Annotated in this window: 53 protein-coding genes, 2 riboswitches and 1 other annotated feature (1 of these 56 cut by a window edge); of the genes, 36 read left to right on the top strand and 17 right to left on the bottom strand. The window is 38.1% G+C overall.

Features of this window, described 5'->3' with window-relative positions:
• Window positions 1–378: 378 nt before the first annotated feature.
• Window positions 379–507: riboswitch (SAM riboswitch) on the top strand.
• Between the two features lie 133 nt (window positions 508–640).
• Window positions 641–1,840, top strand: coding sequence for a methionine adenosyltransferase (gene metK / locus AC4G3N_RS16560; protein ID WP_066109177.1), 1,200 nt, complete (start codon window positions 641–643; stop codon window positions 1,838–1,840).
• A gap of 196 nt (window positions 1,841–2,036) precedes the next feature.
• Window positions 2,037–3,932 (top strand): asparagine synthase (glutamine-hydrolyzing), encoded by a 1,896-nt coding sequence (gene asnB, locus AC4G3N_RS16555; protein ID WP_491090694.1) that lies wholly within the window; start codon window positions 2,037–2,039, stop codon window positions 3,930–3,932.
• On the opposite strand, the gene AC4G3N_RS16550 is transcribed toward asnB, so the two are convergent.
• Both AC4G3N_RS16550 and AC4G3N_RS16545 read right to left on the bottom strand, forming a co-directional pair.
• Window positions 3,929–4,780 carry a C39 family peptidase gene (locus tag AC4G3N_RS16550; RefSeq protein WP_077248188.1) on the bottom strand — a complete coding sequence of 284 codons (852 nt, stop codon included), beginning with the start codon at window positions 4,778–4,780 and terminating at the stop codon, window positions 3,929–3,931. The genes asnB and AC4G3N_RS16550 overlap by 4 nt on opposite strands.
• A gap of 103 nt (window positions 4,781–4,883) precedes the next feature.
• Window positions 4,884–5,414, bottom strand: coding sequence for a gamma carbonic anhydrase (locus AC4G3N_RS16545; RefSeq protein WP_066109168.1), 531 nt, complete (start codon window positions 5,412–5,414; stop codon window positions 4,884–4,886).
• Between the two features lie 110 nt (window positions 5,415–5,524).
• On the opposite strand from AC4G3N_RS16545, the gene AC4G3N_RS16540 reads away from it, so the two are divergent.
• The 5 genes from AC4G3N_RS16540 to AC4G3N_RS16520 all read left to right on the top strand — a co-directional run bounded on the left by AC4G3N_RS16540 (window position 5,525) and on the right by AC4G3N_RS16520 (window position 10,672).
• The gene (locus AC4G3N_RS16540; protein ID WP_066109165.1) at window positions 5,525–6,328 is read left to right on the top strand and encodes an alpha/beta hydrolase; all 804 of its coding nucleotides are present in this window, start codon (window positions 5,525–5,527) and stop codon (window positions 6,326–6,328) included.
• 22 nt (window positions 6,329–6,350) lie between these two features.
• The gene (locus AC4G3N_RS16535; RefSeq protein ID WP_066109162.1) at window positions 6,351–7,433 is read left to right on the top strand and encodes a tetraprenyl-beta-curcumene synthase family protein; all 1,083 of its coding nucleotides are present in this window, start codon (window positions 6,351–6,353) and stop codon (window positions 7,431–7,433) included.
• A gap of 27 nt (window positions 7,434–7,460) precedes the next feature.
• Window positions 7,461–8,462 carry an LLM class flavin-dependent oxidoreductase gene (locus AC4G3N_RS16530; RefSeq protein WP_491090690.1) on the top strand — a complete coding sequence of 334 codons (1,002 nt, stop codon included), beginning with the start codon at window positions 7,461–7,463 and terminating at the stop codon, window positions 8,460–8,462.
• 48 nt (window positions 8,463–8,510) lie between these two features.
• Window positions 8,511–8,656, top strand: a riboswitch (cobalamin riboswitch).
• 178 nt (window positions 8,657–8,834) lie between these two features.
• Window positions 8,835–9,887 carry a FecCD family ABC transporter permease gene (locus AC4G3N_RS16525; protein WP_066109155.1) on the top strand — a complete coding sequence of 351 codons (1,053 nt, stop codon included), beginning with the start codon at window positions 8,835–8,837 and terminating at the stop codon, window positions 9,885–9,887.
• Window positions 9,881–10,672, top strand: a complete 792-nt coding sequence (locus AC4G3N_RS16520; protein WP_490558467.1) for an ABC transporter ATP-binding protein — start codon at window positions 9,881–9,883, stop codon at window positions 10,670–10,672. Before AC4G3N_RS16525 ends, AC4G3N_RS16520 begins: the two co-directional genes overlap by 7 nt.
• Before the next feature lie 39 nt (window positions 10,673–10,711).
• Here the strand turns inward: AC4G3N_RS16520 and mnmM are convergent, their stop codons facing one another.
• Together mnmM and mnmL are read right to left on the bottom strand one after the other, a co-directional pair.
• On the bottom strand, window positions 10,712–11,278 hold the full coding sequence (gene mnmM, locus AC4G3N_RS16515; protein ID WP_491090687.1) for a tRNA 5-(aminomethyl)-2-thiouridylate-methyltransferase MnmM: 567 nt from the start codon (window positions 11,276–11,278) through the stop codon (window positions 10,712–10,714).
• Complete coding sequence (mnmL, locus tag AC4G3N_RS16510; protein ID WP_066109146.1) at window positions 11,268–12,242, bottom strand: tRNA modification radical SAM protein MnmL/YtqA; 975 nt, start codon at window positions 12,240–12,242, stop codon at window positions 11,268–11,270. Before mnmL ends, mnmM begins: the two co-directional genes overlap by 11 nt.
• A gap of 182 nt (window positions 12,243–12,424) precedes the next feature.
• Here mnmL and AC4G3N_RS16505 point away from each other — a divergent pair, with 182 nt between their 5' ends.
• From AC4G3N_RS16505 to AC4G3N_RS16485, 5 genes are all read left to right on the top strand, one after another.
• A complete protein-coding gene (locus AC4G3N_RS16505) occupies window positions 12,425–12,688 on the top strand; it encodes a YtzC family protein (RefSeq protein WP_491090685.1) in 264 nt (87 codons plus the stop codon).
• A 13-nt stretch (window positions 12,689–12,701) separates the two neighbouring features.
• A complete protein-coding gene (locus AC4G3N_RS16500) occupies window positions 12,702–12,875 on the top strand; it encodes a glycogen biosynthesis protein GlgD (protein ID WP_066109140.1) in 174 nt (57 codons plus the stop codon).
• Between the two features lie 384 nt (window positions 12,876–13,259).
• Window positions 13,260–13,483, top strand: a binding site (T-box leader).
• A 77-nt stretch (window positions 13,484–13,560) separates the two neighbouring features.
• Window positions 13,561–15,972, top strand: a complete 2,412-nt coding sequence (gene leuS / locus AC4G3N_RS16495; protein WP_066109137.1) for a leucine--tRNA ligase — start codon at window positions 13,561–13,563, stop codon at window positions 15,970–15,972.
• A gap of 65 nt (window positions 15,973–16,037) precedes the next feature.
• Window positions 16,038–16,346 carry a rhodanese-like domain-containing protein gene (locus AC4G3N_RS16490; RefSeq protein WP_491090682.1) on the top strand — a complete coding sequence of 103 codons (309 nt, stop codon included), beginning with the start codon at window positions 16,038–16,040 and terminating at the stop codon, window positions 16,344–16,346.
• A gap of 58 nt (window positions 16,347–16,404) precedes the next feature.
• On the top strand, window positions 16,405–16,590 hold the full coding sequence (locus AC4G3N_RS16485) for a sporulation protein Cse60 (protein WP_066109131.1): 186 nt from the start codon (window positions 16,405–16,407) through the stop codon (window positions 16,588–16,590).
• Between the two features lie 217 nt (window positions 16,591–16,807).
• On the opposite strand, the gene AC4G3N_RS16480 is transcribed toward AC4G3N_RS16485, so the two are convergent.
• Both AC4G3N_RS16480 and AC4G3N_RS16475 read right to left on the bottom strand, forming a co-directional pair.
• The gene (locus AC4G3N_RS16480; RefSeq protein WP_491090680.1) at window positions 16,808–17,275 is read right to left on the bottom strand and encodes a VanZ family protein; all 468 of its coding nucleotides are present in this window, start codon (window positions 17,273–17,275) and stop codon (window positions 16,808–16,810) included.
• Between the two features lie 15 nt (window positions 17,276–17,290).
• Entirely contained in the window at window positions 17,291–18,562 is a 1,272-nt protein-coding gene (locus AC4G3N_RS16475) for a BaiN/RdsA family NAD(P)/FAD-dependent oxidoreductase (RefSeq protein WP_491090679.1), read from the bottom strand.
• Window positions 18,563–18,764: 202 nt separating this feature from the next.
• Between AC4G3N_RS16475 and AC4G3N_RS16470 the strand changes: the two genes are divergently transcribed.
• Window positions 18,765–20,387, top strand: a complete 1,623-nt coding sequence (locus AC4G3N_RS16470) for a putative polysaccharide biosynthesis protein (RefSeq protein WP_066109124.1) — start codon at window positions 18,765–18,767, stop codon at window positions 20,385–20,387.
• A gap of 66 nt (window positions 20,388–20,453) precedes the next feature.
• Here the strand turns inward: AC4G3N_RS16470 and AC4G3N_RS16465 are convergent, their stop codons facing one another.
• Window positions 20,454–20,669 (bottom strand): hypothetical protein, encoded by a 216-nt coding sequence (locus tag AC4G3N_RS16465; RefSeq protein WP_066109121.1) that lies wholly within the window; start codon window positions 20,667–20,669, stop codon window positions 20,454–20,456.
• A 71-nt stretch (window positions 20,670–20,740) separates the two neighbouring features.
• Between AC4G3N_RS16465 and AC4G3N_RS16460 the strand changes: the two genes are divergently transcribed.
• Complete coding sequence (locus AC4G3N_RS16460) at window positions 20,741–21,472, top strand: pseudouridine synthase (protein ID WP_066109117.1); 732 nt, start codon at window positions 20,741–20,743, stop codon at window positions 21,470–21,472.
• A gap of 39 nt (window positions 21,473–21,511) precedes the next feature.
• Here the strand turns inward: AC4G3N_RS16460 and AC4G3N_RS16455 are convergent, their stop codons facing one another.
• The gene (locus AC4G3N_RS16455; protein ID WP_049669825.1) at window positions 21,512–21,733 is read right to left on the bottom strand and encodes a DeoR family transcriptional regulator; all 222 of its coding nucleotides are present in this window, start codon (window positions 21,731–21,733) and stop codon (window positions 21,512–21,514) included.
• A 376-nt stretch (window positions 21,734–22,109) separates the two neighbouring features.
• On the opposite strand from AC4G3N_RS16455, the gene pepV reads away from it, so the two are divergent.
• From pepV to AC4G3N_RS16420, 7 genes are all read left to right on the top strand, one after another.
• Window positions 22,110–23,519: a dipeptidase PepV gene (gene pepV, locus AC4G3N_RS16450; RefSeq protein WP_491090678.1), complete on the top strand. Its 1,410-nt coding sequence runs from the start codon at window positions 22,110–22,112 to the stop codon at window positions 23,517–23,519.
• Between the two features lie 25 nt (window positions 23,520–23,544).
• The gene (dat, locus tag AC4G3N_RS16445; RefSeq protein WP_491090677.1) at window positions 23,545–24,399 is read left to right on the top strand and encodes a D-amino-acid transaminase; all 855 of its coding nucleotides are present in this window, start codon (window positions 23,545–23,547) and stop codon (window positions 24,397–24,399) included.
• Between the two features lie 125 nt (window positions 24,400–24,524).
• A complete protein-coding gene (gene thpR, locus AC4G3N_RS16440) occupies window positions 24,525–25,085 on the top strand; it encodes an RNA 2',3'-cyclic phosphodiesterase (RefSeq protein ID WP_491090675.1) in 561 nt (186 codons plus the stop codon).
• 125 nt (window positions 25,086–25,210) lie between these two features.
• Window positions 25,211–26,206, top strand: coding sequence for an NERD domain-containing protein (locus AC4G3N_RS16435; RefSeq protein WP_066109106.1), 996 nt, complete (start codon window positions 25,211–25,213; stop codon window positions 26,204–26,206).
• Window positions 26,184–27,146, top strand: coding sequence for a diacylglycerol/lipid kinase family protein (locus AC4G3N_RS16430; RefSeq protein WP_139892781.1), 963 nt, complete (start codon window positions 26,184–26,186; stop codon window positions 27,144–27,146). The genes AC4G3N_RS16435 and AC4G3N_RS16430 overlap by 23 nt, the downstream gene beginning before the upstream one ends.
• Before the next feature lie 5 nt (window positions 27,147–27,151).
• Entirely contained in the window at window positions 27,152–29,287 is a 2,136-nt protein-coding gene (gene pulA / locus AC4G3N_RS16425; protein WP_491090672.1) for a type I pullulanase, read from the top strand.
• Window positions 29,288–29,429: 142 nt separating this feature from the next.
• Entirely contained in the window at window positions 29,430–30,206 is a 777-nt protein-coding gene (locus AC4G3N_RS16420) for a phosphotransferase family protein (RefSeq protein ID WP_066109102.1), read from the top strand.
• On the opposite strand, the gene AC4G3N_RS16415 is transcribed toward AC4G3N_RS16420, so the two are convergent.
• Window positions 30,194–30,472: a YtzH-like family protein gene (locus tag AC4G3N_RS16415; RefSeq protein WP_257469191.1), complete on the bottom strand. Its 279-nt coding sequence runs from the start codon at window positions 30,470–30,472 to the stop codon at window positions 30,194–30,196. The genes AC4G3N_RS16420 and AC4G3N_RS16415 overlap by 13 nt on opposite strands.
• Window positions 30,473–30,645: 173 nt before the next feature.
• Here AC4G3N_RS16415 and trmB point away from each other — a divergent pair, with 173 nt between their 5' ends.
• Together trmB and AC4G3N_RS16405 are read left to right on the top strand one after the other, a co-directional pair.
• A complete protein-coding gene (gene trmB, locus AC4G3N_RS16410; RefSeq protein ID WP_066109099.1) occupies window positions 30,646–31,281 on the top strand; it encodes a tRNA (guanosine(46)-N7)-methyltransferase TrmB in 636 nt (211 codons plus the stop codon).
• A gap of 52 nt (window positions 31,282–31,333) precedes the next feature.
• On the top strand, window positions 31,334–32,185 hold the full coding sequence (locus tag AC4G3N_RS16405) for a YtnP family quorum-quenching lactonase (RefSeq protein ID WP_066109096.1): 852 nt from the start codon (window positions 31,334–31,336) through the stop codon (window positions 32,183–32,185).
• Between the two features lie 414 nt (window positions 32,186–32,599).
• Here the strand turns inward: AC4G3N_RS16405 and AC4G3N_RS16400 are convergent, their stop codons facing one another.
• Complete coding sequence (locus AC4G3N_RS16400) at window positions 32,600–32,920, bottom strand: hypothetical protein (protein ID WP_139892783.1); 321 nt, start codon at window positions 32,918–32,920, stop codon at window positions 32,600–32,602.
• A 198-nt stretch (window positions 32,921–33,118) separates the two neighbouring features.
• Between AC4G3N_RS16400 and AC4G3N_RS16395 the strand changes: the two genes are divergently transcribed.
• Together AC4G3N_RS16395 and AC4G3N_RS16390 are read left to right on the top strand one after the other, a co-directional pair.
• Window positions 33,119–34,195: a M42 family metallopeptidase gene (locus AC4G3N_RS16395; protein WP_066109090.1), complete on the top strand. Its 1,077-nt coding sequence runs from the start codon at window positions 33,119–33,121 to the stop codon at window positions 34,193–34,195.
• Window positions 34,196–34,258: 63 nt separating this feature from the next.
• Window positions 34,259–34,783: a DUF84 family protein gene (locus AC4G3N_RS16390; RefSeq protein ID WP_066109087.1), complete on the top strand. Its 525-nt coding sequence runs from the start codon at window positions 34,259–34,261 to the stop codon at window positions 34,781–34,783.
• 502 nt (window positions 34,784–35,285) lie between these two features.
• On the opposite strand, the gene AC4G3N_RS16385 is transcribed toward AC4G3N_RS16390, so the two are convergent.
• Together AC4G3N_RS16385 and AC4G3N_RS16380 are read right to left on the bottom strand one after the other, a co-directional pair.
• Window positions 35,286–37,010, bottom strand: a complete 1,725-nt coding sequence (locus AC4G3N_RS16385) for a class I SAM-dependent methyltransferase (RefSeq protein ID WP_491090668.1) — start codon at window positions 37,008–37,010, stop codon at window positions 35,286–35,288.
• Window positions 37,011–37,439, bottom strand: a complete 429-nt coding sequence (locus AC4G3N_RS16380; RefSeq protein ID WP_491090666.1) for a hypothetical protein — start codon at window positions 37,437–37,439, stop codon at window positions 37,011–37,013. It abuts the gene before it with no gap.
• A gap of 777 nt (window positions 37,440–38,216) precedes the next feature.
• On the opposite strand from AC4G3N_RS16380, the gene AC4G3N_RS16375 reads away from it, so the two are divergent.
• The 5 genes from AC4G3N_RS16375 to murC all read left to right on the top strand — a co-directional run bounded on the left by AC4G3N_RS16375 (window position 38,217) and on the right by murC (window position 45,626).
• Window positions 38,217–39,419: an MFS transporter gene (locus tag AC4G3N_RS16375; RefSeq protein WP_491090664.1), complete on the top strand. Its 1,203-nt coding sequence runs from the start codon at window positions 38,217–38,219 to the stop codon at window positions 39,417–39,419.
• 64 nt (window positions 39,420–39,483) lie between these two features.
• Window positions 39,484–39,795, top strand: a complete 312-nt coding sequence (locus tag AC4G3N_RS16370; protein ID WP_066109075.1) for a thioredoxin family protein — start codon at window positions 39,484–39,486, stop codon at window positions 39,793–39,795.
• 217 nt (window positions 39,796–40,012) lie between these two features.
• Window positions 40,013–40,822: a DUF1444 domain-containing protein gene (locus AC4G3N_RS16365; protein ID WP_066109073.1), complete on the top strand. Its 810-nt coding sequence runs from the start codon at window positions 40,013–40,015 to the stop codon at window positions 40,820–40,822.
• 116 nt (window positions 40,823–40,938) lie between these two features.
• A complete protein-coding gene (locus AC4G3N_RS16360; protein WP_491090661.1) occupies window positions 40,939–44,007 on the top strand; it encodes a DNA translocase FtsK in 3,069 nt (1,022 codons plus the stop codon).
• Between the two features lie 317 nt (window positions 44,008–44,324).
• A complete protein-coding gene (murC, locus tag AC4G3N_RS16355; protein WP_066109068.1) occupies window positions 44,325–45,626 on the top strand; it encodes a UDP-N-acetylmuramate--L-alanine ligase in 1,302 nt (433 codons plus the stop codon).
• 56 nt (window positions 45,627–45,682) lie between these two features.
• Here murC and AC4G3N_RS16350 read toward each other — a convergent pair whose 3' ends face one another.
• On the bottom strand, window positions 45,683–46,798 hold the full coding sequence (locus tag AC4G3N_RS16350; protein ID WP_491090659.1) for an aminopeptidase: 1,116 nt from the start codon (window positions 46,796–46,798) through the stop codon (window positions 45,683–45,685).
• Between the two features lie 164 nt (window positions 46,799–46,962).
• Here AC4G3N_RS16350 and AC4G3N_RS16345 point away from each other — a divergent pair, with 164 nt between their 5' ends.
• From AC4G3N_RS16345 to ytxJ, 3 genes are read left to right on the top strand one after another with little or no spacing between them, the layout of a single operon-like run.
• A complete protein-coding gene (locus AC4G3N_RS16345; protein ID WP_066109062.1) occupies window positions 46,963–47,466 on the top strand; it encodes a DUF948 domain-containing protein in 504 nt (167 codons plus the stop codon).
• Between the two features lie 28 nt (window positions 47,467–47,494).
• Window positions 47,495–48,199 carry a YtxH domain-containing protein gene (locus AC4G3N_RS16340; protein WP_066109059.1) on the top strand — a complete coding sequence of 235 codons (705 nt, stop codon included), beginning with the start codon at window positions 47,495–47,497 and terminating at the stop codon, window positions 48,197–48,199.
• A 36-nt stretch (window positions 48,200–48,235) separates the two neighbouring features.
• Window positions 48,236–48,562, top strand: a complete 327-nt coding sequence (gene ytxJ / locus AC4G3N_RS16335) for a bacillithiol system redox-active protein YtxJ (RefSeq protein ID WP_066109056.1) — start codon at window positions 48,236–48,238, stop codon at window positions 48,560–48,562.
• A 27-nt stretch (window positions 48,563–48,589) separates the two neighbouring features.
• On the opposite strand, the gene AC4G3N_RS16330 is transcribed toward ytxJ, so the two are convergent.
• Entirely contained in the window at window positions 48,590–50,761 is a 2,172-nt protein-coding gene (locus AC4G3N_RS16330; RefSeq protein WP_148631023.1) for a cell division protein FtsA, read from the bottom strand.
• A 203-nt stretch (window positions 50,762–50,964) separates the two neighbouring features.
• Here AC4G3N_RS16330 and AC4G3N_RS16325 point away from each other — a divergent pair, with 203 nt between their 5' ends.
• Window positions 50,965–52,050, top strand: a complete 1,086-nt coding sequence (locus AC4G3N_RS16325; protein ID WP_066109050.1) for a bifunctional 3-deoxy-7-phosphoheptulonate synthase/chorismate mutase — start codon at window positions 50,965–50,967, stop codon at window positions 52,048–52,050.
• A gap of 301 nt (window positions 52,051–52,351) precedes the next feature.
• Window positions 52,352–53,350, top strand: coding sequence for a catabolite control protein A (ccpA, locus tag AC4G3N_RS16320; protein WP_066109047.1), 999 nt, complete (start codon window positions 52,352–52,354; stop codon window positions 53,348–53,350).
• A 184-nt stretch (window positions 53,351–53,534) separates the two neighbouring features.
• Here ccpA and AC4G3N_RS16315 read toward each other — a convergent pair whose 3' ends face one another.
• From AC4G3N_RS16315 to AC4G3N_RS16305, 3 genes are read right to left on the bottom strand one after another with little or no spacing between them, the layout of a single operon-like run.
• Window positions 53,535–54,683 (bottom strand): acetoin utilization protein AcuC, encoded by a 1,149-nt coding sequence (locus AC4G3N_RS16315; RefSeq protein WP_139892786.1) that lies wholly within the window; start codon window positions 54,681–54,683, stop codon window positions 53,535–53,537.
• The gene (locus AC4G3N_RS16310) at window positions 54,680–55,327 is read right to left on the bottom strand and encodes an acetoin utilization AcuB family protein (RefSeq protein ID WP_066109041.1); all 648 of its coding nucleotides are present in this window, start codon (window positions 55,325–55,327) and stop codon (window positions 54,680–54,682) included. Before AC4G3N_RS16310 ends, AC4G3N_RS16315 begins: the two co-directional genes overlap by 4 nt.
• A gap of 28 nt (window positions 55,328–55,355) precedes the next feature.
• Complete coding sequence (locus AC4G3N_RS16305; RefSeq protein ID WP_066109036.1) at window positions 55,356–55,988, bottom strand: GNAT family N-acetyltransferase; 633 nt, start codon at window positions 55,986–55,988, stop codon at window positions 55,356–55,358.
• Window positions 55,989–56,264: 276 nt separating this feature from the next.
• Between AC4G3N_RS16305 and acsA the strand changes: the two genes are divergently transcribed.
• On the top strand, window positions 56,265–57,671 hold the 5' portion of the coding sequence (gene acsA / locus AC4G3N_RS16300; RefSeq protein WP_066109033.1) for an acetate--CoA ligase. It continues 312 nt past the right edge of the window; the window shows 1,407 of its 1,719 coding nt (coding positions 1–1,407); its start codon is at window positions 56,265–56,267; the stop codon falls past the right edge of the window.

Here is a 57,671-nt window from a genome sequence, read left to right as displayed (position 1 = left end):
AAGGTATCATCCTTTTCCAGAATTTTGGTAAGCATATTATATGGAAAATAGTATAACACATTTAATCGATTTATCCATACTAATTGTGTTAATTTTCAAAAATATGGTTTAATATAGTATATAAGAATAATTATTATTGTTTTCATTGGTGAAAGAATAGGGATATTAGTCAATATTGATGGATAAATAATAAAGTATATTTATTTGAATATTCGTAAATTAATTATATCAATATCATAATTGAAATGCGAATTTTAAGTTCTGACTGTACTTCTTTTAGAAAAAGGATGAAGCTAAAGGTTTATCTTAACAATATATTCCTGTTTATTTATTGACAGAAAATGATGGATAAGATATTATATACATTTGATATGGATACTCTTATCAAGACTCGGTGGAGAGACGAGCTCTATGAAGCCGGGGCAACCTGCAGTTTGATTCCTTATAATGGAAATCACGCAAAGGTGCTAACTTGATGCAAGGTTATAATGCCTTGAACGATGAGAGTGAAAGGCAGATTTCTGAGACTCAGACCTTTCCTCTTTTCTTTATAAAGGGGAAAGGTCTTTTTTCGTATAATCAGGAGATAATTAAAGATAATGAGTAGCCATAAACAGGGAAACTGAAGGAGGAAATATACATGTCTAATAAGAGACATTTGTTTACATCAGAATCTGTAACAGAAGGTCATCCGGATAAAATTTGCGATCAGATTTCTGATTCCATTTTGGATGAAATTTTAGCAAAGGATCCAAATGCGAGGGTAGCCTGCGAAACATCTGTTACCACTGGATTAGTTTTAGTAGCGGGAGAAATCACTACTTCTACTTATGTGGATATTCCAAAAATTGTGCGTGACACAATCAAAGGGATCGGTTATACACGTGCTAAATATGGTTTCGATGCAGAAACATGCGCTGTCTTAACCTCTATTGATGAACAATCTGCAGATATCGCCCAAGGTGTAGACCAAGCTTTGGAATCAAGAGAAGGCACGATGTCAGATGAAGAGATTGAAGCTATTGGGGCGGGAGATCAGGGTCTTATGTTCGGTTTTGCCTGCAACGAAACAGAAGAATTAATGCCTCTTCCTATTTCTCTTGCTCACCAATTATCTAGAAAGCTGGCTGAGGTTCGTAAACAAGAAGTTCTTCCATACTTGCGCCCTGATGGAAAAACACAAGTCACAGTGGAATATGATGAAAATAAAAATCCGGTAAGAATTGATACAATCGTTATCTCTACTCAGCATGACGCGGAAACAACACTGGAGCAAATTAAGAAAGACTTAAAAGAACAAGTAATTAAACCGGTTGTTCCTGCTCACCTTATTGATGAACAAACTAAATATTTTATTAACCCAACGGGCCGTTTTGTTATTGGAGGTCCACAAGGGGATGCAGGCTTGACTGGCCGTAAAATCATTGTAGACACGTATGGTGGATACGCACGTCACGGTGGCGGAGCATTCTCTGGTAAAGACGCTACAAAAGTAGACCGTTCTGCTGCCTATGCAGCCAGATACGTAGCTAAAAATATTGTAGCAGCAGGTCTTGCAGATAAAGCGGAAGTTCAGCTGGCTTACGCGATTGGTGTAGCGCAACCAGTATCTATTTCTATTGATACGTTCGGTACAGGGAAAATTGAAGAGGAAAAATTAATTGAATTAGTACGTGCTAACTTTGATCTACGCCCAGCAGGGATCATAAAAATGCTTGATTTAAGACGTCCGATCTATAAACAAACAGCAGCTTACGGACATTTTGGACGCAATGATTTAGATCTTCCTTGGGAGAAAACAGATAAAGTGGAAGTACTGCGTGCGGAAGCTAACATCTAAGATAAACAGCATAAACATTTCTAGAAAGAGGGATAACCCCTCTTTCTTTTTTTGTCTAAATATGGTAATATTAGGAAGTTGTGATATCGGGTATAATGGATCATATTTTGTCGGGACCCTAGCTTATATCTAAAATCTAATCCTTTGATATTTTTAAAGAAAAACAGTCGAAAGTAAAGGTAGTGAGTGAATAATAATGTGTGGATTTGTAGGATGTATGCATGATCACCAGCAAGCGAATCAGGATTCAGAACTAATTAAAAGTATGAATGACTTGATTACGCATAGAGGGCCAGATGACGAGGGGTATTATATAGATGAACATATCCAGCTTGGTTTCAGAAGACTAAGCATCATTGATATTGAATGTGGACATCAGCCCTTAACGTATGAAAATGAACGCTATTGGATTGTTTTTAACGGAGAAATATACAACTACTTGGAATTGAAAGTAGTGCTGGAAAAGGAAGGCATGGCGTTTTCTACAAATTCAGATACTGAAGTAATCCTGGCGGCATTTGTTCAATATGGGGAAAAGGCAGTTGAAATGCTTCGTGGGATGTTTGGGTTCGTGATTTGGGATAAACAGGAGAAATCTGTTTTTGGTGCCCGTGATCCATTTGGGATTAAACCATTTTTTTATAAGGAAGATGGGGATAAGACCTATTTTGCTTCTGAAAAGAAAAGTATTATACACGCTATAGAAAAACAAGAATTGGATCATGTGTCTCTGCAGCATTATCTTACCTTCCAATTTACTCCAGAACCAGCAACGATGACAAAGTATGTGAAAAAATTATTGCCTGGACATTGCTTTACAAAGAAAATTGGAGAACCTATGGAAATCCGCCAATATTGGAAAGCAGAATTTAAACCTATTCTGCGCAGTGAACCAGATTGGATTAAAGAAATTCAAGATGTGATGTATGACAGTATCAGCATGCATATGCGCAGTGATGTACCCGTTGGTTCATTTCTTTCAGGTGGAATTGATTCTACAATCATCGCATCCATAGCTAAAGAATTTCATCCTGGAATTAAAACATTCTCAGTTGGATTTGAACAGAATGGTTTCAGTGAAATTGATGTAGCTAAAGAAACAGCTGACAAGCTTGGGGTAGAGAATATCAGCTATATTATATCGCCGCAGGAATATATGAGGGAACTGCCGAAAATTATGTGGCATATGGATGACCCGTTGGCAGACCCCGCTTGTGTTCCTTTATATTTCGTGGCAAGGGAAGCGCAAAAGCATGTAACGGTTGTTCTGTCAGGTGAAGGAGCGGATGAATTATTCGGAGGATACAATATTTACCGTGAGCCTCAATCCTTAGCCATGTTTAATAAAATTCCTGTACTTATGAAAAGAGCGCTAAAAAGAATTGCTGCCATGATGCCTGAAGGTGTAAAAGGCAAAAGTTTTATAGAGCGCGGCTGTACGCCGATTGAAGAACGCTATCTTGGAAATGCCAAGATGTTTATGGAGGAAGAGAAGGGGCAATTATTCAAATTATATAAATCAAAGCTGGATTATACTACGATAACACATCCGTTCTACGCAGAAACACCCGAATATGATGATGTGAGCAGAATGCAGTATATTGATATTCATACATGGCTGCGCGGAGATATATTAGTAAAAGCTGATAAGATGACGATGGCACATTCTCTTGAGCTTCGAGTGCCATTCCTTGATAAAAAAGTATTTGAGGTGGCATCCGGAATTCCAACTGATTTAAAAACTGCTCATGGAACGACCAAATATATACTTAGAAAAGCTGCAGAGGGAATCATTCCTGACCATGTATTAAATCGTAAGAAACTTGGTTTTCCAGTCCCTATCCGTCATTGGTTAAAAAATGAAATGTATGAATGGGCGATTACAATAATAAAAGAAAGCCAAACAGATCATTTGCTGGATAAGCAAGTCATTATGAATCTGTTCAATAATCATGTTACAGGTAAAGCGGATAATAGCCGTAAACTATGGACTGTATTGGTATTTATGATATGGTACTCTGTATATGTCGAAGAAAAATATCCTTTCCAGGCATTAGCTGAAAAGGATATGATAAGTGACCCAATCCATTAATCTTTATAGGTTATAGCCTGTTTTCCCATTTGCACCCACGCTTTTTCAAAATCAGCGGAGGGTGCTTTTTTATTTTTAATTCCTGTTAAGGGATCGTTAAAATAAATATAATGCTGATCATATCCCGTCACTACGACAGAATGCTCCTTATAAGTAATCGATATTTTCCCATTTGGTGTTTTCCAAGTATGGAAATAGGATGGATCCAGTTTTTCATAGGCTGTATTTATGATAACCCAGACGGGCCGATTGGTTGAGAGATACTTTTTGATTTGGTTGAAATCTCCATTGGTAAAATCGATTATTTTGCCAGGCATATAATGCTCAGCAAGTTTTTTTATAGGCTTATGATACACTCCGAGGCCAGGTTTATTAGTTGAATACATATCTCCAATAAATCCATCATTAGGATCACCGTAATGGATTTCACCATTTATTTTTTTTATTTTAGCTGGATTTTTTTTTATTTGCTGGGCAAGTTTTAATTTATCAGCATCCAATCCGGAATATTGAAGAAGCATAGCCAGGCTGGTTACTTCACACCCTCTTGGGAGCTCGGGCTGCTGTTTAACGATCGGCACATCAAGAAGTACTTTATCTTTGGCAGGAGGTTTTGCAGGTCGATTATCTTTGGTAATAGAAGTTGTTAAGCTTACTGACTTATCAATCATATTATTAATTTGATGAGCAAAGGAGTAATTTGAGTTATAGACCTTCCAGCCTGTATACAGGAAAGTGCCTATCAAAGAGATAACAATCAAAATAGATAGTGGCTGATATTGACGCCATAGGACCAAAATGATTGAAATGATACTAAATAACATGAAAATCAAAATGAAAGTATTCATAATCCTACTCCTGAAATTGATTTTAAAAAGGTGTATCATTTATAGCTAAATAATAAAGGGAATGGGTATACAATAAAGAGTATACCCTAATGAGGAATGATAATTAGTTATTCTCTTTTAAAGGTTGTATACTTGAATAATAGCGTGCTTTTTCTGCGTATTCCTTATTTATTCTTTCCATGTCTTTACGATCATCATCTGTTAATTCACGAATTACTTTAGCAGGTCTGCCGAAAGCGAGTGTGTTTGGTGGGATTTTTTTACCTTGAGATACTAAACTGCCTGCACCGATGAAGGCACCTTCTCCTATTTCAGCTCCGTCAAGAATAATGGAGCCCATCCCAATCAAAGCATTTTTCTTCACATGGCAACTATGGAGAATGACTTGATGGCCTATCGTTACATTATCTTCCAGGACTAATGGGTTGTTGGGACTTTGATGGAGGACTGAGTTATCTTGAATATTAACATTTTTACCGATAATCACAGGAGCGACATCACCTCTAATGACTGTGTTAAACCAAACACTTGAATTTTCACCGATTGTGACATCACCACTGATAACTACATGATCCGCTAAATAAGCAGTTTGATCGATGGAAGGAATTTTATCTATATATTGATATAATTTCATTACAAAACCTCCGTTTTCTACTGTAAAATAGATAGTTAATAAAAGTGTACATATAAAGCGGTACAGTGTAAATAAAATAAAGCTAAACATCATACAGGAGGAGTTCATCTATGAAAAAGTGGGAAGCTGAGGGGAAAGCCTATGGTGTAATCGTGATTGTTCACGGCGCCATGGAGCATTCAGGCAGATATAAATGGTTAATTGAAAGATGGCTATCAGAAGGGTATCACGTAATTATTGGAGATTTGCCAGGTCAGGGAATGACTTCACGTGCAAATCGAGGGCATATTGATTCATTTGAGGATTATATTGATGAGGTTGATTCATGGGTGAACGAGGCTTATACATTTGGTTTGCCTGTATTCATGCTGGGTCATAGCATGGGAGGACTCATCATCATTAACATGCTTCAACTTAAAGAATATAATTTAGCGGGTATTATCCTATCTTCACCATGCTTTGGAACATTAATTCATCCTCCAAAATTACTTGAATCCATGTCAAAGGTTTTAAATCTTGTTTATCCTACATATAAAAAACCTTCAGGATTAACGGTTGAAATGGCAACGAGAAATCCAGAAGTTATTGAATTTGATTTGAACGATTCACTCTACATCACAAGTGTATCAGTCAGATGGTATCGTGAATTAATTTCAGCTATGAAGGATGCCTTTGATTTTGATGAGGATTTCCCGGATATTCCTGTTCTTGTTATGCAGGCAGGGGACGACAAAATAGTGGACAAGGCTATGGTTAGAGAATGGTTTAACTACTTTCCGGCATCCGAAAAGCATTATAAAGAATGGCCTAAGCTGTATCATGAAATATTTAATGAGCCAGAGAGAGAAGATGTATTTCTATATGCAAAGAGCTTTATTGAAGCGAGATTGCGCAATATAGGGTATATCGTTTAAGGGGTTAGGAGATGGGACACAAATGAAATTACCCACTAGTGATATCAGCTTAGTAAAGAATGTATACAGAAATGTATTTCCAGTTGTTCATCGGGAACTCGCGAGTTGGCAGGCAAAGGCAGAAAAAATCCCTAATGAAGAGCTGCGTACACAGGCCTTATCCAGTATTGCCCACAAAACTTTTCATTGCGAGGGTGGTTCTATATTAGCTCTCGCAGCAGGTGAAAAAAAAGATGATGTCATTCGATTTATTGTTGCGTATCAAACAATCAGTGATTATCTTGATAATCTATGTGACCGCAGTACCTCACTTGATCCTAATGATTTTACGCTATTGCATCAATCTATGAAGGATGCTCTTAATCCGGAGGCCCTGACGAGAAATTATTATGAACTCAGAGAGGAGCAGGAAGATGGCGGGTATTTAGTCGAGTTAGTAAAAACCTGTCAATCTGTTCTTTCAAATATGGTGCATTATCAACATATCGAGCCTTTTTTGAAAAAGCTTTGCACCTTTTATTGTGATTTACAAATACATAAGCATGTTACGTGGGAAGAACGGGTACATAGATTAGAAACCTGGTTCAATGAAAATAAACAGCAGCTTCCAGAAGGTTTGTCATGGTATGAATTCAGTGCTTGTGCAGGATCTACTCTGGGCATCTTTTGTTTAGTTTCATATGCAGTGCGTGATAATTTTACTGAACATTTGGGGAAAGACATATATGAATCTTATTTTCCTTATGTGCAAGGATTGCATATTATGTTGGACTATTTTATTGATCAGGAGGAGGATCGCCAAGGCGACGATTTAAATTTCTGTTTTTATTACGAAACGGAAGAGCAACTGATTGATAGACTTTGTTATTTTGTTGAAAAAGCGAATTTAGATGTCACAAAAATACCGGACAGCAAGTTCCACAGCATGATTAACCAGGGATTATTGGGTATTTATCTAGCCGATTCCAAGGTGAAAGACCAGTTGTCGGTTAAGCAATATACTAAAAAAATGTTAAGCCTGGGTGGCCGTTCAGCGTATTTCTTTTATTGGAATAGTAAGCTGTATCATGCGTTTAAGAGAATGAAAAAGAATAGGCGAGTCTAGCATTCAATACTAAGGGGATGGAGCAGAATGGTGAAATTAAGTATTCTAGACCAGTCACCGCGCTCTGTTGGAGAGCCTTCAGAGCAGGCACTTGCTAATACGGTCAAACTGGCAAAATTGGCTGAGGAGTGGGGATACTCAAGATTTTGGGTCAGCGAGCATCATGATAGTCAAGGCTTGGCAGGATCTTCGCCTGAGATATTGGCAACATGGATTGCTGCTCAAACAGATAAAATAAGAGTTGGAACAGGCGGTGTTATGCTGCCTCACTACAGTGCTTATAAAGTAGCTGAAAACTTCAGAGTATTATCTGGTTTAGCTCCAGGAAGAATAGATTTGGGAATCGGCAGGGCTCCTGGAGGGATGCCAAGAGCAACGCGAGCGTTGCAGGAGGGGAGAGTACAGGAACTGCATCGTTTTCCTGACCAGGTAGATGAGTTATCCTGGTATCTCTATGATCAAATACCGGAATTGCATCCTCTATATGGGTTATCGGCGACACCTACCATTACATCTCCGCCGGAATTGTGGATGCTTGGATCTAGTTCATCTAGCGCAGCTCTTGCAGCTCATAAGGGTATACCCTATAATTTTGCTTTGTTTATTAACAGTGAATATGCTGAAGAAAATATGAAGCATTACCATGAAACATTTCGACCTACAGAGTTAGTACAGAATCCATCAGGTATGGTTACTGTATTTACAGTTTGTGCGGAATCGGACGAAGAGGCAGAATATCTGGCTGGTTCATTGGATTTATCGATGCTGTTTCTTTCACAGGGAATTATAAGAGAGGGAACACCTCACCCAAAAGAAATTCATGAAATGTCATTATCGCAGTTTGAGAAAGCTCGGATTGATTACAACAGAAGCAAGATGATTATCGGTTCTCCTAAAATGATTGGAGAAAAAATTAGAGAGCTGAGTGAACGCTTCTTTACAGATGAAATTATGCTTGTGACAATCACCCATTCATACGAGGCTAAAGAAAACTCCTTCAGATTAATTGCCAAAGAACTGTTGAAATAATAGTGGATTTGCCATTAGTCAATTAATCTATTAGAATAAGAATAAAATCTAATAAATCACTTTAAAAGTGCCTCGGTACACGAGGGTAAAAGGGAAAACGGTTCAAATCCGTTGCAGCCCCCGCTACTGTACTTACTAAATCACAAGTCTGATTTAGTAAAAGCCAGGAAACCTGCTTTTAGAGTTTTAGTACTTATTTTTCGGAGGGAAAAGTAGGCTTATTGTATTCACAGGCGTGAAAAAGTGAATCCTTAGCTCAATACCATCCTGAGCTAAGGATTTTTTATGTGTTGTAGCTTATAATCTTGTTTTAAAGTGCATGAATAATCCGAGGTTCGCCGCCAGGAGTAAAGAGGAATTGAAGTATAAGTTATGAATAATAAAAATAGAACAACCGGTATTTATTTTGGGAGTATCCTGTTTTTGCTGCTCGCTGCGTTGCTCGGCCTGTTTATAGGCAGCGTGGACATGTCATTTAAAGATATTCTTGGGATTCTCTTGAAGAACGTGACCGGCCAGGAATCCTTCTATACCGGTCCAAAAAATATAGAAATGATTATTTGGAATATACGATTACCCCGGGTATTAATCGCTTTATTTGTGGGTGCCTCACTGGCACTTGCCGGTGCTGCCTTTCAGGGGCTTTTGCAAAATCCACTCGCTGATCCATATACTATTGGAATTTCTTCCGGTGCATCGGTTGGGGCAGTGATTGTTCTATTCTTTAATATCGAATTTGCTCTTTTTGGTCAGTTCACATTGCCGCTTGTTGCAATCGTGTTTAGTTTTATAACCTTGTTTATTGTATTTGGTATTACAAAGGCAGCTAGTGTTACCTATGCAAATGAGACCATTATTTTAGCCGGTATAATTATGAATTCATTCATTGGCGCTGTGGTCTCACTTATCATTGCGCTATCCTCAGGAGATCAAATGAGGGAGGTATTAAACTGGCTGATGGGCAGTGTGGCTATGAAAAATTGGGGACACGTCAGTATATTGATTCCCTTTTTTATTATAGGAGCTTCCATAATTTTATATCATTATCGTGAACTAAATGGGATGGCTCTTGGAGATCAATCCGCTCAATATAATGGTATCGATGTGAAACGAAAGAAAATAATCATTATTATCGGGGCTGGACTATTAACGGGTGCAGCAGTTGCCGTATCAGGAGCTATTGGCTTTGTTGGACTGGTTATTCCACATCTTGTTCGCCTTCTTGCTGGTGCTGATCATCGCCACTTACTGCCATTATCCATGATTATTGGAGGTGGATATCTCGTATTGGCTGACTTGATTGCACGTACGATTATCAACCCGCAGGAATTACCAATCGGTGTCATTACTGCCTTAATCGGTGCACCTGTATTTACAATCTTACTGATTAAAGAACGCATAAAAAGAAGGAATTTGACATGTTAACCGTAGAGAGCCTCAGTGCAGGCTATCATAAAAATAAGCAAGTGCTTCAGGACTTTTCTATTAAGGTTGAGAGCGGAGAATTTTTTGCTCTTCTTGGTCCAAATGGAAGCGGTAAGACGACATTGATTAAAAGTATATTGGGAAAAATGGAATATAAAGAAGGGACTTCAATCATTAATGGGAAAAGGACCTCATCCTATAAAACCGGAGAATTGGCTAAAATTGCTGCCGTGTTAAGTCAGGAACATATGGTGGGTATAGATTTTACGGTGGAAGAAATCGTACTATTAGGCAGGTATCCTTATCAGGAGAAGGGATTTTTTAATCATTACCGTAGTGAGGATTACGCAATTGTTGATGAGTGTCTTGCTCAGACAAACACGCTGAAATTTAAGTATACATACTTTTCGTCATTAAGCGGAGGGGAAAAGCAACGTGTCCTTTTAGCAAAGGCTTTGGCCCAGCAGCCAAAGCTCCTGTTTCTCGATGAACCTACAAATCATCTGGATGTAAAGCATACAATCGAATTGTTAAATTTATTAAAGAGGCTCCAGCTTCAAAATGGGCTGACGATTGTCGCCATCCTCCATGATTTAAACATGGCAGCTTTATATGCAGATAGATGTGCTTTGCTTAAGGATGGAAGGAAGGTGGCGGAGGGTGGAATAGATTTACTTTATGATGAAACATTGCTTTCATCTGTATACGAGGTAGATTTGGTAAGTCGCCCTCATCCTATTACGGGAACACCGCAAATCTTTTTTACCCCTGAGAACTATAAATGATTATATAAAAAGTGTGAGCTTCCATAAGCTCACACTTTTTTAACGTTTTTCGATAGCGATAATAAATGGTGGATTGTTTTTTTGATTCATAAATCGGTATTCCAGCACATGGGCCTTATCCTGTGGAAGCTCTGTAACGAATTTGATTAATTCGTCACGTTCAATGTCTCCGCCGGGATGACCGTGATAGATGACAAGAACTATGATACCTTCAGGCTCCATAATTTCAAGTAATGACGTTACAGCCTGAATCGTAGTAGGAGCGGTTGTAATAATTTCTTTATCGCCACCAGGTAAATAGCCTAAATTAAAGATGGCACCTGTAACAGGTTTACCAGTTGGGACAAATTCCTGTAAACGCTCATGACCTGCATGAATCAGTGTCACCCGCTTCTGAAGCTCATTTGTCATCAGTCTCTCTTCCGTTTTTTGCAAGGCAGATTCCTGAATGTCGAAGCTGTATACATGTCCATCCGGACCAGTTAAATTTGCTAAAAATACGGTGTCATGCCCATTTCCCATCGTACAATCAATGGCTATATCACCAGGTTTAACTGCTTTTTCAAGCAATAGTCTTGCGAAGGGGAGGATACGATCAAGCTTCATTTATGACAGCATCCTTACTTGGTACATAAAATTTACCTTGATAGCTATTGCGACGCTTCAATTCAGCATCGATAGCATTTAATACTTCCCATTTATTAACGCTCCACATTGGTCCAACCATCAAATCAATCGGACCGTCACCTGTAATACGATGGACAATCATTTCAGGCGGAAGGATCTCCAACTGATCACAGACGAGATTGACATATTCATCTAATGAAAGGAATTCCAGCATTCCTTTTTCGTATTGTTTTACCATTGGAGTGCCCTTTAAGAGATGCAATAGGTGAATTTTAATTCCCTGTACATCCAGTTTAGCAACTTCTTTAGCTGTCTCCATCATCATTTCTGGAGTTTCAAGCGGCAGTCCATTAATAATATGGCTGCAAATGCGTATACCGTGTTTCCGAAGTTTGTTTACTCCCTCTACATAGGTTGGATAATCATGTGCACGGTTTATGATATTAGCTGTTTTCTCATGAACAGTTTGCAGGCCAAGCTCAACCCACAGGTAGGTACGTTCATTTAATTCAGCTAAATATTCTACAACATCATCAGGCAGACAGTCTGGACGAGTGGCAATGGATAATCCGACTACACCTTCCTCGTTCATGACAGTTTCAAATTTTTCTCGTAACACCTCGACTGGTGCATGGGTATTTGTATAAGCCTGGAAATAGGCCATATACTTGCCGTCCTTCCATTTTTGATGCATTTTTGCTTTTATATCGGCAAATTGTTTTTGCAAATCTTCAGCACGATTGCCGGCAAAATCGCCGGATCCAGCGGCACTGCAAAATGTACAGCCACCAAAAGCTACCGTGCCATCACGATTCGGACAATCAAATCCACCATCGAGAGCTACTTTAAATACCTTGTGACCAAATTGATTGCGTAGATGATAATTCCATGTATGATAACGTTTATCGTCACTTGCATATTGAAAAGGGTTAACCTGTTTCATTACAAAAACCCCCTGTTTAGATTTCAAGAACATAAACTCCATTTTACCACGCTGATGTATACTTTCCAATTGACTATTATTAGCAGCTTTAAAAATCACTAATCTTTTTAATTTCAAAGGGGCATAATGGATAATGGATGAGCTTTTGTAAACCAATCCAATGAAAAAAGGAGAGGGTATCTTTGGCTACACGAAAATCCATGGGTGAGTGTATGGAACGATGTACTAATGCAATTGAATTTGCAGAAGAGCAATATAGGGAGTCTGCAAAACAGGAGCAATACAATGAAGCAGGATATACCGAGGCATTGGTCAGATTGGAAAACTCATTTAATGAGTTAGAAGCAATGGATCACAGTGCAAATGATCAACAGCGTGATATGTTGAACCGTATGAAAATACAGGTTCAGGATATTCAGCATGCAATGGTTGTACGCAGGCGCTAAGGGGGTATTCACTATGCGGAAACGTTCTAAACATAATAATCCGGAACAAAAGACTCGTAATGGCATTAATAATCAAGATATCGAGGCCGGTGAAGATCAAGATATTATAAAGAAGGCTAAAAAGATGAACGAAGCATCTGGAGGCCAACAAACTAAAGCAACAGTTCATCCAAAGCAATACAAATAAACCAGCAGGCACAGTCTATATGGCTGTGCTTGTTGGTTTATTTGTATACAAGTGAGTTATGGGGATAATGAATGCGGCGGAGAATCCAGCCGGATGAAAGACTAATTCAGCCAGATGAGTGAGTAGATCAGCAAAATGAGAGGAATCCAGCCAATCGACAAAGGAATAGAGCCGGATATGCCCATAATCCAGCCAAATAAAGGATTAATCCGGCCAAAATTGAGATTAATCCAGCCCCCAGTTTCCCTCGCCAATCACACATAAATTTTTATCAAACCTGTATAATCGATGCTATATTTGTCAATGATTGAAAAAACAGTCTAAATTGACTTGAACTTTTTAGCGGATTTACATACAATGAATGTATATATTTTTTGAATCATATGAATAACTTTGAGAGGGATTAGTAGTAATTGTTGTTCTTTTTAGAGAGTTGACGGTCGCTGCAAGTCAACAGGACACATTATGAACTCACCCTGGAGTTGCAAGCCTGAACTAAGAGTAAGGTTTGCCGTACATCTGCGTTAAAGAGTCGAGCCGGATGCATATTTACTGCATCAATCAGGGTGGTACCGCGGGAAGTTAATAACAAGCCTCTCGTCCCTACTTATTAGGGATGAGTGGCTTTTTTTATTGTTTTAAGCTTTTAAGCACAGCAATTTTGAACCATGTAGGAGGAATTAGGATGAGTTTCAATCATGTAGAGATTGAAAAGAAATGGCAATCTTATTGGGAAGAACACAAAACATTCAAAACGACTGATCATGTAGGGAAGCGTAAATTTTACGCTTTGGATATGTTTCCTTATCCATCAGGAGCCGGCCTTCATGTAGGGCATCCTGAAGGATATACAGCAACAGATATTCTATCTCGCATGAAACGTATGCAGGGATATAATGTCCTTCATCCAATTGGATGGGATGCATTTGGATTGCCTGCCGAGCAATATGCTCTTGATACAGGAAATGATCCGGAAGAGTTTACAGCTAAAAATATCGGTACATTCACACGTCAGATTAAATCACTTGGGTTCTCCTATGACTGGGACAGGGAAATCAATACAACCGACCCAGAGTACTATAAATGGACGCAGTGGATTTTCTTAAAGCTATATGAAAAAGGACTTGCCTATATGGCTGAAATACCGGTTAACTGGTGTCCGGCACTCGGAACAGTTTTGGCTAACGAAGAAGTTATTGATGGGAAAAGTGAGCGGGGCGGACATCCGGTTATCCGTAAGCCTATGCGCCAATGGATTTTGAAAATTACGGCTTATGCAGATCGTTTGATTGAGGATTTGGATGAATTGGATTGGCCTGAAAGCATTAAGGATATGCAGCGTAACTGGATCGGACGCTCTGAGGGAGCATCTGTAACTTTTAAGATTAAAGGTACGAACGAATCCTACACGGTATTCACGACACGTCCTGACACCTTGTTCGGGGCAACATATTCTGTCCTGTCACCAGAGCATCCGCTTGTGGATAAAATTACAACAGCAGAGCAAAAAGAAGCAGTTGAAGCGTATAAAAAGGAAATTCAATCTAAGAGCGATCTTGAGAGAACAGAGCTTTCTAAAGAGAAAACAGGTGTATTCACAGGAGCATATGCAATCAACCCGGCAAATGGGGAAGAGATTCCGATCTGGATTGCTGATTATGTATTGATGAGCTATGGTACAGGTGCAATTATGGCAGTTCCGGCTCATGATGAACGTGACTATGAATTCGCTAAGAAATTTGATTTGCCAATTCGTGAGGTTGTAGCGGGCGGAAATATTGAAAAAGAAGCTTATGCAGGAGAAGGAGAACATGTAAACTCTGAATTCTTGAATGGCTTGAATAAAGAAGAAGCAATTGGCAAAATGATCGAATGGCTTGAAGAACAAGGAATTGGTGAGAAGAAAGTAACCTATCGCTTGCGTGACTGGAACTTCTCTCGTCAGCGTTACTGGGGAGAGCCTATCCCAATTATTCATTGGGAAGATGGTACTATGTCAGCTGTACCTGAATCTGAGCTCCCGCTTATGCTTCCGAAAACAACCGAAATTAAACCATCAGGTACAGGTGAATCTCCTCTTGCCAACATTGAAGAGTGGGTAAATGTAGTAGATGAGAACGGCCGTAAAGGAAGACGCGAGACAAACACAATGCCTCAATGGGCGGGCAGCTGCTGGTACTTCCTGCGCTATATCGATCCGAAAAATCCAAACGCGATTGCTGATCCTGAAAAGCTTAAGCATTGGATGCCAGTAGATACGTATATTGGCGGAGCAGAACATGCTGTACTTCACTTGCTTTATGCAAGATTCTGGTACAAATTCTTGTATGATATTGGTGTTGTTCCTACAAAGGAACCTTTCCAAAAGCTATTTAACCAAGGAATGATACTTGGAGAAAATAACGAAAAAATGAGTAAATCCAAAGGAAATGTAGTAAATCCGGATGATATCGTAGAAAGCCATGGTGCGGATACACTTCGTCTCTATGAAATGTTCATGGGACCGCTTGATGCATCCATTGCTTGGTCTGCAAACGGACTTGATGGTTCCAGACGTTTCCTTGACCGTGTTTGGAGATTGTTTATTACCGATGACGGTACAGTAAATGATAAGATCACTGAATCCAATGATACTCACCTTGAGAAAATCTATCATCAAACGGTTAAAAAGGTAACAGAAGATTTGGAAGCACTTCACTTTAATACAGCTATTTCTCAAATGATGGTGTTTATTAATGAAGCGTATAAAGCGGAAATCCTTCCAATTCAATATATGGAAGGATTCGTGAAGCTCTTGTCACCTATTTGCCCTCATATCAGTGAAGAACTTTGGAGCAGACTGGGCAACAATGAAACACTTGCCTATACTTCATGGCCTGCATATGATGAGTCCAAATTGGTTGATGATGAAATTGAAATTGTTATTCAAATAAACGGTAAAATGAGAGCAAAACTTCAGGTACCGGCCGGCATTACGAAAGAAGAAATGGAAAAAATTGTAATGGAGAACGGAAAGGTCCAAGAGCAAATTGACGGTAAAACAATCCGTAAGGTTATTGCTGTTCCAGGAAAATTAGTAAATATCGTTGCAAACTAACAAGTGTGGCCGTCTTACGTTTACTAAAACGTAAGACGGCTTTTTTATAAAGGGGGAAAATGGAGATGGAAGAAATAAAAATTATCCAACCGGAAGAGCTGCAGATCAAAATTGAAAATGGAGAGGAATTATCCATCATTGATGTACGGGAGGATTATGAAGTTATAAATGGCATGGTACCAGGTGCTATTCATATGAGAATGGGAGAAATACCCGATCGGCTAGATGAGCTTGATAAAGAAACGGAGTATATTCTAATCTGTCATGCAGGAGTAAGAAGTGAAAATGTGGCTTATTTTCTGCAGGAGAAGGGATATAAAACAGCCTCAATGGAGGGCGGTATGATGCATTGGCAAGGGGAAATGGTATTCTGAATAGTATAAAAATATAAAAGTCTGGCAAAGATAGATAAAAACAGGAGGAGTCTTTGCCGTGATCCAAGTAAAAATGTTTGATTATGAACATGAAAAAGACCTGGAAAAAGGGATGAATCATTTTCTCGGAAAAATAGATGAGGATAGCATTGTAGATATAAAATATAATATAGCAGCTTTCGGTGAAGAGGATGAGGAAGACCAAATCTATTGTTTTAGCGCAATGGTTATCTATAAAAAATGAGTAGTTATCATTTTTGGTAAAATTAATTCTTGGTTCATATTTACCCGTAGGAACAAGTCTATTCCCAGATGAAGCGGAACATCTAAGAAATAATCCATAGGTTGATGAATTTAATTTTTGCTAACTCAATCGTTACAGCTAAAATTACAATTGAATATAGTAAAAATAAGTGGAGAAAACAAACTTGTTTCTCCACTTATTTTTAGGTTTGAACTTATTAGGTTACGGGTTTTTTGAAAAGCTTATACATGAGCTTGAAAACCATGTAGCCAAAGAAACCTCCGATTGTATTTAATAGAATATCATCTACATCAAATCCACCGACATGGAAGGTAAGCTGCATCGTCTCCACAAATAAAGAAAACAAGAAGGACAGAAATGTGATAATCAGTAAATTTCTCAGCTTTTTAAAGGCGATTGGCAGAAAAAATCCAAATGGCATAAAAGCGATAATATTACCGAATAGATTCGAAAACCATACTTTAAATTTGAAGTAATCAGCAAACGTAATATACATATTGATTGTTTTAAAGGGAACAAGATTATAAGATTCTATCCTGTCTTCTTGTCTGTAGTATCCAAAAAACAAAAGATAGGAAAGGATGGCTAAATAGATGAAAAACAACATGTAAATAAGCGGCGAAAACAGCTTATTGTTTTTTATCGTTTGGGCTATATCCTGCACTTATACCATCCTTTCTTATGCCAGGAAATTATTCTTTGCTGCAGCATTTAATCCTGCTAAACGGCCGGTTACCAAAGCTGAAGTGATATTATAGCCGCCCGTATATCCGTGAATGTCCAAGATCTCTCCGCAGAAATATAAGCCATTCATGAATTTACTGGCCATTGTTTTTGGTTCAACCTCTTTCACCGATACTCCTCCGCCAGTCACAAATGCCTTCTCTAAAGAAAGTGTTCCATAGACATGGACAGGGAATTTTTTAATATCTTTGCTTAAAGAACGCCATTTCTCATGGGCGATGACTGCACCCTGGGCAGAAGGATCAATCTGGTTACGCTCCAGTAAAAATAATAAATATCTTTCAGGCACTAAACCTTTTAAGCTGTTTTTGACAGCCTTTTTGTCATCCGATTTAATAATTTTAATAATCTGTTGGAATACCTGTTCTTCATTTAAATCAGGGAGCGAGTCAATTTGGACAACGACCTCTTTAAGATTCCATTTTTTGAGGGCCTTTACAACAAATTGGCTGCATCGCAGGACACCTGGACCTGATAGACCAAAATGTGTGAAAATCATATCCATACGATGGGTAATTAATGGTTTTCCTTTAGGATTCATTACGCTGATTGCGACATCGCGAAGTGAAAGACCCTGTAATGTTTTCTGTTTGATAAAATTTTCAGCTGACGTGAGCGGAACCTCAGTTGGGAATAGCTCTGTAACAGTATGTCCAGCTTTTTCCGCCCAAGCATAGCCATCACCGGTTGACCCGGTGTGAGGAACGGATTTACCGCCAACAGCAATGACAACGGAGTCAGCTTCGATCGTTTCGCCTGTTTGTGTCCGAACGCCAATTACTTTCCCTGAATCATACAAAACATCAGCTATAGGTGAGTTTGTGCGTATATCGGTACCCAATTGCTTCAAACGATTCATCATTGCATCCACAACGGATTGAGCTTTGTCATTAACTGGAAACATTCTTCCGTGATCTTCCTCTTTTAATTCAACTCCCAGTTTCTTAAAGAAAGAAATAATTCCCTCATTATCAAATTCAGAGAATGCACCGTACAGGAACTTGCCATTACCGGGAATATGCTTGATAATCTCATCAATCGGCAGACGGTTTGTGACATTGCATCGGCCTCCGCCTGAAATGGCCAGCTTTCGGCCAAGCTTGGATCCTTTATCTATTAATAAGGTGGAAGCGCCGTTTTCTGCAGCTGCTATGGCAGCCATTAAACCGGAGGGGCCTCCGCCTATAATTATTACATCGTATTTCATTATTCCATCTCTTTTCTAAAACATGCTAATATGTTCTATTATAAGTGATTTTATGAATAAGGCAAAAGTCGTAAACAAATTGAAGTTCAATTGTCAAAAAGGATAGAAAAGAGTAAACTACAGAATAGTGAACAAATAAACAAAAAGACTCATGAAAATATATTTCTTACAGGTTAAGGGAAAGAGTGAAAGGGATTGTTACATGTCATCGAAACTTATTAGAGGCACTTTTATTCTAACAGTTGGTATGGTTTTATCGAAAATACTCGGATTGTTTTATGTTATTCCTTTTAATCAAATTGTCGGCAAAGAAGGAATGGCGTTATACGGCTTTGCGTATATCCCCTATACGATTTTCATCAGTATATCAACGGGAGGGATTCCCCTCGCGGTGGCCAAATTTGTGGCCAAATATAATGCAATGGGTGAATATGCAGTTGGGCGTAAGCTATTTGAATCAAGCCGAAAAATAATGATGTTAACGGGGATTTCGGCTTTTCTCATTATGTATGTTAGCGCCCCTGGATTGGCTGCCATGATGGATACGCAAAAATTTTCCGTTGAGGATGTTACATCGGTTATACGGGCTGTTAGCTTTGCTCTGATCCTTGTACCTTCGCAAAGTATATTGCGTGGGTTCTTTCAAGGAAATGAGTCAATGGGGCCGACAGCTGTTTCCCAGGTTATCGAGCAGATAGCACGAATTATATTCCTGCTGGGCGGTGCATATATTGTCCTGAATTTAATGGGCGGAGATGTCGTACAGGCTATGAGTGTGGCAACATTTTCAGCCTTTATTGGAGCGGTTTTCGGATTTCTTGTTCTCTTATGGTATTGGAAAAAGCGGAAACGTCATCTCGATAAACTTTTGAGCGAAAGTAAAAATGAAATAGATATATCTCTTAAAGAGATCTATAAAGAAATCATTGTTTCCTCAATACCATTTATTTTTGTTGGTTTGGCTATGCCTCTATTCCAGTTAGTTGATACGGTTACTTTTAACAGAGCGATGGTATCAATTGGAGAAAAGGCAACAACAGATGTGGCTTTTGGTGTTTTAAATGTATCGACTCAAAAGCTTGTCCTTATTCCAATGACACTTGCTACAGCCTTTTCGTTGTCCATTGTTCCTAGTGTAACGAAATCGTTTGTTGAAAAGAATTGGAAGCTATACAAACAACAATTAACAGAAACGTTCCAAACTTTGCTGTTTATTTTGATACCGGCAGTTGTAGGAATCAGTGTTTTATCTGAGAGCGTATATGGATCGTTTTATGGATTTCTTGATTTAGGGTCAGAAGTATTGAAAGTTTATGCACCGGTTGCTATTCTATTTGCTTTATTTTCTGTTACAGCTGCAATCATGCAGGGAATAAGCCAGCAGCGTTTTACAGTCCTTAGTTTATTGACTGGGATATTAATAAAACTGAGCCTTAATATTCCGTTTATAAAAATGTTTGAAACGAATGGGGCAGTTTATGCGACTGCAATTGGATATACGGTCAGTACACTTATTAATTTATATGTAATTTATTACTTTACTGGTTATCGAATAAAATCTGTGCTGAGAAGGGGATTATTATCACTCATATTTGCTGGGGTTATGGCCTTGGTTGTATGGAGTCTGGATCAGGTCCTGTCTTCCTGGATAGGTTCAAAAGGTCAGATGGATGCGGTTTTCAGGGTGGCGATTACTGTTCCAGTCGGGGTCCTAATCTACTTTTTCTTATCCATTAAAAGTGGTCTATTACATGTCATTTTTGGAGAGCGAACGGATGGACTATTGCGCAAGCTAAAATTGAGCCGTTTCACGAGAGGGAATTAATCAAATTAAAATGTGAAAGTTTAACTTTAAGGCCTGCTTATTATTTAAAGCAGGCCATTCTCATAATTAGTATCGCATTCCAAGTGCTCGTTCAATGCGGGATACACGTCGATCAAGGCGTTCAAATTGGCGCTCCAGACGTTCAAAGCGGTTTTCAAGCCGATCTATACGGGCATTAACTCCACCTAAGCCAGGAAATAGGCCTCCTGGTCCAGGAAAACCGGCTGGCTGTGGCAATTGTCTATCATCTTGTTCGTTAGAGGGTTGTTGTTGATAATCCATAAATTTAGAACACTCCTTCAATTTATATTCAGCATTAGTCTATTCAAAAAAGGAAAATGGGTGATTTTAGGATGAGAATTGATAAATTATTGGCTAACTCCGGTTATGGAAGCCGGAAAGAGGTTAAACAATTACTTAAATCAGGGGCAGTTCTTTGTAATGATGTAAAAATAAGCGATGCTAAAAAGCATGTCAATCCGGATGAGGATGTAATTACCGTTTATGGAGAGCAAGTCAACTATAAGGAATACATTTATTTGTTAATGAATAAACCGGCCGGATACATATCTGCCACAGAAGATGACAGGCTGAAAACGGTGCTTGATTTATTGGAACCTGAAGATGCAAGTAAAAAACCATTCCCTGTTGGAAGGCTGGATCGGGATACTGAAGGGCTGTTGGTTCTTACAAATGATGGGCAGCTTGCTCATGAGGTGCTTGCTCCCAAAAAACATGTTCCTAAAACCTATTACGCAGTTATTCAGGGGATTGTAACCGAGGAAGATATTGAACAGTTTGCTAAGGGAGTTACATTGGATGATGGATATGTAACGAAACCGGGAAAATTAAGGATTCTTACAAGTGGTCCAAGATCTGAAATAGAAGTCATCATAACAGAAGGAAAATATCATCAGGTTAAACGGATGTTTGAAGCTGTAGGAAAAAAAGTAGTGTATTTGAAAAGAATTAAGATGGGCGAGCTTGAGTTGGATGAGAGCTTGAAAACAGGAGAGTACAGAGAAATGACTGAAGAAGAGATCAACCTATTGAATACACGTACTCCGGAAAAAGAAGACCGTTAAAAAGCGGTCTTCTTTTTGTAGGAAAAACTGTTTAAATCATTACGAGGTTAATTTAACTTTCTTTTGAGTGGTGGTCCACTTTCCACGACTGGGGCTGACAACAAGTTCGTTATAAGCCAACACATTTAAGTCCCTCTGAATGGTGCGTGGAGTAATTCCAAATTCATCCACTAATTCTTGGGTTGTTACCGTGCCGTTGCGGACGATGAACATATAAATGGACTTAATTCTGGTAAGCATACGGTTTGTTGAAGGTTTCAAAAAACCACTCCTTATGGATAGTTTCCAATGGCAACATTCCAACCTGCAAGGTATAAAGGCTGTTAACCATCCCACTTAACTAAGTTATCACCTATACAGCACTCCTTTTTTAGGACTTCAAAATACAAGTCCTTCTAGTACTATAATACCCCTCTCTAAATTTTAAATCCATATTTTCCAATAAAATAAAATGAAAATTCACTTAACTATATCTATTTTTGCGATACAGGCACTATGACAACAATACGATATATTTTATTTATTACACTATAAAATATGAACGGCACAGTCATGTGGTTCAACAAAAAATGCTAATCATGCTGAAATTCGATATAATAACGATAAATGATATGACAAAGAAATGAGGGTCACTTTTATGGATCTTAATTGGCAAAAAGAAGTGGAAATGAGAAAAAATGATTTGATTGCCGACACCAAGAAATTACTTCGAATTAAAAGTACACTGGATGAATCTGCATCAACTACTGATATTCCTTTTGGTCCTGGAATAAAGGAAGCGCTTGATTTTATGCTTCAGCTTGGAGAAAAAGACGGTTTTACCACTAAAAATGTTGATAACTATGGAGCTCATTTGGAAATGGGAAACGGAGATGAGCTCCTCGGTATACTTGGACATTTGGATGTAGTGCCTGAGGGAGAGGGCTGGACCAGCGACCCTTATTCAGCAGATATTCGGGATGGAAAAATATTTGCACGTGGCGCGATCGACGATAAAGGACCAACGATGGCTGCCTATTATGCGATGAAGATCATTAAAGAAATGGGCATCGATTTAAATAAAAGAGTTCGATTAATTTTGGGTACGGATGAAGAAAGTGACTGGCGCTGTATGGATTATTATTTTGAAAAAGAAGAAATGCCAACGGTAGGGTTCGTGCCGGATGCTGATTTTCCAATTATCTATGCAGAAAAGGGGATAGCAGATTTCACAATGGATATGAAATCAAAAAGTATACCGGCTGAATCCTTTGTTGTGAAAAGCTTTGAAGCGGGCCAGCGTTTTAATATGGTACCAGAGGCAGCTAAAGCAACTATTTCTCTTAATTTCGATGAGGCGAAAGAGTGGAAAGAAAAATTTGCAATGTACTTGAAAGATCATAATTTAAAAGGTACATATTCCATGTTAGATAATGAGGTCATCTTAACGATGGAAGGGATATCTGTCCATGGTATGGAGCCTGATCTTGGACTTAATGCAGGTCTTAAGCTGGCGGATTTTCTATTCACCATGCCTTTACGTGGGGATGACCGTGCATTTTTTGAATTCATCCATCAGTATTTGAGCAGTGAATCCAGAGGAAGAAAACTTGGTGTAGCTTATTCGGATGATATTACCGGTGATTTAACCATTAATTATGGAATTATTACATATAGAAATGGCGAATTAGGTAAGATTGCCTTCAATATGCGTTATCCTGTGACATATGATTTTGAGAATGGATGGAAAACGATTGAGCAAATCGCTGATAAGCATCAATTTACTGCGACTATAAAAACCCATTTGGGACCTCACCATGTGGATGCAAATAGCCAATTGGTTAAAACTTTGCAAAAAATTTATCACGAGCACACAGGGGAAGAACCTGAGCTATTGGCAATTGGCGGCGGGACGTATGCGCGTGCGCTGAAAAATGCGGTTGCCTTTGGCCCTTTATTTCCGGGGAGGGAAGATGTAGCTCATCAAAAAGACGAATACATCATGATTGACGATTTATTAAAAGCAACAGCTATGTATGCACAAGCTATCTATGAATTAACAAGATAATCTATCACAAGGGGAGTTGGGGGAAATGGATTATATTGTTCACAATGGCGTCCTTTCGAAAAGAGAAACAATTGCCATCGATATAGAAGATCGTGGGTATCAATTTGGGGATGGTATCTACGAGGTTATACGGATTTATAATGGAAAGCTATTTGCGTGGGAAGGGCATAGCAGGCGTCTGTTTGCAAGCGCACAAAAGATCGGCATAGAGATACCCTACAGTCCGAAACGCCTTAAGGAGATTATTGAGGAATTGGTTCTTAAAAATGAGCTGACTACCGGTACTGTTTATCTGCAATTTACACGGGGGGTTTCACCGCGGAATCATGCTTTTCCAGGTAAAGAGGTGGTACCGACCTTTATCGCTTATACAAGAGAATCTGAACGTCCTGTTATACTGATGGAGTCAGGTGCTGAAGTCTGTATTATTGAAGATAAACGGTGGCTTAATTGCGATATTAAAAGCTTGAACCTTCTCGGTAATATCCTAGCCTTTGAAGAGGCGGTTAAACAGGGATGTAAGGAAGCGATTTTAAACAGAGATGGCATGATAACAGAAGGCAGTCATACGAATGTATCGATTATAAAGGATGGTATTCTGATTACTCATCCTGCAAACAATCTAATTTTAAATGGGATTACCAGGCAGTTGGTTTTAATGCTTTGTGAGGAGCTTTCAATTCCTTACGAAGAAAGACCATTTACACCTGGGGAATTAATGTCGGCTGATGAGGTATTTCTGTCTGGTACCACATTAGAAATTATACCCGTTGTAAAAACCAACGGACAAGCGGTTGGAAAAGCCCCATATACTACAACAAGAAAGCTTCAGAAAGCCTTCCTTGCTAAAATTGAAAATGAATGCGGAAGATTAAAGTAAATGGAAAAGAGTTCAGGGAATACTAACCCTGAACTCTTTTTTGAATAAACATTTTTATTCAAAATCGTCTAAATAGTTAAAATAGAAGGATGGACATTATGTTAAAATATGAAGGAGATAGGCCGATGAATAGACAGAATCATTATTTTTTTGCAATTGAATTACCTAAGGAGATTAAAGAATCATTGCACCAATGGGCTGCTGAATTAGAACGTATGTATGCATTTAAAAGCTGGGTTCATCCAAGCGATTATCATATTACTTTAGCATTCCTTGGCAGTGCCTCTCATAGTATGTTGGATGGTGCTGTGAATTTATTGAAGTCAAGAGCAGAGCAACTTGTTTCATTTCCATTAACGATTAAAGGATTGGGTACATTTGGTATGGTGAATCAGCCAAGAATTCTATGGGCAGATGTGAGGAAACAGCCGATCTTATATGAAGTGCAGAAGAACGTATGGAATACTTGTACAAGTATCGGCTTTAAGTTGGATACAAAGCCGTTTACACCGCATGCTACGATAGCAAGAAGATGTATGGAGGCAATGGAAAAAGACAGTCTAAGACAACTAGAAGACTCTCTCCCATCTATACCAGAATTTCAGGTACAGCATCTCGTTCTATATCAAACCAATAGCCAATCTATTCCTAAATATGAACCGATCATTAAATTTCCATTGGTGTAAGATATTCATAAACGTAATGGTAGGTTGAATTGATTAAAACATGAAGGCTTTATTGGTCATGATTATGCACATCTAAAATGACCATATAGATTTTAAAGAGACTAGAAAAGGGCAGGGGAAACGGGATGGGACAATTAATTAAACTGCAGGATTATGTATCCCGTTATGAACAGGATATTTATCATTATTCCTCTCAGTTTGTCCGCTTAAAAAAACAGCAGTGGACTAAACTAAAGCAGGCTTATGAAGAAGGAGATATCAATGACTGGCTGATTGGCGGAGAAAACAATGAGATATATCAAAATCAGGATGATCCCATTAAAAAGAGAACTCTCTCGGAGACGTTTAAGAAGATATTTACTAAAAGAGAACAAAGCGAACCTTTTCACGTTCATGAAGGGCAAACTGTTTCAAACAGAGAACAGGAATTGGGACGGTTTTTGAAATTCCCCCCACGAATAGAGAGCGATTTAAAACAGCAATTTTTAGATCGGATTTTTAATTTTCAGCTTAAATGGGCGAGTTCAACCTTAAGAGAAAAATCTGTAGTAAATGCCAATTATGTATATGACCAGAAACTGCGTTATTTTTTGCAACGCTTTCCTGATAACTGCTTAATTCTTTACAAGCCTGTCTTTCAGTTTAAAAATGCACCGGTAGAATTGGATATTCTGCTTATGACGCCTACGGAAATATGGTGCTTAACTTTTCTTGAAGCAGAAGAGGATGCCGTATTTTTGGCGGACAGGGGAAGGTTTTGGACAAGAAAACATCATAATCGGGCAGACAAAAAAGTGTTAAACCCGTATATATCCATAAATCGTATGGAAAGAATCATTAAGAGGATCTTAGAAAGCAAGGAGATTGATATGCCAATCAGGAAAGGAATCATTTGTCGTAATGGATATATCGATGATGTAAATGCCATCCATACAGAGATAATCATCGACAAGCGTTCTTATGCAAGATGGTTTGAGGGCATACGTAATAATCAGTCTCCTATAAAAAACCAACAGCTTAAGTCAGGTCAGGCTCTATTGGACTACTGCAGTACAGCCTACACTATTAGAATGGATTTGGAAGAGGAGTTGGAGGAGCTTGATAGAGAGAGCGGTTTATAGGGAAGCTTTAATGAGCAAGGAGAAGTTCAATTTCATTATAAATCCTGCCGCGAAGAATAGGGGAAGCTTAAAAATTTGGAAAAAGGTAAAAAAATACCTAGAACGTGAAAATATCCATTACCAATATAGGTATACAGAATATGAAGGACATGCCTGTAAAATCACTAGAGAAATTTTGGAAAAGGAGAGTGATTCGTTAATTATTGCTGTAGGTGGAGACGGGACGATTCATGAAGTCATTAATGGTGCTGTCGGATATAAAGAAGCCAGGATATCTTATATTCCTGCAGGATCCGGAAATGATTTTTCAAGAGGATACCAGATTGATAAAAATCCGACTAAAGCATTTAAAAAATTGTGTCTAAATAGTGAAAAAATGACACCAATCGATCTAGGATCCTATAAAACTGACAAACAAGGGTATTTTATGAACAGTTTGGGTATGGGATTGGATGCAGCAGTTACAAAAGCTGTAAATGAGTCGAAATCAAAATATTACTTTAATAAAATAGGCGCTGGAAAGCTTGTTTATTTATATTTCTTTTTTATTAAATGGTTAACATATAGACCAATTGATGTTTCTCTTTCGATAGATGGCCGGGACCTCAACTATAAAAATGTTTGGCTTGTTACGACATCCAATCAGCCCTATTTTGGTGGTGGAATAAAGATTTCACCAAACTCGAAACCAGATGACGGGCTTTTTCATATCATAATCGTACATAATATTTCCAAATGGAAACTGATACTTATGTTCGTCACAGTAGTTTGGGGCGGCCATCTCAAAATAAGGGGAGTACAGGAATTACAAGGGAAGAATATAAAACTTTCTTCTGAGCAACCAGCATTTATTCATGCAGATGGCGATTATATTGGCAATGATAAGGTAGTCGTTAATATGCATCATCATAAAGTAAATATTGCAGCTTTAGGAGAGTGAGTATTGTGTATTCAGATAGGTTTTCAGCTTTTTTGGACGCATTAAACAAAATTACCATCTTAATTCCACTTAATTATCGTGATAACGAAACCCCGACCTTTACGATTTATTTCGAAGGTCAAAAAATTGGCGTATTAAAGGTTGAAGAGGTCGTTCGAATAGAGCATTACATTAAATATATATGTACGGCTCCATTTGAAATACCGCTCGGTGAAGAGTATCAAATAGAGGATGATAAAGGAATAGCCTTTGGACTTCGGACAGGTGCAGTAATCCGGACTCCTGAATTTGATGAACATTATCATTATGATGGAAATGATTTAGGCGCTGTCTATACAAAAGAAAAGACAGTGTTTAAGCTTTGGGCACCAACTGCTACCAGTGTAAAGGTTAAGCTAATCAATGATTTTGGGGCCGAAAAAGGAACTGTGGCGATGCAGCGGGGGGAAAGAGGAGTATGGTCATTAACGATTCATAATGATTTAAAGGGTTATTTTTATTCTTATTTGGTTCGTGTCAATTATATTTGGAGAGAAGCAACCGACCCATATTCGAAGGCTGTTTCTGTAAATGGCCAATACAGCGCTATTATAGATCCCGAAAAAATCGAAAGACATTCCTATAAAATTCCCACGTTAGACAGCCATGTCGATGCAATTATCTATGAAACACATGTACGCGACTTTTCTCATCATAACAACAGCGGCATGGATGCCAAGGGGAAATACTTGGCGTTTACAGAAGAAAATACGAAAACAAACAAAGGATATTCAACCGGGATCAGTTATTTAAAGGAACTTGGAGTTACTCATATTGAACTCTTGCCGGTTAATGATTTCTCAGGGGTTGATGAAACAGTCATTGGTAAGGAGTATAATTGGGGTTATAATCCGCGTCATTTTAATTCTCCAGTAGGAGTCTACAGTACAAATCCGCATCTGCCGTTCAATCGAATAGAAGAATTAAAGGAATTGATTAAGAGTCTTCATAAAAATGGACTTGGCGTTATTTTGGATGTTGTTTATAATCATGTATTTCAAAAGGAATTGTCTAACTTTGAGAAAATCGTACCTGGCTATTATTTCCGCTATGATTCAAACGGAATGCCTTCAAATGGCAGCGGCTGTGGAAATGATGTAGCATCAGAACGATTTATGGTCCGAAAATTCATTATAGCCTCCATTAAATATTGGTTGGAGTATTTTCAGGTTGATGGATTTAGATTTGATTTAATGGGCTTACTAGACTTGGATACGATGAAGGAAATAGAACGTGTGGTAAAAGAAATAAGACCGGATGCCATTCTCATCGGAGAAGGCTGGGATTTACACACAGCACTCCCTGCTGAGCAAAAATCAACGATTGCAAATGCTCATAAATTAACGGGTATTGGATTCTTTAATGATCGCTTTAGAGATACGATTAAAGGAAGTAATTTTGATTTAAAAGATAATGGCTATATTTCCGGTAAAAGAGTAGAGCCGCATGATTTCTTTGAGCTTGTGACCAATACAGGTACCGAATATCCATTGACACCGGTACAATCAGTCAATTTTGTGGAATGTCATGATAATCACACATTATGGGATCGCCTTCAGGTGGCTAATGGGTTGGAGTCAAATGAATTAAGGCAGCGCCGTCATCGTTTTGCTACAAGTATTGTCTTGCTTTCACAAGGTATTCCATTTTTGCATAGTGGACAGGAATTTTTTAGAACAAAACAAGGAATCGAAAATAGTTATTGTTCACCGGATTGGATAAATGAACTTAATTGGGATCTAAGAGAGCAACATGATGAAACAATATCTTATTTAAAATGCTTGATACAAATTCGAAAAAGCCATGGTGCATTCCGTTTTCGAACACGTGAAGAAATAGAAAGACATATGAAAATTGTCGATATTCATGTTAATTGTCATGCCCTGATGTATGAAAATGTCGGTGAATATGGAAGCTGGAAAAATATTTTAGTAATCTTCCACCATGCTGAAAAGGAAACAGCAATCACTCTGCCAAATGATACTGAATGGGATATTCTTTGTGATAGTTGTGCTGATGGACAAGGAGACCGTATAATCAGGAAAAGCATAAGAGATTATACCCTTGAACCTTTGCGAACATATGTGTTTGTTCAGGAATAATAGTCAGGAACACTTGACGAATGTGTCCCTAACCTACTAAAATTTAATAAGATGGCTATTGGAAAAAAGCAGTCAATGGCTGTCTTTTTTATTTTTACATACAACCATGCCAGAATAGATTAGATTATTGAAGGTGAATACCATGGATTATTTAGGGCAAGAGTGGGAGATAACCCCTGCCGGAGGAGCAACAGGTGAAGCGTTTATTGCCAGGCATGATGAGCAAAGACTATTTTTAAAAAGGAATTCGTCTCCTTTTTTAGCTGTGCTTTCCGCTGAAGGAATAGTGCCAAAACTGATCTGGACCAAGAGGCTTGAAAATGGAGACGTGATTACTGCTCAGGAATGGATGAATGGTAGAGAATTACATCCTACTGAGATGAGTGAAGAAGCGGTTGCTGAATTGCTTCAGAAAATCCATCTTTCTAAACCTTTATTAAACATGCTTCGACGCCTAGGTAAGACAGCCCAAACACCTACACAAATCCTAATGTCCGTAAAAAATTCCCTTGATAAGGAATTAGAAAATCATCCAAGTATTCAAAATACGATTGAATTTATGGAAAGACATATACAGGATGTCAACAGTGACCAGCAAGTTGTATGCCATGGTGATATTAATCATAATAATCTCCTTATTTCTGACAATGGTGATCTATATTTGATTGATTGGGACGGTGCAATTATCGCAGATCCGGCTATGGATATCGGTATGCTATTATATTCCTATGTTAAACAAGAGCATTGGAAGGAATGGCTATCCAAATACGGATTAGAGCTCACTGAAGACCTTAAGTTAAGGATGAAATGGCATGTGCTTGCACAGGTTATACAAAATATAGTCTTGCACAAACGAAAAAACCGGTTGCATGAAATGAACCGGTATATCGAATATTTAAAATTTGCTCAGGAATATTGATCAATGTCTCGAACCCAGCCAGAGAGTTGCTGCTGGTGTGCTTCTATATGACTTTCCAGGTTGGCGGCATGTATACCGCTTTGGCTGTATTGGTAAATCTCATCAAGTACAGCTTTTGTATTTACATCAAGACCGGGTTGAACCATCAGGGATTTAACAGTTCTCTCAAGCTGTTCAACTTCTGATTGTGAACCGCAGCAATCTTCTTGATGATTATTTAAAATATCTTTTACTAACATCCAATGATGATTTTGTGATAATGGCAAATTATCCACAACCCTTCTCTTCATATTCAATTTTAGGTTGTGAAAGTTTAGCCAAATTTATTCATATTTAACCGGCATATGCCGGTTTTTATTATGTTTTAACTAATAAGCATGGTATTTTATGAAATGTTATGCTACTCTTTTTTTACGTATTTTAGCGGAGGTGCACAAATTTGAGACAACGTTATAAACCATGGGCTAAGGATAAGCTAATGGCCAATCCTTATTATTGCATTCAGGAGCCGACTACTAAAAAGGGTTCATGGAATGAAGTGTTTGGGAATAATAATCCGATTCATATAGAAGTAGGTACTGGTAAAGGACAATTTATTAATGGTATGGCTGCACAAAATCCGGATATTAATTATATCGGTATTGAATTGGCAGAGCGTGTGATTGTTACAGCACTTGATCGATTGCTGGAATCTAATCTTCCAAATGTGAAGTTGCTGAATGTGAATGCCGAAGAGCTTCCAAATATTTTTGCAGAGGGAGAAGTTTCCCGTGTTTATCTGAATTTCTCTGATCCATGGCCTAAGAAACGTCATGAAAAGAGAAGATTGACGTATAAGACATTCCTTGATCTATATAAAGGAATTTTGCCGGAGCATGGCGAAATTCATTTTAAGACAGATAACAGAGGATTATTTGAATACTCACTTGTAAGTTTCTCGCATTATGGGATGACATTAAATGAAGTGAGCTTGGATTTACACAACAGTGATATGGAAGGCAATATTATGACTGAATATGAACAAAAATTTTCAGCAAAGGGCAATCCAATTTATCGTTGTGAAGTCTCCTTTTAATCCTATGGTTTTTTGATCTGTCAACACACTTATAAAAAGGGGCTTATAGATTATGGAAACTTTGCAATTTGGTAAGTTTACATTAACCTGGTTGAATGGCGGAGATACTCATATGGATGGTGGAGCCATGTTTGGAGTGGTTCCGAAACCATTATGGTCAAAACGTTATCCTGTTAATGAATTGAACCAAATAGAGTTAAGGTCGGACCCCATCTTAGTACAGACAGATCATAAAAATTATTTAATCGAAGCTGGCCTCGGCAAAGGGAAGCTGTCGGAAAAACAAATTAGAAATTATGGTGTCAGTGAAGAGTCCAAGCTCGAGGAATCCTTGAGCAGGCTCGGAATGACCTATTCGGATATCGATGCAATTCTGATGACTCATATGCATTTTGATCATGCCTGTGGGCTGACTGGTTATCAGGAAGGCGAATTGATCAGCCTATTTCCTGAGGCAACGATTTATACCTCGAAAATTGAATGGGAAGAACTTCAGAATCCCAATATTCGTTCCCGTAATACCTACTGGGAAGAAAATTGGAAGCCAATTGTTACACAGGTCGAAACATTTGAAGGTGAAGTATTAATCACTGAAGGACTGAGGATGATTCATACAGGCGGCCACAGTGACGGTCACAGCATTATCGTGCTCGAGGACAATAATCAACAATTAATTCATATGGGAGACCTTATGCCAACGCATGCCCATCAGAATCCTCTATGGGTGCTGGCTTATGATGATTACCCGATGGATTCCATACATGCAAAAGAGAAATGGATTAAACAAGGAATTGAAAATAAAGCATGGTTCACTTTTTATCATGATTATGCTTACCGTGCCATCAAATGGGATGCAGACGGAAAAGGAATAATCGAAAAAGTTGAGCGAAATCGACCAGAATAAAGGCTGTCCGGTAGGTCACTTGTTGGTGACTTATCGGCGCTTTTTTTTACGGGCTATTAGTTTAATGTGGTGGTATGCTGCGGTTATGAGGCATCCAATATCTAAAATTCCCGCTCAATCAATATCTTTTTCGCTCATAAGAGGGGAAATTCGCTCGATAAATTCTGCTTTCGCGCATAAAATAGGGGAAATCGCTCAATAAACCTTGCTTTCGCTCATAAAAAGGGGAAATCGCTCAATAATCACTGTTTTCGCTCTTAAAAAAGGGAAATCGCTCAATAATTCCTGATTTCGCGCATAAAATAGGGAAAACATATAATTCTCCTTCAAAATTACTACTATCTTATTGAAACGCCTAATGAAATAAAAAAATAGAAGGGGGAAAAGTGATTTTCCTCCTTCTACCATTTTTAATTAATGTACTTGTTCGTAAAAATCGATGATTGTTCCTGTTGTTGCATCCGCTATAAATTCATACTGCGTAGATTCAAGGCCTTCTTGCTTTGTAAGTCCACCTTTGTATACATCATAATCCAATTCATTTTTTGTATACTTTTCAGGCTTCATCATAATCCATGAGCCTCTGATGGTCTCTCCGCCTTGTCCAAGTGTACTTTTAATAGTGGACAAAATCTTTTCAGGAGAAGTAATATTGCTTTGATTTGTTAATTCTTTAACGACATAACCTGCTGCAAATCCTGCTGCAACACCTGAAATAAATGTTTTCCAATTCACTTATATTCCTCCAATCAAATGGGTAATAGCTGTTATTTAACATTTGCTTGGTTAATCTATTCCCGTTCATTATACATTTTAAGCTTAAATAGTGCCATCTTTTAACCAACAAACTCCATGTATGTGGTATTTGGAAGTATGATTCTGTAGAATGAGAATAGAGATTATAGAAAATAACATGGTAAAGGGGATACATATATGAAGCAATCTACTCTAGATTTATTTAAGACTCTTACCGAGATTCCAGGAGCACCTGGATTTGAACATGAAGTTCGTTCGTTTATGAAAAAGGAATTATCCAAATACACAGATGAAATCATTCAGGACGGCCTTGGCAGTATTTTTGGTGTGAAACGCGGAAATGACCAAGGACCAAAAATTATGGTTGCCGGACATATGGATGAGGTTGGTTTTATGGTAACCTCTATTACTCCTGAGGGGTTACTTCGTTTTCAAACGCTTGGAGGCTGGTGGGGTCAGGTGTTGCTGGCACAAAGAGTGCAGGTATATACTGAATCAGGCCCTATTATCGGTGTTGTCAGTTCGATTCCGCCACATTTGCTGAGTGAGGCCCAAAGGTCCAAACCTATGGAAATCGGTAATATGCTGATTGATATTGGTGCTGATGATAAAGAGGATGCAATTGCAATGGGAGTGAAACCAGGTCAGCAAATCATCCCATATAGTGAATTCACTCAAATGGCCAATCCTAAAAAAATTCTGGCAAAAGCATGGGACAATCGGTATGGCTGCGGATTGGCGATTGAACTACTGGAAGAGCTTCAAAATGAGACATTGCCTAATATCCTATACAGCGGTGCTACTGTTATGGAAGAAGTCGGTACGAGAGGCGCGGGTACAGCGGCGACGATGATTGATCCTGATATCTTCTTTGCATGTGATGCAAGTCCTGCAAATGATATGTCAGGCAGTAAATCTGTATTCGGTTATCTCGGAAAAGGTCCATTACTTAGAATATATGACCGTACAATGGTCATGCATAAAGGGATGAGAGAATTTATCTTGGATACTGCGGAATCGAATCATATTCCATATCAATATTTTGTTGCTCCAAATGGGGGGACAGATGCAGGGAAAGTACATATTACAAATCGCGGTATACCAAGTGCCGTAATTGGTATATGTTCACGGTATATCCATACGCATGCCTCCATTATTCATATTGATGACTATGCTGCAGCAAAAGAATTATTGGTTAAATTAGTTAGAAGCTGTGATAAAACAACCGTTGAAACGATTAAACAAAACGGTTAATAAAAGAGTTGAGAAGGCAGAGGCATCTATCTGTCTTCTTTTTTAAAGAAAGGATGCAGATTAATGGTTAAAATTGCTTTGGGCACTAAAAATCCGGCGAAAATTAAGGCTGGAGAATTAGCGGGCCGGGAGTTATCAGCTGAGCTTGTTCCGGTTAATGTATCATCTGAGGTAAATGAACAGCCATTCTCGGATGAAGAAACAATTGAGGGTGCTTTAAATAGAGCAAGAAATGCGATGAAGGAAGTTCAGGCTGAATTTGGGCTGGGTCTTGAAGGCGGAGTGGTGAAAACGCCTTATGGATTGTTTATATGCAATTGGGGAGCACTAGTCACGAAAGAAGGCAAAAGCTTTGTCAGTGGCGGTGCACGTATCAAATTACCGGAAAGTATTGCTGAGGAGTTATACTCGGGCAGAGAGCTTGGGCCGGTTATGGATGAATATACAAAGAAACAGGATATCAGGAAGTCAGAAGGAGCTGTTGGTGTATTCTCAAACGGCCGTATAACAAGAGATCGTATGTTTGAGCACATTATTGAATTATTAGTTGGTCAGTATGAGTATCATTTAACAGTAAAGAAGTCGTGATGAGGAGAGTTTAGGAGTCTTAGTATTTTTCATCTTCTGATAGACGCTGAATTTCTTCATGTTTCTTTATTTTGGAAGAGAAGAGCTTCGAAATAATAAACCCGACGAGGGAGATAATACTATTTTTCATGTAATTTCTCACCTTTATCTATGATTTTACTAGTATGATAACATAGGTGATAAAAAAATACTGCTAAAAACGTTGAGGACTGCCGAATTTTGTCAAATAAGGGTAGTTGCTTGTTTTTATCCTTTCTAAGGGCTATTAAGAGCTGGGAATATACTATATGATCTCTCATAGCTACTAAGAGTCAAAAGCCAAATCACCTTTTGATTGAAGAAGGTGATTCTACAACTCAGCGGGCTTTCGCATGATTGCTGCTCCTGGATAAAAGTTACGGATGTACAGCCACTTCCTTTCTGGAGGCAGTTGTTTCCATATAAATCCTTACGAAAGCAGCCATATAAAAAGAGGAGAGATAATTTCTCCTCTTTTCTTGTCTTATGTTTTCTCAATTACAATTAAACAGGTGCTGTCCGGTAGCGGTACAATCTCTCTTTTTTCATTCATAATTTTTACTTTAGGTAAAAGAAATTCTTCGTATCCGTTTTGTAAATAATGATGAAGCTTTATAATTTTTGCCTCTTTACCTAAAGATACATGAATAACTTCTTCATATTCACTTGGAGTAAAATACCCAAATTGTTCTTGTACCTCATGTGGATAAGCCTCTTCTCCCCAAGTATACGTATAGAGGAATTCCATTAAATCATTAACAGGCAGTTTGATAAGAAGACTCTCCAGTCTTTCATACCTGATAGTCCTTCCCTTAAAGTCATGAACATACCTCATAAAGAAGTCCATGCCCTTTGGGTCTTTAAATTCTAGTAGTCTCCATTGGTCTATAGGCTCAGTCATAATTCCGTCACGAATGATGATTCTTCCGCCTTTGTTTAATACTTCAAAAGAACTTTTCAATGCTTGGATAACTACATCTCGATTGAATTTCCTGCCCTTGTACGGAATATAAGAATACATTTCATGTAAGATAGAAGAAAACACAATGGTATCTACGCTTCCTGCCTCATAATAGTCTTTTAATTCCAAGGCGTTTGCCTGTTTTACGTGCCATGATTTATTTTCCCTGAATTTTCGCCTGTTTAATTCCTCTACTACATTAATTGAGATATCAATTCCGATTACAGTTACTTCCGGGTGATTTTCTGATAGGATATCAAGCATCACACCGCCACCAGCTCCAATGTCCAGCATTACCTTCCCTACAGCAAAATCAGATATGACCTTTTTATGATCTTGACCATTATTCATATCGGTTAAATAGTTTTCTTCATTCTGCAAGCGATCAAAAGCATCTTTCCTGAAACCAAAAAAGTCATAAAGTAAGATAATTGCTCTTTCATATATCGGAGACTTTTCGGCTTCCTGGCAAAATTCAATTAATTTCTGACCGGCACTTGAATAACTAAAATGAACCCCTACAATTTGACCTAGTAAGTCTGTGGATTCAATTTGAATTTGAACGTGTTCGTTTACAGGCATCTTTCCTTTTAGTAAATCCTCAATTGTAAACTCACTTAGGAATGTCTCGATAATTCTTTTTTTGTATAGATTAATTACTTTTTGCCCCTTGTAATCATAGTAAATATCCTTCATGAAAGACTCAAAGCTAACCTGTTGTATAGTAAGGGGATTAATTTTCTGGAATATCAATAAGAAAATTTTCAAAAACTCTTCTAAAGAAAACTCTTGTAAAGCAGATTCAAGATACCACATATCTATTTTTTTAAAGAACGATTCTATGTATCTAGCTAATTGATTGTTTTCGAAATACTGAATGTATAGATCATCGAAGTTTTCCCCTCGCTGGATTGAAGATTTTCTTAATCTTCTCATCCGCTCTTTTAGGGGAAGCTCTTTTGCCTGTTCACCTTTGTTTATCCAGGATAGTACTTCTTCTACTTCTTTATTAACGTTGTTCCACAACTGATCCGAAATCGCTTGAATAACACACTGATTTAGGGAATAGAGAATCCTTTCTATGTTATATTCTAAGTTTTTATGTTCCTCGATCCAATAAATTAAGGGACGGAATTGAGAATAATGGATTTCTCCTCTGATAAATTGACCGGCTAACCCATGCGTTAATATGAGAAGATAAACAAGTTCCTCTTTTTCTAAATTGCGGCCGTGTAACGGCAGGTTCATTTATTCATCAGCATAAATTTGAGCTGAACCAATATTATGGATGGCCAATTGGAACCCTTTTTTCTCCCACTCTCTACGTTTGTGCTTCAACCCGCCTTTTGATACCTCAGACCAAATCAAGACCTCTTCAATAATTGACCTTTCATTAATGGGAAGATTCATCTCGTTCAATAACCAAAGGGTTCGTTCTACATAGGATAGAACCGGATTTGGCGGCAATTTCTCTAAAGATTCTACTTGCTCTAAATTTACGTGTTGTTCTTTTGTAAGGTAGAGAAAGTGTATCCACTTATGATTTCTTAATACCTTTGTATTTCCTATCTTTACTTCTTGAATACATTTTAGTGAGTTTAACAAATAAATCCGCCTTTCTAATAAAGCAGAATAATGGGGTGAAAACCATTCTGTTAGGATTATATCTTTATGCATGTTGTAGTTACTTCCATATTATTTCTTCAATGAACGGTGTATATCCTTTTCAGAATGGAAGATATTTGTGGTGAGGATAAAGGGGATTTCTTTATAAATTATAACTATTTTTCTCCCAGCTTATTTGTATTCAATAGCCGTTTATCCTATTAGAGAATGTCTATTGGATGTTTTCGTAAAGATTGTTGCTAATGCCATAAAAAGAGGCAGTGTTTTTGCTATCTCGGATATTCAACTAAAACCCCCTTAGTCAATAAGAACTAACTTCTCTTTCTCAACAATAAATAGAATATAAATCCACTAAGAGTAAATATAACCGTACCAACAAACACCTTTACTAATGAGACACCTATTTGAACAGTATCATCAGTTGCGTGTTTTATCACATTTACTGTCCACCAGTTATAAATTGAAGATTCATATATAGCGAAGTATAGCCACAATAAATAACAGAAGAAAACAAATAAAAAAACACGGATTTTTCTATTCATAACATTCCCCTTCTACAATAAATGTCTTTATAAAACATTAACACTGCCCTTAGTTAAGAAGCTATCTTTATTCTGGCGATATCACAGAATGGTGATTAACTTATTTATTCAGGAGGAACAATCTATGAGATAACAGCCTTGTAGAATCAAAGAGACTTAGACGAGTATTATTCTTTAGAAAATAATTTAAATAGTTGTTTACACCTGTCAAGACAGAAGTTAATATACAAATTAGAGATTTCATTTTAATAGTTTTCATTGAGATTGTGATGGGGAGGGTCAATGAATGGGGAAGGGAAAGGTAAAAGAACGGAAACTATTGGGGATTGCCGGGGTCGCTTGGCTATTCGATGCTATGGATGTTGGAATGCTTTCGTTTATTATCGCGGCTCTGCAGAAGGAGTGGAATTTAACCTCAGAACAAATGGGGTGGATAGGAAGTGTGAACTCTATCGGCATGGCAGTAGGTGCTTTAGTGTTTGGGATTTGGGCTGATCGTATCGGCCGAAAAAATGTATTAATTATTACGCTATTATTATTTTCCTTAGGAAGCGGATTTTCTGCTTTGACGACAAGCTTATCTATTTTTCTGGTTTTCAGATTTTTAATTGGAATGGGGCTTGGCGGTGAATTGCCAGTTGCTTCTACGTTGGTGTCGGAAAGTGTGCCTGCAGAGAGAAGAGGCAGAGTCGTAGTGCTGCTTGAAAGTTTTTGGGCTGCAGGCTGGCTGATTGCGGCGCTTATTTCATACTTTGTCATTCCAACTTATGGCTGGCAAATTGCTTTACTAATCAGTGCACTTCCTGCTTTTTATGCGATTTATTTAAGAATACATCTACCTGATTCTGAGAAGTTTCAAATGGTTAAGGAAAAGAAATCCATCTCAATCGTAAATTCGCTTAAGACACTATGGACTAAAGATTATGCGGTAAAGACTTTGATGCTCTGGATTCTGTGGTTCTGTGTTGTCTTTTCCTATTACGGGATGTTTCTGTGGCTTCCCAGTGTTATGATTTTGAAAGGTTTTACACTCATAAAAAGTTTCCAATATGTTGTTATAATGACCTTGGCGCAATTGCCTGGGTATTTCACGGCTGCCTGGTTTATAGAGAAATTTGGACGTAAATTTGTATTGGTTACATATTTGTTTGGAACAGCTGTAAGTGCTTATTTCTTCGGTAATGCAGAAACATTAACAGCCTTAATGATTTCAGGGTGTTTTCTTTCCTTTTTTAACCTGGGAGCTTGGGGAGCGCTCTATGCCTACTCACCTGAACAATATCCAACTATTATAAGAGGGACTGGCACAGGAATGGCAGCAGCTGTGGGGAGAATAGGAGGTATCCTTGGCCCGCTTGCCGTCGGAAACTTACTGGCTTCTCATACATCTATTGATAAAATCTTCTTACTTTTTAGCATTGCCATTATAATTGGGATGCTGTCTGTATTGATTCTTGGCAAGGAAACTAAAAATGTGACGTTAGAATAGCAATCCTCTGTAGATTTGGGTATGATAACTCATACAAGAGGCTACTCGAGAGGATGATTTTGATATGAAAAAATTAGAAAGTATGGAACATTATAATGAATTGATGTCAAATGGGAAAGTGATGCTTTTATTTTCTGCAAATTGGTGCCCGGATTGCAGATTCATCGAACCATTTATAGGTGACATTGAGGCCGCAAATAAAGAGTATACCTTTATCTATGTGGACCGCGATCAATTTCTTGATCTGTGCATAAAGCTGGATGTCTTTGGAATACCGAGCTTTATTGCATTTGAAGATGGAAAAGAGCTCGGCCGATATGTAAATAAGGACCGGAAGACTCAAGAGCAAATTGAAGATTTCATTGCTTCATTATGATAAACTATTATACTCCCCCCTATTCGGGGGATTTTTTTATTCCGTTCTTACTTCAAAAAAAGCAGAAAAAAGAACGATTAAGTGGAGATAATCGCCCGTATGAACCCGATTGACTCCGTTGGTGCTCTTTGGAATGAAGGAACCCAACCAACAAAGTTACACTTTATTTAGCAGCATGAGTTTAATTAAGCTATAGTAATGTTAAGGAGGAATCCCTATGAAAATGACGACTACTAAAATGAAATCTTTACTTATGGAAAGCTTAGCTGATACAAATTCAAAATTTAATTATAATCGTGATAAAGAGGAATTAAGAATTGAAAATGAAGAAACTGGTAAGGGAATAACAATTGGATTGGCGCCGCTTGTATCGAAGTATGAGCAATCTGGTCAAAAAGCGATTGATGAAGTCCTTTATTATATAAAAGAATCAACGAAAGTAATGGGTACGGAACAATCTTTGAAGGGAAATGAAAAATTAATTTACCCTGTTATCCGTTCGACTTCCTTCCCAATGGAGTCCCGTGAAAATACACCGTTTATTACAGATGAGCATACAGCCGAAACGAGAGTTTATTATGCTCTTGATTTGGGTAATACGTATAGGTTGATTGATGAGGAGCTAATGAGGAAAGAAGGCTGGGATCAAGATTCCATACGTTCAATGGCTATGTTTAATGTCAGGTCATTGCCGATTAAGTCTAAAAAAGACAGTGTACGCGGAAATGACTTTTATTTTATTAATCATAACGATGGATACGATGCTTCAAGAGTCCTGATTGATTCACAAATGAAAACATGGAAGGAAGATATGAAAGGGACAATGGCAGTGGCCATTCCACATCAGGATGTCTTAATCATTGCAGACATACAAAATGATGCAGGTTATGACATTTTAGCACAAATGAATATGCACTTTTTTACAAATGGAAATGTTCCGGTCACCGCTCTGCCATTCCTTTATGAAAATGGAGAATTGGAGCCAATCTTTATTTTAGCAAAGAATCGACCGGTAGAAGACCAATAATATAATAGGAAATTGATACCATTTACAAGGAATATGTCTTAAATGAGTAAATTTTTTGATAAAATAGATACTTGTAATACTAATTTATAACAACCATAGAAAGTGTGAGGAAGGCTATGAGCTTTTTCAAAAAAATCATTGATTGGTTCTATGAGGATGTAGAAGAGGAAGTAGAAGTAGAACCTCGTAATAGCCATGAAAACATTCAAAAAGTACCTAAAAAAGTAAAAAGACAAAAAGAAAATCAAATTGAAATTGAAGCAAGAATTCAATATAGATACCCAAAGGATAATTTCAAATTCCCATTAATCTCAGATGAAGAGTTAATAAGATTAAAAGAACAAAAAAAGAAGCAAAATGAGTTGGGTGTGAAGAAGGAAGTGCACGTGAGGAGATTTGAGAAATCCCCGGCTGCTGTTCCTAAATTGAAAGTGTCTAATCAAAGAATAATACCTAAGCCAGAACCAAAACAGAACGAAGTTGTTCCGAATAAAAAGCCGTTTAGAAGAACAGAAATACCTTCGCCTATTTATGGATTTCAAAATCGACAGACCGGCACTAAAAATCAAAAAATAGTCGAATACGAATTACCACCTGAAACGACCTTAGATTCCGTTCTTGCTTTAATGCATGGAAAGAAAGTGAATCCACCGAGTGTCAATCAAGAACCATCATTTGAAATGGAAAGACAGAATGAGTTGCCGCTGAATTCCGATTTTAAGCATTCAGATGAAGAGATAAAAGAGGAACAGCAAAAAGTCTCGACTAATGATGGAAATAGACATACGGAGGATATCGAGAGTGTGATTGCTCCGCTATTACCTGATACTGTTTCAGCAGAAGATACAGAGGTTGCAGCCACAAGTGAAATAGCATGGAATCCAGTCAGCGAGAATCAGATAATTGAGGAAATGAATGAAGCAATTTTGAACGCTGATTACGAAGATGAAATAACTCAAGAAGAAGGAATCGTGGAAAAAGATACGCTGATCATGCACTCTGGCTCACAGATGGAGCAGGAGGAATTTCAGTCGATTCCAATGATTCATCAGAATCTTGACGAACAAGCTGATGATGAAAATCTGGAGAACAACTTTGGATTACAACCGGAGGAACCAGTTGAAGATTACTACCATTCCCCTTCAGGCAGTGAGGTATATGAGGATATTGAGGAAGCTGATTCTGATATGGAGGAAGACCAACCATACAAGAGAGATGAAATTCAGCAAGCTCATGATTTAATCACGCAGACCCATGAATCTGCAATGAATATAGAAGAAAATCATCAGGTAAGCGGAAATGATGAGAAAAATATAGACATCAGTCACAATGAGAAAAATGGGCAGGATATCATTTTGCTTGACGGAACTGAGGATGAGTTTTCAATCAAGGACATTCAAACGAATGAGCCAGTTTCGAATGAATCTATAGCTTCGTTCGAAACGCAGTCAATCGATCGAACTAATGGTTTGGAGAAATCCGCGCAACTGGATGATACGGAGAACCATATAGATAGAGAAGTCTCTTTATCAGAGCCGAACAGTCCAATGGAAGCAACAGTGACAAGCGATGCTATGGATGAAGAAGAGAGACGAAAAATAGAAAGAGAAAAGCGCATTAGGGAGCGCAGAAAACACATTCCTTTTAACGTTTTAATGCTTAAGAATGATAAAGATCATATTGCAGCAAATCGCAATCAAAAAACGATTGCCGGCAAAGAGGAAAAGCCTTCGGAGCAACCTAAAAAAAAACTGAATGATTCCTATCAATATCCGGATATTTCAATTTTGAAGCCACGAGTGGACATTAGAGAAGATGCTGATTGGCTTGCAGAACAAGCAGCATTGCTAGATGATACACTTGAACAATTCAATGTTAAGGCTAGAGTACATACGTATTCTCAAGGACCTTCTGTAACAAGATTTGAGGTTCAGCCGGATCCTGGTGTTAAGGTTAGTAAAATCACAAATTTAAATGATGATCTAAAACTAAGCCTGGCTGCTAAAGATATTCGTATAGAAGCACCGATTCCCGGGAAACGAATGATTGGAATTGAAATTCCCAATATAAATACACGTCCTGTTTATCTGCGTGAGGTTTTGGAGGAAAAAGTTTTTGCTGAGAATACCTCACCGCTTTCAGTGGCAGTTGGGTTGGACATTTCAGGAAACCCGATTGTAACAGATTTAAAGAAAATGCCGCATGGTTTGGTGGCAGGCTCTACAGGTTCTGGAAAAAGTGTATTTATTAACTCTGTTTTAATCAGTTTATTATATAAATCACACCCATCTGATGTCAGACTCTTATTAATTGATCCGAAAATGGTTGAACTTGCGCCATATAACAATATTCCGCATTTGGCAGCACCGGTTATTACTGATGTAAAAGCTGCAACAGCTGCACTGAAATGGGCAGTAGAAGAGATGGAACGGAGATATGAGTTGTTTGCCCATTCAGGAGTGAGAGATATTGTCAGATATAATGAAAAGGCACTATCATCCGGGCAAATGGAGCATAAGCTGCCTTATTTAGTTATCGTGATTGATGAGCTGGCTGATTTAATGATGATGTCTCCTGCTGACGTAGAGGAAGCGATCTGCCGTATTGCGCAGAAAGCCAGAGCATGCGGGATTCATTTACTGGTGGCAACACAAAGACCATCTGTAGATGTCATTACCGGGTTAATCAAAGCCAATATTCCTACAAGAATTGCTTTTTCCGTTTCTTCACAGGTAGATTCACGTACGATTTTGGACCAAAGTGGAGCTGAAAAATTACTTGGACGGGGAGATATGCTGTTTTTGGAAAATGGAACTTCTAAAACAGTTCGCCTGCAGGGAACTTTTGTAACTGATGATGAGATTGAGGATGTCGTAAAACATGTAATGGCTCAGGCTAAACCGTCCTTTATGTTTGAGCCAAATGAATTGGTAAAAACAAGTGAACATATAGAAGAAAAGGATGAACTCTATTACGAAGTGTGTGAATTTGCGGTTGAGATGGGAGGAGCATCCATATCCAGTCTGCAAAGGCGCTTTAGGATTGGTTATAACAGGGCAGCGAGGCTGATTGATATGCTGGAGAAAGAAGGTATTTTATCAGAATCAAAAGGAAGTAAACCTCGTGATGTGCTTATATCTGAATCTGATTTAGAGGCTATACATGAATCTCAATCCCCTTTTTGAACAGAGGAAAAATTTTTGTATAATAATTTAATTATGAGTATTTCCCAGAAAAGGTAATACTATATTTATGAGAAAATCAGTTAGAAAAATTGTACGAAATCGATTTATAGGTTTATAATCATACAAGTTATATCTTTAACGCAATGAAGATATTGATTGCATGTGCTCGTTATAATAGTAATCTAACTGGTTTTAAATACTTATATTGTTTCAATTAGTAAAGCCTAAACAGGCATAGCAGGCAAATTGCAATTAGCAAAAAAAAGAGACCGTCATATACTGTTTTACAGCATTGACGTATGTTGGAGGTTCATTCTATGACAGTTTATCACTTCGTAGGTATAAAAGGATCCGGGATGAGCGCGTTAGCCCAAATCCTAAATGATATGGGATATCAGGTACAGGGTTCAGATTATGAAAAAAGATTTTTTACCCAAATCGCACTTGAAAATGCCGGTATAAAAATATTGCCATTTAATAAAGAAAATATTAAACCAGGTATGACAATCATTGCAGGAAATGCTTTTCCTGATAGTCATGATGAGATTGTTCAAGCTTTAGAACTTGGTTTGCCAGTCATTCGCTATCCACGATTTCTTGGAGATTTCCTTAAAAAGTTCGTGAGCATAGCTGTTACAGGCGCGCATGGAAAAACATCGACTACCGGCTTAATGTCTCATGTAATCAGCGGAGCTGAGCCAACGTCATTTTTAATTGGAGATGGAACGGGTAAGGGAGAAGCAGATTCTAAATACTTTGTATTCGAAGCTTGCGAATACCGAAGACACTTTTTATCCTACGATCCGGATTATGCCATTATGACCAATATTGATTTTGACCATCCGGATTATTTTGCAAATCTTGATGATGTGTTCTCTGCCTTTCAAGAGATGGCACTGCAAGTAAATAAAGGAATTATTGCCTGTGGTGATGATGAGCAGCTACAAAAAATCCAGGCGAAAGTACCGGTCATATTTTATGGGTTTAACGAAGAAAATGATTTCCAGGCTAAAAATATTGTCACTTCAGAAGCTGGAACTACATTCGATGTGCATGTAAGAAATAATTATTATGAGACATTTACGATTCCAATGTTTGGGCGCCATACAGTTTTAAATGCGCTAGCTGTTATTGCACTTTGTCAATATGAGGATATTGATGTGGAGATCATTAAGGAACGCCTAATGTCATTTACTGGCGTTAAGAGACGTTTCTCTGAAAAACAACTTGATCATCAAATCTTAATTGATGATTATGCCCATCATCCAACAGAGATAAAGGCAACAATTGATTCAGCTCGACAAAAGTATCCTGATCGGGAGATTGTAGCTGTATTTCAGCCGCATACCTTCTCTAGAACTCAGAAGTTTTTGGATGATTTTGCTGAAAGCTTAAAAGAAGCAGATAAAGTATACTTATGTGAAATTTTCGGATCAGCAAGAGAGTTGAATGGGAAATTAACAGTTAAAGATCTTTGTAATAAGGTGGACGGTGCTCAAATTATTCAGGAGGAAGATCCGTCTATCCTTAAAAATCATCACAATGGTGTATTATTATTTATGGGTGCTGGAGATATTCAAAAAGTGCAAGCAGCCTATGAGAGCTTTATAACGAAATAAATGCACATAAAGACCCTTCGAGAGTAATCAGTAAGTACTCTTGAAGGGTTTTTTATTTATTTTAGATTTTCAGGATTTAATTTCTCTAATTCTGGGAGAACGAATCTGCCGTCTTTTCTAATTAGTCGATCATCAAAATATATTTCGCCGCCTCCATAATCTTTACGTTGGATATTAACCAAATCCCAATGAATGCTGGAGTGATTACCATTTGGCGCCTCATCATAGCTTTGACCCGGTGTAAAGTGAAAGCTTCCATCAATTTTTTCATCAAATAGAATATCCTGCATTGGATTGGTTATATATGGATTAACCCCTATCGCAAATTCGCCGATATAACGTGCGCCTTCATCACTATCAAATACCTTATTGATTCTTTCTGTGTCATTCGCTGTTGCCTTAACGATTTTTCCGTTTTCGAATGTTAGACATACATTTTCATATGTAAATCCCTGATATGGAGATGGGGTATTATACGTAATGGTGCCATTTACAGAATCACGTACAGGTGCGGTATACACTTCACCATCTGGGATATTACGCTCCCCTGCACATTTAATGGCAGGAATGCCTTTAATAGAAAAATGTAAATCTGTTCCTGGACCTGTAATGCGTACTTTGTCCGTTTGATTCATTAACTCGACTAGGCTGTCCATCGCCTCAGACATTTTGGCATAATTAAGATTACATACATTAAAATAAAAATCTTCAAATCCTTCTGTACTCATTTTTGCCAGCTGAGCCATTGAATTGGTTGGGTAACGAAGGACCACCCATTTCGTTTTTGGAACTCGGATGTCTCTATGTACTTTATTTTGTACGGTCTGTCCATAGATTTTCATTTTATTAGCAGGGACATCAGAATATTCTGAAATATTATCGCCTGCACGAAGACCTATGTATGCATCCATTTTACTCATAACCTGTGATTCAAATTCGGCGATTAATCTATAGTGTTCTTCAGTTGCACCTAATAGTAACTGTCTTTCAATGGTTTGATCCTTTGTTGAAACGAATGGATATCCACCTGCCTCATATGCTTCACTTACCAATGCTTTAACCAATTCTGGTTGTATACCGAAATTTTCTATAAGTACTTTTTCACCTTTTTGTAATTTTACAGAATAGTTAATTAGATTATGAGCTAATTGCTGAATTCTTGGATCCCTCATAAAAAAAATCTCCTTTCATCTCTAAACTTTAATTTAATTGTATCTTACTTTAGTAATAATATTAAGGTGGAAGGAACATTGTGGATCAGAATAAATTCCTATATAGTTTAAATAAGGAGATAAAGGGTAAAAACTAATTATAATTTAGAGATGGAGTGAAGACGATGGAAATTATCTTATATTTAAGCGTGGCATTGATTGCCATAGCGTTCCTGGTTCTTGTTATTTATCTTTCAAGAACATTAAAATCCCTTCAAACAACAATGGAGAGTGTATCTAGCACATTAACAGGCCTAGAAACTCAGATGCAAGGCATAACAACCGAGACAACACTGCTGCTACATAAGACGAATGCTTTGGCTGAAGATATTCAGCATAAATCTGAGAATCTAAATACGGTTGTTGATGCAGTTAAAGGTGTGGGAGGATCGATTCAACGTGTGAATCAAACCATTGACCAGATTACAAACCGAGTTCAATTAGCAGCGAGTCAAAATGACGAAAAAATTACCCAAGTAGTTCAATGGGGAAATGCATGCATTGAGCTTGTGAATAAGTGGAAAAAGCATAAAGCTGAACAGAGTACAGCAATCTATACCGAATCTGAAGCAGGCAGAGATGTTACTTTACCTTCACAAGAAACCAGATATCAACGTTCTCAATCTTAATTAACCATAAAAAAGGAGATGTTTAAGAATGAATAATAAAAATGATAATTTTAATCAAGATAATGGTATGTCAACAAAAGATTTTGTAGTAGGAGCAATAGTAGGCGGGCTTGTTGGAGCAGCTACTGCACTGTTTTTAGCACCTAAGTCCGGTAAAGAACTTCGTCATGATTTATCTGAACAAGGCAGCGTTTTAATGGAAAAAGGAACTCCATTGATTGAAAAGGGTTCTGCTTTAAAACAAACGGCTACAGAAAAGGGATCTGCTTTAAAACAAACAGCCACTGAAAAAGGAATTGCTCTAAAACAAACAGCTCAAGAAAAAGGAACAGAATGGATTTCTGTCGCAAGAGAAAAAGGTGCACCATTAACAGAAGCGGTTAAGAAAAAGTTTGGAAGCACGACAAATGAAGAAAGCAACAGTCAATCATCTGATACAAAGGAAAATCAAACAGATAAGAAGATGGATAGTAATGTTGTAGTTGATTCCCCAGATGACGTTTATGTTGGAGAAGAAAACATAGACAGTAAAAATACTGCTAAAGAAGAAACGTATGCTTCTGAAAAAACTGGTTTCAATTCTACAGCCAGCGGAAATACATCTTCAGGTAAAACACCGTCCAATAGCTCGAATAATACAATAAAAGTTGATTTAGGTTCTAATTCTTCTAATTCAACTGGAAATAAAAATAATTCAGCAACCAATTCGAAAAACACAACGAATAAAAAATAAAAGTGGTTTGGAATAAACACAAATGGGGGGATATGGATGAAAAAGATTACTAACGAAGAGGAATTACAGCAACTTTTAGAGCATGATGTTTTTCTGCTTCTGAAGCATAGCCTTACATGTCCAATTAGTGGTGCAGCTTTTGATGAGTATTCCCAGTTTGTCGCTGAGCATCCTGCTATAGCTACAGCTTATCTAGCTGTACAGGAAGCCAAACCACTATCAGAGCATGTTCGAGATTTAACCGGAATTAAACATGAGTCACCGCAAGCTATATTATTTAAAAATAGTGAGGCTGTGTGGAATACATCTCATGGAAGAATTACAGCCCAAAATCTAGAACAGGCACTTAAAGAATATATCTAAATAGAAACCGGTAAGGAATTTAATTCCTTACCGGTTTACTTTGGTCGGATAATTCTGTGAGTTGAACCAAACAATTTCAAGTTGATCACCATCTTGGATTTCATTGTAAAATGTGACTTCCTGTTTATTCCGCATAAGGTGAAAGCCGCCCGGATTATTCTTGGGAAGTTCTATTTCTATGTACCGAAATAGATCCTGGAATATAAAAGCGGATTCTTTATTAAAGTTTATTTTTAGTTGCTCCCCGTTAAAAAGGATATCTGTATCACTTAAGGACTTATCTTCTCGATAGACTGTATAGCTGTTATTTGTCAACGTAAGTGGTTGACCATTAAACGTAACAGATATTTGATTAATCTCTTCAGCCTTATAGACACCTATTAAATCTTTGACTGTGATTGCTTTTCTACGAACTAAGGTGAGGCGATCATGATCGGCTATCCGATGGTTAAAAGATACACCTTTTCCGTTAACATATATGGCACCTGAAAACGAGACGAAGCTTTCCGGCCGGCCATTGATAACTAGATTAAACGGGACAAGTTCGTCCAGTATAGAATTCAAGCCAGCGAACAATAGTGCATCCTGCACAGTCTCTGGCATTTTAAAAGCAATCCGATCACCATCATGAATATCTTCGTGGCCATCAGCAGGAAAACCATTCATAAATAGGGTACAAGGAATTTCATATTTCTCTTCGTTTATATAAATCTCCCTCATAGGCAGTTCATCAAGTAATTCTCTTAATATCACAGATGTTTCAGAACCGTCTTTTCCCTTATCTATCCATAGCTGATCTCCAGGGGTTAATGGGGAATCAAGAGAGCAAGACACATTATTTCTTTTGATTTGCGGAGGCTCTCCGTGTGTACCTGGTATGGTAATATTTCTGCCGTTAATACTAACAATCTTCGCATTTCCAGGTTTACCGTATAGCTTTGTTAAATGAAGTCCTGCTGCAAGCAAGGCATCTCCTATAGTCAGTTGCTTAAGATCAAATAAACGAACTGGGGTCCCATTTACTTCAACAGAAACATAATGAATTGGATTAACATCTGATGAAATGGCTATTCCAATGGGCGTAACGAGTTCGGGTCCTTTAATGTAATCTGACTCAATCACTAAATTTTTGATAGCGTCTATTCCGCGTATAGCAACTCTATTGGCAGGCAGATTTAATTTCTTTGCCAAAATATCTGGTAAGCGCGGTGTTAAGCTACCTCCGCCAATAAGCATAACGGCTTGCGGAGGCTTAGCATTATTCAGTTGCAAAATTTCTCGGCTAATGGAATCTGCTAATTTTTCAATGGCGGGATAGATGGCTGTAATCATTTCTTCTTTTGGGATCTCTGATTCGAAACCAAGAATATCACTGATTTTGACAAACTCCTGTTCATTTATGGATCTCTTGGTATCTTCCGCATTCGGGAAATCAAGTAAATACTGATCACTGATTTCCTCTGTTATCTCATCTCCAGCAACAGGGACCATTCCGTAGGCAATAACGGTTCGTTCATCTGTAATCGCTATATCAGAAGTACCAGCTCCAATGTCAACAAGGCATACGTTGAGCCTTCTCATAGAGGGTGGAATAAGGACATGAATTGCAGCAATTGGTTCAAGAGTAAGTGCTTCTAGCTCAAGATTTACTCTTTTGAGTGCAGCAAACAGTGATTCAACGACCACTCGCGGCAGAAAAGTAGCGATAATTTCTGCTTCTGCTTCATCCCCTTTTTGGTCAAGTAAATTTCCGATTTCCTGACCATCAAGATAGTAATGGAGAACAGAATAGCCTACACAATAATAATGATAATTACTTTGGATGTCTTCTTTTTCAGCTACCTGAAACTGTGCTTGTTGTACAGCAGCTAATTCCAGATGAATGCGGTCATCGGCAGACAGGAGAGGCTTGCCGGATATGGGAATAGATGATCTCCCAATCTCTGTACGCAAAGCACGTCCTGCAGCTGCTACACATACTTTAGTAAGAGGACCGTGCTTTTTTTCAAGTGTAAGCTTAATATCGAGTATAACGTTGGAAACAGCTACGACATCATGAATCTGGCCATCCAGCATGGCACGCTCAGTATGTTCTCTAATGATGACGTCTGTAACGACATATTGATCGAGGCGTATTTCTAATATGATTCCTACAACTGAGCGAGTGCCAATATCGAGAGCAAAAATTTTTTTGGTCAAGGATTCGTCTCTCCTTTTATGCTTTAACACTTAAAAGCGGTTTATTGATAAAGGTTTAATAGTGACAATACCGAATTAATCCGTTATAATAGTTTCAATTATATACTGAAATGTAAAATATTTTACTAAGTGATTTAGAAATTTTTAAAATATATGTAACCCAGGCTAAAACATGCAATGCAGAACAGAGAGGATGAGTGATATTGAGTAATATGGAACTGGATGTATTAAGAGAACAACTGGATAATTTGAATTTGCAATTATTAAAGCTTATTAACGAACGAGGAAAAGTTGTACAACAAATCGGTGAATTAAAAGGTAAGCAAAGCCAGTATCGTTTTGATCCTGTTAGAGAAAGAGAAATGCTTAATACACTTATCCAAAATAATGATGGTCCATTTGAAAAATCAACCATTGAACATATTTTCAAGGAAATATTTAAAGCAAGCCTTGAACTACAGGAAGATGATCATCGTAAAGCATTGCTTGTTTCCCGTAAAAAGCATCCTGATGATACTATAATTGATTTGAAGGGTGAGAAAGTGGGAAATGGACAACCGTCCTTTGTGTTTGGCCCATGTGCGGTAGAATCCTATGAACAAGTAGCGACTGTAGCAAAAGCTGTTAAGGATAAAGGATATAAATTACTTCGAGGCGGAGCTTATAAACCGAGAACATCCCCTTATGATTTCCAAGGGTTGGGTGAAGAAGGATTAAAAATCCTGAAAAGGGTTGCTGATGAATTCGATTTGGCTGTTATAAGCGAAATTGTAAACCCGGCGGATATTGAGACTGCGGTTAAGTATATTGATGTGATACAGATTGGTGCTCGTAATATGCAGAACTTTGAGTTGTTAAAAGCAGCGGGAGCGGTCAATAAACCCGTTCTGCTAAAAAGAGGGCTGGCAGCGACAATTGAAGAGTTCATTAACGCAGCTGAATATATAATGGCGCAGGGAAATGGAAATATCATATTATGTGAACGCGGAATTCGTACGTATGAAAAAGCTACACGGAATACATTGGATATTTCAGCTGTACCTATACTGAAAAAGGAAACGCATTTACCGGTAATGGTGGATGTTACGCATTCGACCGGCCGAAGAGATCTGCTAATTCCAACTGCTAAAGCTGCATTGGCAATCGGTGCTGATGGGGTTATGGCTGAAGTTCATCCGGATCCGGCAGTTGCTCTTTCCGATTCCGCACAACAGATGGATCTAAACCAATTTGATACGTTTGTAAACGAGATTAATCAATTTACCAAGCAGACAGGTATCAGAATTTAATAAATATGGAGTTGCTATTTGGCAACTCTTTTTCATTTTTCTCCAATAGATTAACGAATCAATAGTCCCTGAATTTTTCAGTGGAATTTTTATAATTTATTATTCAAATGCTATCATTTTAAAGAAGTACTGAGTTAGTCTTAGTGAAAATTGGATTTGTTATGTATACAATAGTAAGAAAATAGATAAAGTGTTTATTTGCACGAATTTAGAGGGTAGAGTATTATTATAATAACATACTAAATGGTACTTAATTGAATACTATTAGGATTAGAATAGAGAAATTTGGGCGGTGTAAAAAATGAATATTACAATTTATGATGTAGCTCGTGAAGCAAATGTTTCCATGGCAACTGTATCACGTGTTGTCAATGGTAATCCAAACGTTAAACCGGCAACACGTAAAAAAGTAAATGAAGTAATTGAAAGACTTGGCTACAGACCGAATGCTGTGGCACGCGGATTAGCAAGTAAGAAAACAACAACAGTCGGAGTTATTATCCCAGATATCTCCAGTATCTTCTATGCTGAATTAGCAAGAGGGATTGAAGATATTGCTACCATGTATAAATATAATATTATTTTAAGTAACTCGGATTCAAATGAAGAAAAAGAAAGCCGACTAATCCAAACGATGCTTGGCAAACAAGTCGATGGACTTGTCTTTATGAGTTCAAATATTACGGATGAGCATATTGAAGAATTCAAGAAATCACCGGTTCCTGTTGTATTGGCAGGTACAATTGAAGATTCTGCTCAAATTCCATCTGTGAATATTGATTATGAACAAGCAGTGATGGATGCGATTAAATCTTTTGCTGATCGTGGACATAAGAATATTGCCATGGTATCAGGATCTTTTCAAAATGCAATTATAGAGAAAAAAATGGTGCCGGGATACCGAAAAGCATTGGAGGCAGCTAATATTCCTTATAATGAAGAATATCTAGTAGAAACAGATGCATCCTATGATGACGGAATCGAAGCCTTGAACCAGCTAATGGAATTGGATAATAAACCGACAGCTATTTTTGTATGCTCAGATGAGGCAGCTCTTGGTATCATTCATGCAGCACAAGATAAAGGTATCTCCATACCGGAGGATCTTGAAGTAATCAGTTCGGATAGCACGAGATTATCTTTAATGGTGCGACCTCGCCTAACGTCGGTTGTTCAGCCATTATATGATATTGGTGCTGTTTCCATGCGCTTGCTGACAAAGCTTATGAACAAAGAAGAGGTAGATGAATCCTCTGTAATTCTGCCGTACAGAATTGAAGAGAGAGATTCAACAAAATAAAAAATAAAAAAAGCTGAGCCATTTTGTGAATAGTTCTACAAATGGTTCAGCTTTTTATTTTAGTAAAACAGGTAGTATACATTATATCCAGTCCTCATCTTTTTAGTGTGTAACTTGGTGTCTGTGACCAGTTATATAAGAAATTTAAATAATCAGGTATTTGAAATTCAGCAGATTCATCGGGTTAGGATAGAATCGTGTATAATGCCTTTTCTAGAGTTTTTGCATTTTTTTCAGTAATCTCAGCCTTACGTGGGATGGGCTTGTACATATCAGGTGGATCTTCCCATGTAGTGGGTAATGTAACGGGTGCTAATGCTGACCAATGATTGACCCAATCGACAGGCAACTCACCTGAACAATTCGAATTATTAGTCATTTCTAGCCATATTAGGGACCAGGCACGCGGAACCACTCTCCAGATATCATATCCACCGCCACCAACTGCTATCCACTTACCTTGACAGTACTGGTGTGCAAGCTTATGGGCCAGTTTTGGGATGGATTGATAGATTGCAGTGGTAGCAGAAAGGTGCGTTAATGGATCATAGTAATGAGCGTCAGCGCCGTTTTGAGTTAAAATAACGTCTGGGCGAAAAAATTCTATGACAGATTTAAAGGATTTTTCATAGCACTCGAGCCATGATTCATCCTCCGTAAAGGCATCGAGGGGGATATTAAATGAATAACCATATCCTTTTCCATTTCCACGTTCAGTAATATTGCCAGTTCCAGGGAATAGGTAGCGACCTGTTTCGTGAATGGACAGTGTACAAACAGAAGGATCATCATAAAAAGTCCACTGAACACCATCTCCATGATGGGCATCCGTATCTACGTAGAGAACTCTGGCATTATATTTTTTTTGCATATATTTAATGGCAACAGAGCTGTCATTATAGATACAGAATCCGGAGGCTTTCCCTCTAAAGCCATGATGCAAACCACCGCCCAGGTTTATGGCATGCTGAGCACGCCCTTCCATTACTTCATCAACGGCAGACAATGTTCCTCCCACAAGCCAGGCGCTTGCCTCATGCATTCCAGAGAAAATGGGGGTGTCTTCGGTCCCAATTCCATAATTTAATGCTTTATCCTGGTCAAGCTTTCCTTGTCCGGCTAATCTAATCGCACTGATGTAATCGGGATCATGCACCAGGCTTAATTCCTCATCTGTTGCCATTCGTGGTTTGATGCAGTCATCCTCTTTCAGGGCATTCATTTTATTTAATAAGTCTACTGTTATTTGCAGCCGTTTTTGGTTAAAAGGATGGTTATCATTAAATTTGTAGGAAAGTAAATCGGTTGAATAAACAAATGAGGCTTCCTTCATAGAGTGCTCTCCGGTATATCTGGCCATAATACCTCATATCCGGATGACCGTAGGCCCTGTACGATTTTCAGCGGGTTCATTGTTTGAATCCTTAGTACCAAGACTTTAAATGCCGGGTCTTCTTTATATGGATAAATGAAAATGCTATTTACATTGGAATTGTGGCCTTTGATGACTTCGGCTATTTCACTGAGCGTACCTGATTTATTAGTGACCTTCACCTCTATTTGGGATGCAGGCTGATTTGAGCCAGTAAGTTCTACATATGTATGCAGAAGATCTGTTTCAGTAATAATCCCGACTAATTTGTTGTCGCTGATCACAGGCATACAAGATATCTTTTGTTCATAGAATACAAATGCAATCTCTTCAACGAAATCAAGTGGGTGTGCTGTATAAATATCGGTAATCATGATATCGCTTATTGGCTTTAGAAGGTCTTCCTTATATTCATCAAGATGGAAGATAGATGGAGTTGCAGAGCGGATATCGACATCACATAACAGGCCGATTAACCGTTGTTCATCATCTACTATTGGTATATGCCTGATTTTTTTTTGTTTTACTAAATCAATTGCCTGCTGGAGTGTAGCATTTTTTTGAAGCGTAATAACATCCTTGATCATGATATCCTCAATAATCACAAGTAGCCCTCCTCAAAAATCAGTTCGTTCAATACATATATCGATTCATGAATCGTAATTGATCGAATTTTTGAATACTCTCTTTTTTAACGTTTTTCCCGATTCTGGCCATTAAACAATTGGCTGGATGGGAGCAAATTTCAGGGTCATCAGTGGCATACCATTCCAAGCCACCGGCACTCATCATTTTCTCCATCATTTTTCGATATTCCCATACATTTAATCCGCTGCCTTTTAAATCCCAATGCCAATAATATTCTGTGGTAATAATAATGTAATTTTCCATCCACTCATCCATCATAGCCACGCGGATCAAGTTTTTCCCGACCGCACATCCGCGATATTCACGGATTACTTCAATAGCACCCAATTCCAGTAAGTCATCCATTTTCCCTTCAGACCATCTTTCAAGAGGATCTGGGTATAAATAAGTGACATATCCGACAATGACATCGCCGGCCCTCGCAATAATAATTCGGCCTTCAGGAAGGCTGCTGATTTGAATTAAAGCCTTATGCTGCTTCTCAGGAACCCTAAAGGCAACGAGACCCTCATGAAATTCAAGATTTTCTAATTGATCTCGAGATACCGGGCCCTCGATAACTAACGGCCCACATGGGGTTTGCAATTCCTTCAAATTATACGTTTTTTTATGCTCCATCCATACACCACCCAGGTCACATTTTAAAGCTATTATACAGCACTTTAAATCCATAAATGCTTCATGATATGAACTTTTTAAGTCATATGTAGTGGAAATTAAGAAGCTTACTGGCATAATTATTTTAAACACTTAATGGGGATGTTATCTTAAAAACACTACAATTATAAAAATTGTAACATATTAGTGTAACTTATTAAATATTTTAAAAATTGAGATAAAATGGATTTTGTACTATACTATCAATATATTATCTTTGATCAGGGGGGAATAATTATGAAACTGGAAGCGCTTTCTGTTGTGCAAGGGGATTATAATTTAGCAAACTATGAGGAAATCTACAGATCATTTGACTGGAAGGATGTAGAGCAGGAATTCTCTTGGAATGAAACGGGTAAAGTGAATGCGGCATACGAATGTATTGACAGGCATACTGAAAATTTCAGGCGCAATAAGGTAGCATTATATTATAAGGACCCTAATCGCTATGAGAAGTATACATATAGTGATATGAAAGATTTATCGAATAAAGCAGGAAATGTTCTGAAGGAATATGGGAATGTAACAAAAGGTGACAGGGTATTTATTTTTATGCCGAGATCACCGGAATTGTATTTCACAGTGCTGGGTGCGATAAAATTGGGAGCTATTGTCGGCCCGTTATTTGAGGCATTTATGGAAGGGGCGGTTAAGGATCGATTGGAAGATAGTGAAGCCAGTGTAATCGTCACTACCCCTGAATTATTGTCTAGAATTCCTGCAGATGACCTGCCAGCATTGAAACATATTTTTGTAGTAGGAGATAATGTAGAGGAAACTGGTAAATATATAGATTTTAACAGCAAATATGAAAATGCATCTAAAAAATTAGATATAGAATGGGTAGATCGGGAAGACGGTCTGATTCTACATTATACTTCCGGTTCAACCGGTAAGCCAAAGGGTGTTCTGCATGCGCATAATTCAATGATTCAGCATCTGAAAACCGGACAATGGGTACTCGACCTAAAAGAAGAGGATGTATATTGGTGTACAGCGGATCCAGGCTGGGTCACAGGAACGTCTTATGGGATATTTGCTCCGTGGCTAAATGGAGCCTCTTCTGTGGTCACAGGTGGACGATTTAGCCCGGAAGCTTGGTATCAAACCATTGAAGATTTCCATGTAACCGTGTGGTACAGTGCCCCTACTGCATTCCGTATGCTGATGGGTGCAGGGGATGAGGTAGTAAAACAATTTGATTTATCCAGCCTTCGCCACTTACTAAGTGTAGGTGAACCTTTAAATCCTGAAGTTATTAAATGGGGACAAAAAGTATTCTCCAAACGTATCCATGATACATGGTGGATGACAGAGACCGGTGCACAACTAATCTGTAACTATCCAAGTATGGAGATTAAACCGGGTTCTATGGGTAAGCCAATTCCTGGAGTCGAGGCTGCCATCGTAGATGACCAAGGGAATGAAGTACCGCCTTATCGTATGGGCAATTTAGCAATTAAAAAAGGATGGCCATCCATGATGAGGCAAATCTGGAATAATCCACAAAAGTATGAATCCTATTTTATGCCATCAGGATGGTATGTTTCAGGCGATTCAGCTTATATGGATGAAGATGGGTACTTCTGGTTCCAGGGCAGAATTGATGATGTTATTATGACATCCGGAGAACGGGTAGGACCT

The sequence above is a fragment of the Bacillus sp. z50 genome, assembly GCF_058313585.1.
Note: the sequence above shows the minus strand (reverse complement) of the source record. Positions and strands in the feature narration are given on the sequence as shown.

Excerpts from the sequence above, each read along its gene's own strand:
- AC4G3N_RS16545 (WP_066109168.1), bottom strand. The coding sequence starts at position 5,414 with ATGAAATTATATCAATATATAGATAAAATTCCTTCCATCGATCAAACT.
- mnmM (WP_491090687.1), bottom strand. The coding sequence starts at position 11,278 with ATGAAGCTTGATCGTATCCTCCCCTTCGCAAGACTATTGCTTGAAAAA.
- AC4G3N_RS16340 (WP_066109059.1), top strand. The coding sequence starts at position 47,495 with ATGAATAATAAAAATGATAATTTTAATCAAGATAATGGTATGTCAACA.
- AC4G3N_RS16360 (WP_491090661.1), top strand. The coding sequence starts at position 40,939 with ATGAGCTTTTTCAAAAAAATCATTGATTGGTTCTATGAGGATGTAGAA.
- AC4G3N_RS16460 (WP_066109117.1), top strand. The coding sequence starts at position 20,741 with ATGAGAATTGATAAATTATTGGCTAACTCCGGTTATGGAAGCCGGAAA.
- AC4G3N_RS16345 (WP_066109062.1), top strand. The coding sequence starts at position 46,963 with ATGGAAATTATCTTATATTTAAGCGTGGCATTGATTGCCATAGCGTTC.
- AC4G3N_RS16385 (WP_491090668.1), bottom strand. The coding sequence starts at position 37,010 with ATGAACCTGCCGTTACACGGCCGCAATTTAGAAAAAGAGGAACTTGTT.
- AC4G3N_RS16435 (WP_066109106.1), top strand. The coding sequence starts at position 25,211 with ATGGGACAATTAATTAAACTGCAGGATTATGTATCCCGTTATGAACAG.
- AC4G3N_RS16550 (WP_077248188.1), bottom strand. The coding sequence starts at position 4,780 with ATGAATACTTTCATTTTGATTTTCATGTTATTTAGTATCATTTCAATC.
- AC4G3N_RS16540 (WP_066109165.1), top strand. The coding sequence starts at position 5,525 with ATGAAAAAGTGGGAAGCTGAGGGGAAAGCCTATGGTGTAATCGTGATT.
- AC4G3N_RS16405 (WP_066109096.1), top strand. The coding sequence starts at position 31,334 with ATGGAAACTTTGCAATTTGGTAAGTTTACATTAACCTGGTTGAATGGC.
- metK (WP_066109177.1), top strand. The coding sequence starts at position 641 with ATGTCTAATAAGAGACATTTGTTTACATCAGAATCTGTAACAGAAGGT.
- AC4G3N_RS16380 (WP_491090666.1), bottom strand. The coding sequence starts at position 37,439 with ATGCATAAAGATATAATCCTAACAGAATGGTTTTCACCCCATTATTCT.
- AC4G3N_RS16520 (WP_490558467.1), top strand. The coding sequence starts at position 9,881 with ATGTTAACCGTAGAGAGCCTCAGTGCAGGCTATCATAAAAATAAGCAA.
- AC4G3N_RS16530 (WP_491090690.1), top strand. The coding sequence starts at position 7,461 with ATGGTGAAATTAAGTATTCTAGACCAGTCACCGCGCTCTGTTGGAGAG.
- thpR (WP_491090675.1), top strand. The coding sequence starts at position 24,525 with ATGAATAGACAGAATCATTATTTTTTTGCAATTGAATTACCTAAGGAG.
- AC4G3N_RS16500 (WP_066109140.1), top strand. The coding sequence starts at position 12,702 with ATGCGGAAACGTTCTAAACATAATAATCCGGAACAAAAGACTCGTAAT.
- AC4G3N_RS16305 (WP_066109036.1), bottom strand. The coding sequence starts at position 55,988 with ATGGAGCATAAAAAAACGTATAATTTGAAGGAATTGCAAACCCCATGT.
- pepV (WP_491090678.1), top strand. The coding sequence starts at position 22,110 with ATGGATCTTAATTGGCAAAAAGAAGTGGAAATGAGAAAAAATGATTTG.
- AC4G3N_RS16395 (WP_066109090.1), top strand. The coding sequence starts at position 33,119 with ATGAAGCAATCTACTCTAGATTTATTTAAGACTCTTACCGAGATTCCA.
- AC4G3N_RS16525 (WP_066109155.1), top strand. The coding sequence starts at position 8,835 with ATGAATAATAAAAATAGAACAACCGGTATTTATTTTGGGAGTATCCTG.
- ytxJ (WP_066109056.1), top strand. The coding sequence starts at position 48,236 with ATGAAAAAGATTACTAACGAAGAGGAATTACAGCAACTTTTAGAGCAT.
- dat (WP_491090677.1), top strand. The coding sequence starts at position 23,545 with ATGGATTATATTGTTCACAATGGCGTCCTTTCGAAAAGAGAAACAATT.
- AC4G3N_RS16315 (WP_139892786.1), bottom strand. The coding sequence starts at position 54,683 with ATGAAGGAAGCCTCATTTGTTTATTCAACCGATTTACTTTCCTACAAA.
- mnmL (WP_066109146.1), bottom strand. The coding sequence starts at position 12,242 with ATGAAACAGGTTAACCCTTTTCAATATGCAAGTGACGATAAACGTTAT.
- AC4G3N_RS16470 (WP_066109124.1), top strand. The coding sequence starts at position 18,765 with ATGTCATCGAAACTTATTAGAGGCACTTTTATTCTAACAGTTGGTATG.
- AC4G3N_RS16420 (WP_066109102.1), top strand. The coding sequence starts at position 29,430 with ATGGATTATTTAGGGCAAGAGTGGGAGATAACCCCTGCCGGAGGAGCA.
- AC4G3N_RS16375 (WP_491090664.1), top strand. The coding sequence starts at position 38,217 with ATGGGGAAGGGAAAGGTAAAAGAACGGAAACTATTGGGGATTGCCGGG.
- ccpA (WP_066109047.1), top strand. The coding sequence starts at position 52,352 with ATGAATATTACAATTTATGATGTAGCTCGTGAAGCAAATGTTTCCATG.
- AC4G3N_RS16365 (WP_066109073.1), top strand. The coding sequence starts at position 40,013 with ATGAAAATGACGACTACTAAAATGAAATCTTTACTTATGGAAAGCTTA.
- AC4G3N_RS16490 (WP_491090682.1), top strand. The coding sequence starts at position 16,038 with ATGGAAGAAATAAAAATTATCCAACCGGAAGAGCTGCAGATCAAAATT.
- AC4G3N_RS16370 (WP_066109075.1), top strand. The coding sequence starts at position 39,484 with ATGAAAAAATTAGAAAGTATGGAACATTATAATGAATTGATGTCAAAT.
- AC4G3N_RS16390 (WP_066109087.1), top strand. The coding sequence starts at position 34,259 with ATGGTTAAAATTGCTTTGGGCACTAAAAATCCGGCGAAAATTAAGGCT.
- AC4G3N_RS16350 (WP_491090659.1), bottom strand. The coding sequence starts at position 46,798 with ATGAGGGATCCAAGAATTCAGCAATTAGCTCATAATCTAATTAACTAT.
- leuS (WP_066109137.1), top strand. The coding sequence starts at position 13,561 with ATGAGTTTCAATCATGTAGAGATTGAAAAGAAATGGCAATCTTATTGG.
- AC4G3N_RS16475 (WP_491090679.1), bottom strand. The coding sequence starts at position 18,562 with ATGAAATACGATGTAATAATTATAGGCGGAGGCCCCTCCGGTTTAATG.
- AC4G3N_RS16535 (WP_066109162.1), top strand. The coding sequence starts at position 6,351 with ATGAAATTACCCACTAGTGATATCAGCTTAGTAAAGAATGTATACAGA.
- asnB (WP_491090694.1), top strand. The coding sequence starts at position 2,037 with ATGTGTGGATTTGTAGGATGTATGCATGATCACCAGCAAGCGAATCAG.
- murC (WP_066109068.1), top strand. The coding sequence starts at position 44,325 with ATGACAGTTTATCACTTCGTAGGTATAAAAGGATCCGGGATGAGCGCG.
- AC4G3N_RS16465 (WP_066109121.1), bottom strand. The coding sequence starts at position 20,669 with ATGGATTATCAACAACAACCCTCTAACGAACAAGATGATAGACAATTG.